This is a genomic window from Enterobacter sp. LM3 (assembly GCF_046622475.1).
Lineage (GTDB): Bacteria > Pseudomonadota > Gammaproteobacteria > Enterobacterales > Enterobacteriaceae > Enterobacter > Enterobacter cloacae_P.
Window position 1 is genome coordinate 1 of the sequence record NZ_JBJURN010000001.1, and the last position, 55906, is coordinate 55906.

Annotated in this window: 56 protein-coding genes and 1 riboswitch (1 of these 57 cut by a window edge); of the genes, 18 read left to right on the forward strand and 38 right to left on the reverse strand. The window is 52.9% G+C overall.

The features are described from left to right. Window positions 1-425: 425 nt before the first annotated feature. The 5 genes from phoH to efeU all read right to left on the reverse strand — a co-directional run bounded on the left by phoH (window position 426) and on the right by efeU (window position 5008). Window positions 426-1214: a phosphate starvation-inducible protein PhoH gene (gene phoH, locus ACJ9N4_RS00005; protein WP_182274481.1), complete on the reverse strand. Its 789-nt coding sequence runs from the start codon at window positions 1212-1214 to the stop codon at window positions 426-428. Further along, complete coding sequence (locus ACJ9N4_RS00010; protein ID WP_182919769.1) at window positions 1193-1567, reverse strand: hypothetical protein; 375 nt, start codon at window positions 1565-1567, stop codon at window positions 1193-1195. The genes phoH and ACJ9N4_RS00010 overlap by 22 nt, the downstream gene beginning before the upstream one ends. Window positions 1568-1714: 147 nt before the next feature. Next, on the reverse strand, window positions 1715-2998 hold the full coding sequence (gene efeB, locus ACJ9N4_RS00015) for an iron uptake transporter deferrochelatase/peroxidase subunit (protein ID WP_182919768.1): 1284 nt from the start codon (window positions 2996-2998) through the stop codon (window positions 1715-1717). A 5-nt stretch (window positions 2999-3003) separates the two neighbouring features. Continuing rightward, window positions 3004-4131, reverse strand: a complete 1128-nt coding sequence (efeO, locus tag ACJ9N4_RS00020; protein ID WP_182274478.1) for an iron uptake system protein EfeO — start codon at window positions 4129-4131, stop codon at window positions 3004-3006. 43 nt (window positions 4132-4174) lie between these two features. After that, the gene (gene efeU / locus ACJ9N4_RS00025; protein WP_411500168.1) at window positions 4175-5008 is read right to left on the reverse strand and encodes an iron uptake transporter permease EfeU; all 834 of its coding nucleotides are present in this window, start codon (window positions 5006-5008) and stop codon (window positions 4175-4177) included. A gap of 251 nt (window positions 5009-5259) precedes the next feature. On the opposite strand from efeU, the gene ACJ9N4_RS00030 reads away from it, so the two are divergent. Continuing rightward, window positions 5260-6444: a NupC/NupG family nucleoside CNT transporter gene (locus tag ACJ9N4_RS00030; protein WP_182274476.1), complete on the forward strand. Its 1185-nt coding sequence runs from the start codon at window positions 5260-5262 to the stop codon at window positions 6442-6444. 41 nt (window positions 6445-6485) lie between these two features. Here the strand turns inward: ACJ9N4_RS00030 and ACJ9N4_RS00035 are convergent, their stop codons facing one another. Together ACJ9N4_RS00035 and putP are read right to left on the reverse strand one after the other, a co-directional pair. Beyond that, on the reverse strand, window positions 6486-6905 hold the full coding sequence (locus ACJ9N4_RS00035) for a DUF3574 domain-containing protein (RefSeq protein ID WP_411500169.1): 420 nt from the start codon (window positions 6903-6905) through the stop codon (window positions 6486-6488). 114 nt (window positions 6906-7019) lie between these two features. Next, window positions 7020-8528: a sodium/proline symporter PutP gene (putP, locus tag ACJ9N4_RS00040; RefSeq protein WP_182274474.1), complete on the reverse strand. Its 1509-nt coding sequence runs from the start codon at window positions 8526-8528 to the stop codon at window positions 7020-7022. Between the two features lie 422 nt (window positions 8529-8950). Here putP and putA point away from each other — a divergent pair, with 422 nt between their 5' ends. Together putA and ACJ9N4_RS00050 are read left to right on the forward strand one after the other, a co-directional pair. After that, the gene (putA, locus tag ACJ9N4_RS00045) at window positions 8951-12913 is read left to right on the forward strand and encodes a trifunctional transcriptional regulator/proline dehydrogenase/L-glutamate gamma-semialdehyde dehydrogenase (protein ID WP_411500170.1); all 3963 of its coding nucleotides are present in this window, start codon (window positions 8951-8953) and stop codon (window positions 12911-12913) included. A 50-nt stretch (window positions 12914-12963) separates the two neighbouring features. After that, a complete protein-coding gene (locus tag ACJ9N4_RS00050; protein WP_182919764.1) occupies window positions 12964-13359 on the forward strand; it encodes a lysozyme inhibitor LprI family protein in 396 nt (131 codons plus the stop codon). On the opposite strand, the gene rutR is transcribed toward ACJ9N4_RS00050, so the two are convergent. Beyond that, window positions 13356-13994, reverse strand: a complete 639-nt coding sequence (rutR, locus tag ACJ9N4_RS00055) for an HTH-type transcriptional regulator RutR (RefSeq protein WP_182919763.1) — start codon at window positions 13992-13994, stop codon at window positions 13356-13358. The genes ACJ9N4_RS00050 and rutR overlap by 4 nt on opposite strands. 203 nt (window positions 13995-14197) lie before the next feature. Then, window positions 14198-15226: an HNH endonuclease signature motif containing protein gene (locus ACJ9N4_RS00060; RefSeq protein WP_232105449.1), complete on the reverse strand. Its 1029-nt coding sequence runs from the start codon at window positions 15224-15226 to the stop codon at window positions 14198-14200. Window positions 15227-15563: 337 nt separating this feature from the next. Here ACJ9N4_RS00060 and ACJ9N4_RS00065 point away from each other — a divergent pair, with 337 nt between their 5' ends. Continuing rightward, window positions 15564-16223 (forward strand): DUF1345 domain-containing protein, encoded by a 660-nt coding sequence (locus tag ACJ9N4_RS00065; protein WP_182919762.1) that lies wholly within the window; start codon window positions 15564-15566, stop codon window positions 16221-16223. A gap of 58 nt (window positions 16224-16281) precedes the next feature. On the opposite strand, the gene ACJ9N4_RS00070 is transcribed toward ACJ9N4_RS00065, so the two are convergent. The 5 genes from ACJ9N4_RS00070 to ACJ9N4_RS00090 all read right to left on the reverse strand — a co-directional run bounded on the left by ACJ9N4_RS00070 (window position 16282) and on the right by ACJ9N4_RS00090 (window position 21295). Continuing rightward, a complete protein-coding gene (locus ACJ9N4_RS00070) occupies window positions 16282-18003 on the reverse strand; it encodes a SulP family inorganic anion transporter (RefSeq protein ID WP_182919761.1) in 1722 nt (573 codons plus the stop codon). A gap of 281 nt (window positions 18004-18284) precedes the next feature. Continuing rightward, entirely contained in the window at window positions 18285-18632 is a 348-nt protein-coding gene (locus ACJ9N4_RS00075) for a DUF6404 family protein (RefSeq protein ID WP_182919760.1), read from the reverse strand. 218 nt (window positions 18633-18850) lie between these two features. Further along, window positions 18851-19777, reverse strand: a complete 927-nt coding sequence (locus tag ACJ9N4_RS00080; protein ID WP_182919759.1) for a hypothetical protein — start codon at window positions 19775-19777, stop codon at window positions 18851-18853. A gap of 679 nt (window positions 19778-20456) precedes the next feature. After that, on the reverse strand, window positions 20457-21002 hold the full coding sequence (locus ACJ9N4_RS00085; RefSeq protein WP_182919758.1) for an immunity 42 family protein: 546 nt from the start codon (window positions 21000-21002) through the stop codon (window positions 20457-20459). 71 nt (window positions 21003-21073) lie between these two features. Beyond that, window positions 21074-21295: a hypothetical protein gene (locus ACJ9N4_RS00090; protein ID WP_182919757.1), complete on the reverse strand. Its 222-nt coding sequence runs from the start codon at window positions 21293-21295 to the stop codon at window positions 21074-21076. Between the two features lie 382 nt (window positions 21296-21677). On the opposite strand from ACJ9N4_RS00090, the gene ACJ9N4_RS00095 reads away from it, so the two are divergent. Then, entirely contained in the window at window positions 21678-22157 is a 480-nt protein-coding gene (locus ACJ9N4_RS00095) for an RrF2 family transcriptional regulator (protein ID WP_182919756.1), read from the forward strand. Between the two features lie 66 nt (window positions 22158-22223). Here the strand turns inward: ACJ9N4_RS00095 and oqxB are convergent, their stop codons facing one another. Continuing rightward, a complete protein-coding gene (gene oqxB, locus ACJ9N4_RS00100) occupies window positions 22224-25376 on the reverse strand; it encodes a multidrug efflux RND transporter permease subunit OqxB (RefSeq protein WP_182919755.1) in 3153 nt (1050 codons plus the stop codon). 23 nt (window positions 25377-25399) lie between these two features. Next, window positions 25400-26575, reverse strand: coding sequence for an efflux RND transporter periplasmic adaptor subunit (locus ACJ9N4_RS00105; RefSeq protein ID WP_182919754.1), 1176 nt, complete (start codon window positions 26573-26575; stop codon window positions 25400-25402). A gap of 336 nt (window positions 26576-26911) precedes the next feature. On the opposite strand from ACJ9N4_RS00105, the gene ACJ9N4_RS00110 reads away from it, so the two are divergent. Then, window positions 26912-27274, forward strand: coding sequence for a helix-turn-helix domain-containing protein (locus ACJ9N4_RS00110; RefSeq protein ID WP_182919753.1), 363 nt, complete (start codon window positions 26912-26914; stop codon window positions 27272-27274). Window positions 27275-27283: 9 nt separating this feature from the next. On the opposite strand, the gene ACJ9N4_RS00115 is transcribed toward ACJ9N4_RS00110, so the two are convergent. Further along, window positions 27284-28159, reverse strand: coding sequence for a LysR family transcriptional regulator (locus ACJ9N4_RS00115; protein WP_411500208.1), 876 nt, complete (start codon window positions 28157-28159; stop codon window positions 27284-27286). A 100-nt stretch (window positions 28160-28259) separates the two neighbouring features. On the opposite strand from ACJ9N4_RS00115, the gene ACJ9N4_RS00120 reads away from it, so the two are divergent. Further along, entirely contained in the window at window positions 28260-29246 is a 987-nt protein-coding gene (locus tag ACJ9N4_RS00120; protein WP_411500171.1) for a nitrilase family protein, read from the forward strand. A gap of 71 nt (window positions 29247-29317) precedes the next feature. Then, window positions 29318-29635 carry a YebG family protein gene (locus ACJ9N4_RS00125; protein ID WP_182919750.1) on the forward strand — a complete coding sequence of 106 codons (318 nt, stop codon included), beginning with the start codon at window positions 29318-29320 and terminating at the stop codon, window positions 29633-29635. Between the two features lie 416 nt (window positions 29636-30051). Here the strand turns inward: ACJ9N4_RS00125 and ACJ9N4_RS00130 are convergent, their stop codons facing one another. The 5 genes from ACJ9N4_RS00130 to ACJ9N4_RS00150 form a co-directional block, all read right to left on the reverse strand. Beyond that, a complete protein-coding gene (locus ACJ9N4_RS00130; protein ID WP_411500172.1) occupies window positions 30052-30750 on the reverse strand; it encodes a lysogenic protein in 699 nt (232 codons plus the stop codon). Window positions 30751-30910: 160 nt separating this feature from the next. Continuing rightward, the gene (locus ACJ9N4_RS00135) at window positions 30911-31363 is read right to left on the reverse strand and encodes a hypothetical protein (protein WP_411500173.1); all 453 of its coding nucleotides are present in this window, start codon (window positions 31361-31363) and stop codon (window positions 30911-30913) included. Between the two features lie 512 nt (window positions 31364-31875). Continuing rightward, on the reverse strand, window positions 31876-32184 hold the full coding sequence (locus tag ACJ9N4_RS00140) for a hypothetical protein (protein WP_411500174.1): 309 nt from the start codon (window positions 32182-32184) through the stop codon (window positions 31876-31878). Between the two features lie 347 nt (window positions 32185-32531). After that, a complete protein-coding gene (locus tag ACJ9N4_RS00145) occupies window positions 32532-33647 on the reverse strand; it encodes a UvrD-helicase domain-containing protein (RefSeq protein ID WP_411500175.1) in 1116 nt (371 codons plus the stop codon). After that, window positions 33644-35296 (reverse strand): ATP-dependent nuclease, encoded by a 1653-nt coding sequence (locus tag ACJ9N4_RS00150; RefSeq protein WP_411500176.1) that lies wholly within the window; start codon window positions 35294-35296, stop codon window positions 33644-33646. The genes ACJ9N4_RS00145 and ACJ9N4_RS00150 overlap by 4 nt, the downstream gene beginning before the upstream one ends. A gap of 482 nt (window positions 35297-35778) precedes the next feature. Between ACJ9N4_RS00150 and ACJ9N4_RS00155 the strand changes: the two genes are divergently transcribed. Further along, entirely contained in the window at window positions 35779-36243 is a 465-nt protein-coding gene (locus ACJ9N4_RS00155; protein WP_395122590.1) for a SymE family type I addiction module toxin, read from the forward strand. A gap of 84 nt (window positions 36244-36327) precedes the next feature. Here ACJ9N4_RS00155 and ACJ9N4_RS00160 read toward each other — a convergent pair whose 3' ends face one another. The 4 genes from ACJ9N4_RS00160 to ACJ9N4_RS00175 form a co-directional block, all read right to left on the reverse strand. Next, the gene (locus ACJ9N4_RS00160) at window positions 36328-36831 is read right to left on the reverse strand and encodes a GNAT family N-acetyltransferase (RefSeq protein ID WP_411500209.1); all 504 of its coding nucleotides are present in this window, start codon (window positions 36829-36831) and stop codon (window positions 36328-36330) included. Window positions 36832-36855: 24 nt separating this feature from the next. After that, complete coding sequence (locus ACJ9N4_RS00165; RefSeq protein WP_182919747.1) at window positions 36856-37125, reverse strand: DUF1778 domain-containing protein; 270 nt, start codon at window positions 37123-37125, stop codon at window positions 36856-36858. 73 nt (window positions 37126-37198) lie between these two features. Beyond that, window positions 37199-38104 carry a DMT family transporter gene (locus ACJ9N4_RS00170; RefSeq protein ID WP_182274467.1) on the reverse strand — a complete coding sequence of 302 codons (906 nt, stop codon included), beginning with the start codon at window positions 38102-38104 and terminating at the stop codon, window positions 37199-37201. Window positions 38105-38220: 116 nt separating this feature from the next. Next, entirely contained in the window at window positions 38221-38391 is a 171-nt protein-coding gene (locus ACJ9N4_RS00175; protein WP_023332656.1) for a general stress protein, read from the reverse strand. A 392-nt stretch (window positions 38392-38783) separates the two neighbouring features. Between ACJ9N4_RS00175 and wrbA the strand changes: the two genes are divergently transcribed. Both wrbA and ACJ9N4_RS00185 read left to right on the forward strand, forming a co-directional pair. Next, window positions 38784-39380, forward strand: a complete 597-nt coding sequence (wrbA, locus tag ACJ9N4_RS00180) for an NAD(P)H:quinone oxidoreductase (RefSeq protein ID WP_182274466.1) — start codon at window positions 38784-38786, stop codon at window positions 39378-39380. 18 nt (window positions 39381-39398) lie between these two features. Further along, window positions 39399-39626 carry a YccJ family protein gene (locus tag ACJ9N4_RS00185; protein ID WP_166716999.1) on the forward strand — a complete coding sequence of 76 codons (228 nt, stop codon included), beginning with the start codon at window positions 39399-39401 and terminating at the stop codon, window positions 39624-39626. Between the two features lie 33 nt (window positions 39627-39659). Here the strand turns inward: ACJ9N4_RS00185 and agp are convergent, their stop codons facing one another. Both agp and ACJ9N4_RS00195 read right to left on the reverse strand, forming a co-directional pair. After that, window positions 39660-40901, reverse strand: a complete 1242-nt coding sequence (agp, locus tag ACJ9N4_RS00190; protein ID WP_411500177.1) for a bifunctional glucose-1-phosphatase/inositol phosphatase — start codon at window positions 40899-40901, stop codon at window positions 39660-39662. A gap of 73 nt (window positions 40902-40974) precedes the next feature. Then, window positions 40975-41346, reverse strand: coding sequence for a winged helix-turn-helix transcriptional regulator (locus tag ACJ9N4_RS00195; RefSeq protein ID WP_182274464.1), 372 nt, complete (start codon window positions 41344-41346; stop codon window positions 40975-40977). 100 nt (window positions 41347-41446) lie between these two features. On the opposite strand from ACJ9N4_RS00195, the gene ACJ9N4_RS00200 reads away from it, so the two are divergent. Further along, window positions 41447-42196, forward strand: a complete 750-nt coding sequence (locus ACJ9N4_RS00200) for an SDR family oxidoreductase (protein WP_411500178.1) — start codon at window positions 41447-41449, stop codon at window positions 42194-42196. A gap of 1 nt (window position 42197) precedes the next feature. Here ACJ9N4_RS00200 and ACJ9N4_RS00205 read toward each other — a convergent pair whose 3' ends face one another. Beyond that, window positions 42198-42701 (reverse strand): DedA family protein, encoded by a 504-nt coding sequence (locus ACJ9N4_RS00205; RefSeq protein ID WP_182274462.1) that lies wholly within the window; start codon window positions 42699-42701, stop codon window positions 42198-42200. A 157-nt stretch (window positions 42702-42858) separates the two neighbouring features. Then, a riboswitch (M-box (ykoK) riboswitch) is annotated at window positions 42859-43028 on the forward strand. Window positions 43029-43088: 60 nt separating this feature from the next. Here ACJ9N4_RS00205 and ACJ9N4_RS00210 point away from each other — a divergent pair. Next, on the forward strand, window positions 43089-44090 hold the full coding sequence (locus ACJ9N4_RS00210; RefSeq protein WP_411500179.1) for a magnesium transporter: 1002 nt from the start codon (window positions 43089-43091) through the stop codon (window positions 44088-44090). A 112-nt stretch (window positions 44091-44202) separates the two neighbouring features. Further along, window positions 44203-44754 carry a cytochrome b561 gene (gene cybB / locus ACJ9N4_RS00215; RefSeq protein WP_411500180.1) on the forward strand — a complete coding sequence of 184 codons (552 nt, stop codon included), beginning with the start codon at window positions 44203-44205 and terminating at the stop codon, window positions 44752-44754. 3 nt (window positions 44755-44757) lie between these two features. Here cybB and hpxK read toward each other — a convergent pair whose 3' ends face one another. The 7 genes from hpxK to hpxU form a co-directional block, all read right to left on the reverse strand. Then, window positions 44758-45996, reverse strand: a complete 1239-nt coding sequence (gene hpxK, locus ACJ9N4_RS00220) for an allantoate amidohydrolase (protein ID WP_411500181.1) — start codon at window positions 45994-45996, stop codon at window positions 44758-44760. Then, on the reverse strand, window positions 45993-47234 hold the full coding sequence (locus ACJ9N4_RS00225; protein ID WP_182274458.1) for a pyridoxal-phosphate-dependent aminotransferase family protein: 1242 nt from the start codon (window positions 47232-47234) through the stop codon (window positions 45993-45995). The genes hpxK and ACJ9N4_RS00225 overlap by 4 nt, the downstream gene beginning before the upstream one ends. A gap of 14 nt (window positions 47235-47248) precedes the next feature. Beyond that, window positions 47249-47986 carry an amino acid ABC transporter ATP-binding protein gene (locus ACJ9N4_RS00230; protein ID WP_182274457.1) on the reverse strand — a complete coding sequence of 246 codons (738 nt, stop codon included), beginning with the start codon at window positions 47984-47986 and terminating at the stop codon, window positions 47249-47251. Continuing rightward, window positions 47967-48623, reverse strand: coding sequence for an amino acid ABC transporter permease (locus ACJ9N4_RS00235; protein WP_182274653.1), 657 nt, complete (start codon window positions 48621-48623; stop codon window positions 47967-47969). Before ACJ9N4_RS00235 ends, ACJ9N4_RS00230 begins: the two co-directional genes overlap by 20 nt. Beyond that, the gene (locus ACJ9N4_RS00240) at window positions 48623-49288 is read right to left on the reverse strand and encodes an amino acid ABC transporter permease (RefSeq protein WP_182274456.1); all 666 of its coding nucleotides are present in this window, start codon (window positions 49286-49288) and stop codon (window positions 48623-48625) included. The genes ACJ9N4_RS00235 and ACJ9N4_RS00240 overlap by 1 nt, the downstream gene beginning before the upstream one ends. Before the next feature lie 9 nt (window positions 49289-49297). Beyond that, window positions 49298-50080 (reverse strand): transporter substrate-binding domain-containing protein, encoded by a 783-nt coding sequence (locus ACJ9N4_RS00245; RefSeq protein ID WP_182274455.1) that lies wholly within the window; start codon window positions 50078-50080, stop codon window positions 49298-49300. Between the two features lie 202 nt (window positions 50081-50282). Then, window positions 50283-51122 (reverse strand): MurR/RpiR family transcriptional regulator HpxU, encoded by an 840-nt coding sequence (gene hpxU / locus ACJ9N4_RS00250; protein ID WP_182274454.1) that lies wholly within the window; start codon window positions 51120-51122, stop codon window positions 50283-50285. Between the two features lie 154 nt (window positions 51123-51276). Here hpxU and hpxW point away from each other — a divergent pair, with 154 nt between their 5' ends. Genes hpxW through hpxZ form a run of 4 tightly spaced genes read left to right on the forward strand, consistent with a single transcriptional unit; the run spans window position 51277 to window position 54842 of the window. Further along, window positions 51277-52860: an oxamate amidohydrolase gene (gene hpxW / locus ACJ9N4_RS00255; protein WP_182919742.1), complete on the forward strand. Its 1584-nt coding sequence runs from the start codon at window positions 51277-51279 to the stop codon at window positions 52858-52860. 10 nt (window positions 52861-52870) lie between these two features. Then, entirely contained in the window at window positions 52871-53059 is a 189-nt protein-coding gene (gene hpxX, locus ACJ9N4_RS00260) for an oxalurate catabolism protein HpxX (RefSeq protein ID WP_182274452.1), read from the forward strand. Then, on the forward strand, window positions 53056-54450 hold the full coding sequence (locus tag ACJ9N4_RS00265) for an AtzE family amidohydrolase (RefSeq protein WP_411500182.1): 1395 nt from the start codon (window positions 53056-53058) through the stop codon (window positions 54448-54450). The genes hpxX and ACJ9N4_RS00265 overlap by 4 nt, the downstream gene beginning before the upstream one ends. Beyond that, entirely contained in the window at window positions 54450-54842 is a 393-nt protein-coding gene (hpxZ, locus tag ACJ9N4_RS00270; protein ID WP_411500210.1) for an oxalurate catabolism protein HpxZ, read from the forward strand. Before ACJ9N4_RS00265 ends, hpxZ begins: the two co-directional genes overlap by 1 nt. A gap of 23 nt (window positions 54843-54865) precedes the next feature. Here hpxZ and puuE read toward each other — a convergent pair whose 3' ends face one another. Continuing rightward, entirely contained in the window at window positions 54866-55798 is a 933-nt protein-coding gene (gene puuE, locus ACJ9N4_RS00275; protein ID WP_182274450.1) for an allantoinase PuuE, read from the reverse strand. Between the two features lie 17 nt (window positions 55799-55815). Further along, a protein-coding gene (gene hpxA, locus ACJ9N4_RS00280; RefSeq protein ID WP_182274449.1) for an allantoin racemase crosses the window boundary here: on the reverse strand, window positions 55816-55906 show its 3' portion. 653 nt of this gene lie beyond the right edge of the window; only the last 91 of its 744 coding nucleotides appear in the window; its start codon lies off the right edge, out of view; its stop codon occupies window positions 55816-55818.

Below are 55906 nucleotides of genomic sequence, written 5' to 3' on the forward strand. Positions count from 1 at the left end.
TCCCCCCCTCACCGCCATATTCGAGAAAGAGCTCGTACGAAAGTACGGGCTTTTTTTTCGCATGTTGCACGCCTGCGGGGGGGATGAGAACACCCGACCGGGGTTCGACAACTGGCGACAGCCAGTTGGACAGATGACGAGCCTGCGAGGAATCTGCCCGCACAAAAACGCCTGCGTTGGCCCCGAAGGGGCGAGGCCCGTGGATGGGCCGAGTAACGGCGAGCGAAGCGAGTCAATCCCCCCCCCCGGTGCTTTATGCAGCTCAGTGCGGTCTGAGCCCCTTACCCTAACCCTCTCCCCAAAGGGGCGAGGGAATTATGCACTGCCCACATTCATTTGTGGGGAACCCTCAGCCCCAGGGGAGAGGGAATAAAAAGCACAAAAAACAAAGCCCGGTTTCCCGGGCCTTGAACACAACAGCAAACTCAGTAGTACGCTTTCAACGTGCGCTGGCAGAGTGCCGAGCGCACGCAGTCCTCTTTGGTGAAGCGAACCACCCCAATCATCTCATCTTCCTCAAAACGTGACATGGCGTCGCTCAACCCAGATTTCACACCGGATGGCAGGTCGCATTGGGTAATATCGCCATTGACGATAACAGTCACATTCTCCCCGAGGCGCGTTAAAAACATCTTCATTTGCGCTGCGGTCACGTTCTGAGCCTCGTCAAGAATGACGACCGCATTTTCAAATGTACGTCCGCGCATATAAGCGAACGGCGCGATTTCCACCTTCCCAATCTCTGGTCGCAGGCAGTACTGCATGAAGGATGCCCCCAGTCGTTTCACCAGCACGTCATAGACGGGCCTGAAGTACGGGGCAAATTTCTCCGAAATGTCTCCGGGCAAGAAGCCGAGATCTTCATCAGCTTGCAGTACCGGACGGGTGACAATAATTCTGTCCACGTCCTTATGGATCAGAGCCTCCGCCGCTTTGGCTGCACTAATCCAGGTTTTCCCGCATCCGGCTTCACCGGTTGCAAAGATGAGCTGTTTACTCTCGATAGCATTCAGGTAGTGCGCCTGAGCTTCATTGCGTGCCACAACTGGAGAAGTATCACGGCTGTCCCGCGCCATGCCAATTGCTTCTACGCCACTCATCTGCACAAGCGAGGTGACCGATTCTTCTTCACGCTGTTTATGGCTGCGTGAATCCCGTCTCAGCACACGTTTTGCTTCGCGACGAGCTTTGATCACTGCTTTTTGTCTTCCCATGGATAGCACCTTGAGTTGTTGGTATTCATCACACGCGCCAGCTTCGGCACGATTATGCGCACGAACATCTGAGGGTTGGCTTCCTTGTAAGCCATTGCTTGCTTTTCCGGATGACGATACAGAACGGCTACGCGCACCATTTTGCACGTCGGTAGAATGAGGTTCTTGAGTCGAGGGGGAGAATTTAGTGGTGAGGAAATCGCTGCCGGAGTCTGAGCCTCCGCGCCGGGTGCTGCGGTTGTTATGTTTACCTTGTCCAGTACAGGACGCAACCATTCGCGATCTCCATAGTGATTCAGCATCACTGCCGGGAACAACCGCTGCCTTATATTAAGTACATCAAGAATTATCATAAATGCAACATTTATTTTACTTGAATGCAACTTTTAAGACCGCTCCTGCAGTTGAAATCAGTCTCATACAGGAATATTACAGAAATATAACAAGAAGGGAGTCATATGAAAAAATAATATCCCTGCGAACTATCGCAGGGATGTATATCAGGCTTCGATAAGGCCTTGTGCGAGATACGCATTTTTATCGCGCGGCCCTGGCAGGGCAAAGAAATAGCCGCCGCCGATGGGTTTAATGTACTCTTCCAGCGCTTCACCGTTCAACCGCTTCTGTACGGTTAAGAAGCCCTTCTCCAGATCGTGCTGATAGCAGACAAACAGTAGCCCCATATCGAGCTGGCCGGAGTTGGTCACCCCCAGTGAGTAGCTGTAGCCACGACGCATCATCAGGCTGGACTGTGTCTCCTTCGTGCGCGGGTTCGCCAGCCGGATATGGCTGTCCAGCGCAATGGCATCACCATCCGGGTCGCTGGCGTAGTCAGGTACATCATGCTCATGCTGCATACCCAGCGGCGCACCGCTTTGTTTATCGCGACCAAAAATCGTCTGCTGCTCTTTGAGCGGTGTACGATCCCAGAACTCAACGTGGAACTGGATAATCCGCACGGCCTGATAGCTGCCGCCCACCGCCCAGGCAGGTTCACCCTGATCGGCTGTAACCCAGACCACATCTTTCATTAGCGCGCCATCGCGGCTGTCCGGGTTGGCCGTACCGTCTTTAAACCCAAGCAGGTTCACCGGTGTCTCTTTCCCTTTGCTGCGGGCAGCATGGTCAGAGATAAACCCTTCCCGCTTCCAGCGAACGCTGAGCAAATCTGGCGTGTGCTTGATGATATCGCGCAGCGCATGGATAACCGTGTCCTGCGTATTGGCACAGATCTGCAGCAACAGATCGCCGTGGCACAGGTTTGCGTCCAGAGAGTCGTTCGGGAAACGCGTCATTTTTTGCAGTGCTTTTGGCTTCTGCTGTGTCAGACCGTAGCGCGCATCAAACATCGACTCACCGAGCGAAACGGTAATCGTCAGGTTATCTGGCGCGATAAACGGCCCGAGGATCCCGGAGTCCATCGGTGGCAGACGCGGGTTCGGCGTTTCCGGTGCCGGGCCACCGGCGGTGAGAAACGCAATGCGTGTCGTCAGCAGGCGGAACAGGCGCTCCAGCCCGGCTTTATCGCTCGCCAGCGAATCAAAGGCCACCAGCATCATGGAGGCCTGCTGCGGTGTCAGAATGCCCGACTGGTGTTCGCCATAAAAGGGCTGCGTCTCCATGCGGGTACCCGGTGAGTGCACGCCGGGAGCGTTTTGCGGTTTCGCCGCATGCGCCACCGGACACCCACCGGCCAGCGCAAACGCGCCGCCAAGCGCCCCAACCCCTTTTAACAATCGACGTCGTGAAGGCTCAGCGACATCATATTCATCATGTTTGTTCATCGTGCTTAGTCCAGACCCAGTACGCCACGCAGTAAAGAGAGATCTTCCGCCAGCGTTGTAATCGGGCCTTTCAGCGCGTTACGGTCAGCATCGGTCAGCTTGTCGTAGGTTTCAAAACCGTCTTTGGTGCGGTATTTCGCCAGAATGGTGTCGACTTTTTTGAAGTTGGCATCCACTTTGGCCAACAGTTCGCTGTTCTCTTTTTGCAACTGAGGACGCAACAGATCGACAATTTTCTGCGCACCGTCGACGTTCGCCTGGAAGTCCCACAGGTCAGTGTGGCTGTAACGATCTTCTTCACCACTGATTTTGCTCGCGGCCACTTCTTCGATCAGACCGGCTGCCCCACCCACTACTTTTGACGGCGGGAAGGCCAGCTCGCTAATGCGTTTTTGCAGCTCCAGCACGTCGCTGTTCAGCTGATCGGCATATTTCTCCATGCCTTTGGTGGAGTTGTCACCAAACAGGGCTTTTTCCAGACGGTGGAAACCGGTGAATTTCGGATCGGCGGCTTTCTGCTCGTAATCATCTTCACGGGCATCAATGCTGCCATCGAGGTCAGAGAACAGTTCGGCAATCGGCTCGATGCGCTCGTAGTGTTGACGGGTTGGCGCATACAGGGATTTCGCTTTTTCGATATCCCCCGCTTTCACCGCATCGGTAAAGGCTTTGGTGCTCGTAACCAGACCGGCGGTTTCTGTGGCGACCCAGGTTTTATAGGCAGTAATGGCATCACCCAGGCTCAACAAGGCCGCGCCTTTTGCGGCATCCGCCGTGGCTTCGCCCTTAACGATCAGCTTACCCTTAGGGTTCGTCAGCAAGCCGCAGGTCATGTCATATTCACCCGGCTGCAGGTTAGCGGTCATTTTCTGGCTGAAGCCAGGGGCGATGTTTTCACGCTCTTCCACCACCATCACGCCTTTGAGGATCTCCCACTCCAGCGCTTTCTGGCTATGGTTCTGAATAATAAACTGGGTCTTGCCACTGTTGACCGTGATGGTCATCGGCTCACACTGTTTATCATTCACCGTCACTTTAACCTGTGGAATATCAGCAGCCTGAGCTGCAAATGCAGATGCAATCAGCGCTGCCACACCCGCCTGTAACGCACTACGACGAAATTGAATTGCCATGACACTTCCCTTTTAAAAGTATGTTGTAACTACACGGTGCACTTCAGGGCGCAGTACGCGACGGCTGAGCGCTGGGGCGCAATGGCATAAAAAACAGCACCAGCGCCGGAATGAGATAGATGAAATACATTGCCACTTCGCTGACGCTCGGCGTTTCCTGATAGCCGAAGATACCTTCGAGCAGCGTGCCGGTCAGAGAATGGGTAGAGAGGACGTTACTGAAGTCAAACGCCACATCCTGGAAGTGATTCCACAGACCCGCTTCGTGGAAGGCGCGAATAGCCCCTGCCGCCAGCCCTGCCGCGACCAGCAGAATGAACAGGCTGGTCCATTTGAAGAACGCCCCCAGGTTAAGACGAATGCCGCCCCAGTAGAGCAGGAAGCCCAGCACCACGGCGGTGACCAGCCCCAGCATTGCGCCCAGCGGCGGCCAGATACCGACATCCTGTTGAAACGCAGCCAGCAGGAAGAAGACAGATTCCAGACCTTCCCGCGCCACCGCAAAAAAGACCATCATGATCAGTGCCCAGCCGTGGTTATTGCCCTTCTGCAATGCGTTATCCACCGCCTGCTCCAGTTGCACTTTCACGTTGCGGGAGACTTTACGCATCCAGAACACCATCCAGGTGAGGATCACCACCGCAATCACGGCGACGATGCCTTCAAACAGCTCTTGTTCTTTCTGCGGAAATTCTCCGGTGGTTTCATTGATAAGGATCCCCAGCCCCAGGCAGAGCGCTGCGGCGAGGACAACCCCAACCCACATAACGCTAATCCAGCGTCCGCGCTGGGTTCGCTTCAGATAACTGGCGATCAGGCTGACAATGAGGGCCGCTTCAAGCCCCTCACGTAACATAATGAGAAATGGAACAAACATGCCGACACCTTAAATGTTTATCGCGGTCAACTGGTGAAAAGAAAGGTAAATTCTTGTGATAGTGATTATCATTACGGAGAAAAGAAACACAAGCGAAATGTGTGGCGTTTTGATGATGAGATGTAAAAAACTCGCAGGGTAATAGTTTCGGTGGTTATCGTTAGGTTTATAACGTATAAAGAAAATGCTCATTTACGGTTAATCAGCGCTGTGGCTAAATATGCGCCTCAAAAACCAACTGAAATAAAACTATGTATAACGTTGTCCATTTCCTGCTGGCGCTGGTGATTATTCTTGCGCTTGCCTGGCTTACGAGTTTTGACCGCCGAAAAATTCGTATTCGCTTTGTTTTACAGCTGATTGTAATTGAGATCGCCCTGGCGTTCTTTTTCCTGCATGCCGAAAGCGGCCTGTTTCTGATTAAATATGTGTCGGGTTTCTTTGAGTCACTGCTTAAATTCGCCGCTGAAGGCACCAATTTTGTCTTTGGCGGGATGGGTGAAAAAGGGCTGGCATTCATCTTCCTCGGCGTGCTCTGCCCAATTATTTTTATCTCTGCACTGATTGGTATTCTTCAGCACTGGCGAATTCTGCCAGTCTTTATTCGGGTCATCGGTACGCTGCTGTCAAAACTGAATGGCATGGGCAAGCTGGAGTCCTTTAACGCAGTGAGTTCACTGATCCTCGGTCAGTCAGAAAACTTTATTGCATACAAAGGGATACTTGGCGATCTCTCTTCCCGTCGTTTGTTCACGATGGCAGCAACGGCCATGTCAACCGTTTCCCTGTCGATTGTGGGTGCCTATATGACGATGCTCGACGCCAAATTTGTCGTGGCGGCACTTGTTCTGAACATGTTCAGCACCTTTATTATTCTCTCTGTTATCAACCCGGCACGTCCGGAAGCCGAACCGGATATCAAACTAGAAAAACTGCACGAATCCCAGAGCTTCTTTGAAATGCTGGGTGAGTATATTCTGGCAGGCTTTAAAGTGGCGATGATTATTCTGGCGATGCTGATGGGCTTTATTGCCCTGATTAGCGCCATCAACGCCCTCTTCTCCAGCGTATTTGGCATGAGTTTCCAGCAGATCCTGGGTTATGTGTTTTATCCGCTGGCGTGGCTGGTCGGTATTCCGCTGAGCGACGCCCTGAATGCCGGGAGTATTATGGCGACCAAGCTGGTGGCGAATGAATTTGTGGCGATGATTGAGCTGCAAAAAATTGCCCACCAGATGACACCGCGCGGGCTGGGGATTTTGTCCATCTTCCTGGTCTCGTTTGCTAACTTCGCCTCCATCGGCATTGTGGCAGGGGCAATTAAGGGCCTGAACGAGCAACAGGGGAACGTGGTATCCCGCTTCGGTCTGCGTCTGGTGTATGGCGCGACGCTGGTAAGCTTGCTGTCGGCGAGCGTTGCAGGGTTAGTATTGTGAGTTAATGCCGGGTAAGCGTTAGCGCCACCCGGCTGGTTTTATCAAAACTGCACGCACACCGGCTGATCAACACGCATCACCGATTCCTGCGCAAAGCGTGATTTATAAATCCCGCGTAACGCCTCAATATTCTTCTCGCTCTGGGCATCTTTACCGTGGATCAGCATCAGCGCCTTACTCTGCTCGCGTGCTACTTTCCCGTCGTTGCCCAGCCACTGCCCGCGTGCATCAAACACCGTTAAGCCATCACGAAAACGTGGCGTCACGTCCTGGTCAACAAACTGCTGCCACTCCTGGCCGGTGATCTCTTTCCCTGCCGGGCGGTTCAGCCCGAAATAGAGCGTGGTTTGCTGCATCTGGTTATCCGCTTTGCAGGTATCCGCCGCAGCGTGTTGCGATGGGGCGTTACAGCCTGCCAGCATCAATAATGCTACCGCCATCAACCCTGTTTTAATCATCATTCTTCGCTATCCTCATTGTTATAAGTGCAGCGATATCAACGTAATTACAGAAAATTTGCAAGAAAAAGCCGGGTAGCGCTACCGCTTACCCGGCCTCCAGGAGCGAGACGGAATTTATTCCGGCTGCAGTTTTGACGGAGGTGCAGAGTGGTAATGCGCATCCGCGTCGGCAAAGCGTTTCTGCATTGCCGCTGACGGTGCTTTATCCAGCAGGCTGAACGCCACAATGCCGATACTGCCGAAGATGAAGCCAGGAATGATTTCGTACAGGCCCAGCCAGGCGAACTGTTTCCAGACGATAACGGTCACCGCACCAATGAGCATTCCCGCCAGCGCGCCGTTACGGGTCATACGTGACCACAGCACGGAGAAGAGCACTACCGGGCCAAACGCAGCACCGAAGCCCGCCCACGCGTAGCTCACCAGGCCCAGCACGCGGTTCTCAGGGTTCGCCGCCAGCGCAATGGCAACCAATGCCACCACCAGCACCATGAAACGCCCGACCCACACCAGCTCTTTCTGACTTGCCCCTTTACGCAGGAACGCTTTGTACAGATCTTCGGTGATAGCACTGGAGCACACCAGCAGCTGGCAGCTCAGAGTGGACATGACCGCCGCCAGAATGGCCGACAGCAAGATACCGGCAATCCACGGGTTAAACAGAATTTGCGCCAGCTCAATGAACACACGCTCGGCGTTCTGGTTCACCGCACCCGCCTGCGCCGGGTTATTGTTGAAGTAGGCGATACCGAAGAAGCCTACGGCACACGCACCCGCCAGGCAGAGGATCATCCACGTCATACTGATACGACGTGCATGTACGATGGTGTGGTGGGAATCAGCGGCCATAAAGCGCGCCAGAATATGCGGTTGACCGAAGTAGCCCAGACCCCAGCCCATCAGAGACACGATGGCAACGAAGTTCAGCCCTTTCAGCATATCGACGTTTTCAATGCTCTTCTGCTTAATCACTTCCAGAGAATCAGCAAAGCCACCGACGGTGAAAATCACAATCACTGGCGTCAGGATCAGCGCGAAAATCATCAGGCTCGCCTGCACGGTATCCGTCCAGCTTACGGCCAGGAAGCCGCCCACGAAGGTGTAGAGGATAGTCGCCGCCGCACCGGCCCACAGCGCTGTTTCATAGCTCATGCCGAAGGTGCTTTCGAACAGACGCGCACCGGCCACAATGCCGGAAGCACAATAGATGGTGAAGAACACCAGGATAACCAGCGCGGAGATGATGCGCAGGATACGGCTGTTATCTTCAAAACGTCCGCTAAAGTAGTCCGGCAGCGTCAGGGCGTTGTTGTTGGCTTCGGTATGCACGCGCAGACGGCCTGCCACCAGCTTCCAGTTGATCCACGCGCCGACGGTCAGGCCGATGGCGATCCAGCTTTCTGAAATACCAGAGATGAAAATCGCACCCGGCAGGCCCATCAGCAACCAGCCGCTCATGTCCGATGCACCCGCAGAGAGTGCCGTCACCATTGGCCCTAAACTACGTCCGCCCAGAATATAGTCGTCAAAGTTCTTCGTTGAACGCCATGCCAAAAACCCTATCAGGATCATGCCAAAAATATAAACGAGAAATGTCACCAGCATCGGTGTGCTAATTGCCATTCAAATTCTCCAAAATGTCGAGCGACAACCATCCGGGTTGCCTTGTTATATGATCACCGGAACGTAGTGATGTGTGTATGTGTTTCCATTGGGCGCGCTATCCTGCCGCATGCGCATCCCGCTGACAAACGATTTAACACTGCATTTACATCAAATTCATCCCTGGTTTTATACGTCTTTCCCATAGGTTGCACTCGCTCACGCTTTTGCGGGTTGCACCTTTTAAAAATGTTAAGTCCCGCATAAAAACAGGCTTCGGATTCAGAAGCCAGCACTTTTTTCCAGCTAACCATCCATTAACAATCCATTCATTTTCCAGCTTGCAAACCAGGTCACATTTAACACGGTTGCACAAAGTTGCAACATGATGGATATTTCACGCTAACGACAGAACACGACTACAGAACAACAGGAGTTTTGGCATGGGTATGACCACTATGGGGGTTAAGCTGGATGACGCGACCCGCGAACGGATTAAGAGCGCAGCGACCCGCATTGACCGCACGCCGCACTGGCTAATCAAGCAGGCGATTTTTAACTATCTGGAAAGGCTGGAGAGTGAAGATGGCCTGCCAGAGCTGCCAGCCCTGCTGGCGGGTGCCGCCAATGAAAGCGATGACGCTACTCCGGCAGCCGAAGAGAGCCATCAGCCGTTCCTCGAATTCGCCGAGCAGATCCTGCCGCAGTCCGTCAGCCGTGCCGCCATTACCGGCGCTTACCGCCGTGCCGAAACTGACGCAGTCCCGATGCTGTTGGAGCAGGCTCGCCTGCCGGACGCCATTGCCGCCCAGGCGCACAGCCTGGCGTATCAGCTTGCCGACAAGCTGCGTAGCCAGAAAACGGCCAGCGGTCGTGCCGGGATGGTGCAAAGCCTGCTGCAGGAGTTCTCCCTCTCCTCACAGGAAGGCGTGGCGCTGATGTGTCTGGCGGAAGCGCTGCTACGTATCCCCGATAAAGCCACCCGCGATGCACTGATCCGCGACAAAATCAGTAACGGTAACTGGCAGTCACACATTGGCCGCAGCCCGTCGCTGTTCGTTAACGCGGCGACCTGGGGCCTGCTGTTTACCGGCAAACTGGTCTCTACCCATAACGAAGCCAACCTCTCCCGCTCCCTGAACCGCATTATCGGTAAGAGCGGTGAACCGCTGATCCGCAAAGGTGTGGACATGGCGATGCGCCTGATGGGTGAACAATTTGTGACCGGCGAAACCATTGCCGAAGCGCTGGCCAATGCCCGCAAGCTGGAAGATAAAGGTTTCCGCTACTCTTACGACATGCTGGGCGAAGCGGCGCTGACCGCTGCCGATGCCCAGGCGTATATGGTCTCTTACCAACAGGCGATCCACGCCATCGGTAAAGCCTCTAATGGCCGTGGCATTTATGAAGGCCCGGGCATCTCGATTAAATTGTCCGCCCTGCACCCGCGCTACAGCCGTGCGCAGTATGACCGCGTGATGGACGAGCTGTACCCGCGCCTGAAATCTCTGACGATGCTGGCGCGCCAGTATGACATCGGCATCAATATCGACGCCGAAGAGGCCGACCGTCTGGAGATCTCCCTCGATCTGCTGGAAAAACTGTGCTTCGAACCTGAACTCGCCGGCTGGAACGGCATTGGCTTTGTTATTCAGGCCTACCAGAAACGCTGCCCGTTCGTCATTGATTACCTGATTGACCTCGCCACCCGCAGCCGCCGTCGCCTGATGATCCGTCTGGTGAAAGGCGCATACTGGGACAGCGAAATCAAACGTGCGCAGATGGACGGCCTGGAAGGCTACCCGGTCTATACCCGCAAGGTTTACACCGACGTCTCCTATCTTGCCTGCGCGAAAAAACTGCTTGGCGTGCCAAACCTGATCTACCCACAGTTCGCGACCCACAACGCCCACACCCTGGCGGCGATTTACAGCCTGGCCGGGCAGAACTACTACCCGGGTCAGTATGAATTCCAGTGCCTGCACGGCATGGGTGAACCGCTGTACGAGCAGGTCACCGGGAAAGTGGCGGATGGCAAGCTGAACCGTCCGTGCCGTATTTATGCCCCGGTAGGCACGCATGAAACCCTGCTGGCGTACCTGGTGCGTCGTCTGCTGGAGAACGGGGCGAACACCTCCTTCGTTAACCGCATTGCCGACACCACGCTGCCGCTGGACGAGCTGGTCGCCGACCCGGTGCAGGCCGTTGAGAAAATGGCAGCACAGGAAGGCCAGATTGGTCTGCCGCATCCGAAGATTGCCCTGCCGCGTGAGCTGTATGGCACAGGCCGCGTCAACTCTGCGGGTCTGGATCTCGCTAACGAACACCGTCTGGCGTCCCTCTCTTCTGCTCTGCTCAACAGCGCATTACATAAATGGCAGGCCAAACCGATCCTGGAGCAGGCTGTTGTTGACGGCGAAATGCAGCCAGTGATTAACCCGGCAGAGCCAAAAGATATTGTCGGTTACGTGCGTGAAGCCACGGAAGCGGAAGTTGACCTGGCACTGGACAGTGCGGTGAACAATGCCCCTATCTGGTTCGCCACGCCGCCTCAGGAGCGTGCCGCCATTCTGGAACGTGCTGCGGTGCTGATGGAAGATCAGATGCAATCGCTCATCGGTATTCTGGTGCGTGAAGCGGGTAAAACCTTCAGCAACGCTATTGCCGAAATCCGCGAGGCGGTCGACTTCCTGCACTACTACGCAGGCCAGGTTCGTGATGATTTCGATAACGAAACCCATCGCCCGCTGGGCCCGGTGGTCTGTATCAGCCCGTGGAACTTCCCGCTGGCGATTTTCACCGGCCAGATTGCCGCCGCACTCGCGGCAGGCAACAGCGTGCTGGCAAAACCAGCAGAGCAAACACCGCTGATTGCCGCTCAGGGAATTAACATTCTGCTGGAAGCGGGCGTACCGGCAGGCGTTATCCAGCTGCTGCCGGGCCGTGGTGAAACGGTGGGTGCGAAGCTGACCACCGATAACCGCGTGCGCGGCGTGATGTTTACCGGCTCCACCGAAGTGGCAACGCTGCTGCAGCGCAATATTGCGACACGCCTTGACGCACAGGGTCGTCCAACGCCGCTGGTGGCGGAAACCGGTGGCATGAACGCCATGATTGTTGACTCCTCCGCGCTGACCGAGCAGGTGGTGGTCGACGTGCTGGCCTCCGCGTTCGACAGTGCCGGACAACGCTGCTCCGCCCTGCGCGTGCTGTGCCTGCAGGATGACGTGGCAGACCACACGCTGAAGATGCTGCGCGGTGCAATGGCCGAATGCCGTATGGGCAACCCGGGTCGTCTCACTACCGACATCGGGCCGGTTATCGACGTGGAAGCCAAAAGCAATATCGAAAACCACATTCAGACCATGCGCGCCAAAGGTCGTCCGGTGTTCCAGGCCGTCCGTGAAAACAACGAAGATGCCCGTGAATGGCAGACCGGCACCTTTGTACCACCAACACTTATCGAACTGGCAAGCTTCGACGAGCTGAAAAAAGAGGTCTTCGGCCCGGTGCTGCACGTGGTGCGCTACAACCGCAACAACCTGAACGAGCTGATTGAGCAGATCAACGCCTCCGGCTACGGCCTGACGCTCGGTGTGCATACCCGTATCGATGAAACCATCGCCCAGGTCACCGGCAGTGCCAAAGTGGGCAACCTGTATGTGAACCGCAACATGGTCGGCGCAGTCGTGGGCGTTCAGCCGTTCGGCGGCGAAGGGTTGTCCGGAACCGGGCCTAAAGCTGGTGGACCACTCTACCTGTACCGCCTGCTGGCAAACCGCCCGGAAAATGCGCTGGGCGTAACGCTGGCGCGTCAGGATGCAGAACGTCCAGTGGATACACAGCTGAAAGCGGTGCTGACTCAGCCACTGGAAGCGCTCATCAAGTGGGCCGATAAACGTCCTGAACTGCGCGCTGTTGCTCAGCAATATGGCGAGCTGGCGCAGGCAGGCACACAGCGTCTGCTGCCGGGGCCAACCGGCGAGCGCAACACCTGGACGCTCATGCCGCGCGAACGCGTGCTGTGCGTCGCGGATAACGAGCAGGATGCGCTGGTTCAACTGGCCGCCGCTGCCGCAACGGGTTGTGAAGTGCTGTGGCCGGAAGATGGCCTGCATCGTGACCTGGCGAAACAGCTGCCGAAGGCAGTTTCTGCCCGCATCCACTTTGCGAAGGCCGATGTCCTGCTGACCCAGCCGTTTGATGCGGTGATCTACCACGGCGATTCCGACCAGTTACGCGAGCTGTGCGAACAGGTTGCAGCCCGCAGCGGAGCGATTGTTTCGGTGCAGGGCTTTGCACGCGGCGAAACCAACCTGCTTCTGGAGCGTCTGTACGTTGAGCGCTCGCTCAGCGTCAACACCGCGGCGGCGGGAGGTAACGCGAGCCTGATGACAATAGGCTAACGCTGTGCTAATAAGGCTCCGGAGACGGAGCCTTTTTTTATGGGGAATGTATGAAACACTACCTGATCGCAGGTGCGGCATTGTTGCTGAGCGCAAACGCGCTGGCCGACGAGTGCGCGAACGCCAGCACCCAGCTGGAACTCAACACCTGTACGGCACAGCAATACCAGGCAGCAGATAAAAAGCTCAACCAGACCTACCAGGCGGCCATCAAACGCGCGGCAGCCCCACAACGGGATCTGTTGAAAAAAGCACAGCAGGCGTGGATCGCCCTGCGTGATGCGGACTGTACGTTTATTGGTTCCGGAACCGAAGGCGGCAGCATTCAGCCGATGATTGTGAATCAGTGCCTGACGGAAAAAACCGTGGAGCGCGAAGCCTTTCTTGCCTCGCTGATGCAGTGCGAAGAGGGCGATTTAAGCTGCCCTCTCCCACCGGCAAATTAACGCACGCGGATCCCTTCAATAATCATCCGTTGCACGTTTTCCAGCGTGCTCTGGAAAAACGCCTCATCCCGTAATGTCTTACCGGTCACCGCTTCGACCTGGGCCGCAAAGTCAGCGTAATGCTGAGTAGAGGCCCAAATCATAAAGATCAGATGATGCGGGTCGACGGGAGCCAGTTTTCCGCTGGCCACCCATTCGGCGATAATTGCCGACTTATCATCGACCAGCTGTTTTAAATCTCCCGTCAGTTCGGCCCGCAGTAGCGGTGCGCCCTGCAACATCTCCAGACAGAACAGTCGCGACGCCTGCGGGTAATCGCGTGATACCTCCAGCTTCAGGCGAATATACTCTTTGATTGCCACCAGCGGGGCGAACTCCTGGCGGAACGCCTTCAGCGGAGCCAGCCAGATATTGAGGATCTGCTGCATCACCGCAACATAAAGCGCCTCTTTGGACGGGTAGTAATAGAGCAGATTGGTTTTGGACACCCCGGCCTGCTCTGCCACCTGCTCCAGCCGCGTGCCGTGGATGCCAAACTGTGAAAACGTCTCCAGCGCCGCACTGAGGATCGCCTGTTTCTTGGCGCTCACCGCCTGCGAACGTTTACCTGGTGTTTTCACTGCACCTTGTGTCATCTGCGCTCTCCTTATTGGTTTGCCATAGCATAGCAAACGCCCTGCTTTCTCTCGACATTCTGTATGTGTGGGGCTGTGCAAAATCGAAGAAGGGAAGTGGGTTGTGTGGGGGAGAGAGTGTTGCTGGCCCTTGTTTATAGCTGACTCTATGGTTTTTTAGATGGTCGGCTTGGTGCCAGGAGCGGACATTTGTGACCAGTTAATCATGCCAGCAAGATCTTAACGAAGGCATCCCAGCGGTCTTCGATGTTGTCTTTGTTGATAGGGAGCAGCGTTTTGCGCATCGTTATCCCATCAATGGCCGCGAGATCTGCGTCTTTTTTTACCAAGTCTGGCGCGAACCAGAGTTTAAGCGTGTGCGGATCGATGGCACATAGTCCCGCGTCAAAGAGCTTGTGGATATCAGCGCGCAGCAGCAGACCGTTTTTAAAGCTCGCGCCACCTTTGCGAGCGTGGGCTTTAAGGTGTGCGGCTTCGCAGCGTACCGCAATGGCATTCGTGTAGACGCAACGGCCACCGCAGTTAAGCATCACATCTTCACGGAATTTCCCCTGATCACAACGGCGACGGCCATAGAAGGGTACATCTTCTTTATGTTCGCGTTCTTCAGCCAGCGACCGTTCGGCTCGAGGTTCTTCAGCCTGGGGTTCTTCGGCCACCACGGGTTCAGGTTTGACCGCATTCGGTTCTTCCCAGGTTCCCAGAAACATGGCAACGCGCTGGGGCATTTTGACACGATTCAAAATCCCAAGGTGCGCTTTTTCCCAGGCTAGGAATTCTTCCAAACGAATTGCTGGACAACCATGTTTAAGCGCTGGATGGGGGGATTCCTTTTTGACTGGAGCGGGCGCGGGAGCAGATAACGTCGTGCTGCTACTGCCTGTGCTGTAGCTGCTGCGGCCACCCACATGGCGTTTAACCGAATTTCCTTCGACCAGGATTTGCTTGTCCTCGTCGATCTGACGCTGGAAGAATGCCTCAATTTGGGTATAGTTCAGCTTGAAGTGGCGCATAACTGCGCCACGGAAAGCCAAACGAACTTCTTCGTTACGATTTGGCGGGCAAGCACGGTCAACGCGCTGGGAAGCATAGGTATCATTCCCCCAGGCTTGCGTACCGTAACGGCTAAATATGACCGTCCAGTTTTTCCCCGATTGGCTGCGATAAACCTTACCATCGCAGACGAACACGAACGGAGACGAAATAATAAACCCGTGAACTTCCATAGCCATTTTAATCCACCTCAACCAGCTTTTTTTCCAGTCCACCCCTTCGAGATCGACCTTGCCAACTTATTTCTGTCAACAATTGCCGTAAGCATAAATGTAGTGACCTGCATTTGAAATCGGTTCGACCTGCATTTACGATTAGCTTGACCCGCACCCCGTTCGTTAACACATAGCAACGTTAGTAATGCATCCTACGCGGTAATAACAATTGCGAGCTTCCGCTACTCGCTCAAAGCCGCCGGTCTGTGTCTGGAGGCGGGTTTGTACCACCGTGAGACTCTCAAATCTTCAACGGGTGTCTATAGTTAATCTATCGTCCCTTCGCTAATACACTCACATCATGCTCTTTTCTTTCAGAACTTATTTTCACGGGCGCATGCGTTTACTGATTGCTATGTTGGCCGGAGTCATCTGCTTTTTAGCCCTTCCCCCTGAGTTGGGAGATCTGCAACGGTTGCTGATAGGCTGGAACGTGCTGGCGTGGCTATATCTGTTCTTTATGTGGTTTCGTATGTTACGTACTGATGTGCAGGATATTCCGCATATTGCCAGAATGCAGGATGAGAGCGCGGGGCTGGTGCTGGGCATGGTGATTCTCGGCTGCCTGGTCAGTATCCTGGCGATCCTGATTGAGCTGACCTCACTAAAGCACCTCACCGGAACACCGCGCGTGCTGCATCTGCTGCTGACCAGCACCACGCTGGCGGTTTCCTGGGCCTTATTGCCCACCTCATTTGCCATGCATTACGCTCACCACCATTACCTACACCGAAGTAAAGACGTCACGCCGATGATCTTTCCGGAAAAACCAGAGGAACCGGGTTACTGGGATTTCCTTTATTTTTCCTTCACCATCGCTGTAGCGTCACAAACCGCCGATGTGGCGACCGGTACCACCGACATGCGACAAATTACGTTGCTCCAGTCGGTGGTTTCTTTTGTTTTCAATCTGGCGATTCTTGGTCTGTCGGTGAACGTCGGAGCCGGACTACTGAGCTGAACTTATCTCAATTTCCTGGTGAATGGTCAGCCATGACCTGATGATGACCAGATGTTGGTTATACATCACCGGCTGATTCCCCCTCACTCGCACTCTCTTTGCTTTGAATGAACCGGAGTGCCAGATAGAGATCGGGTGCCAGAATCATGTCATCATCTTTCATTGTTGGCCGACTTTCTTTAAACCAGCGCGTTAATTCCGTTTTCCTGCCCGCAAGGATTAACGTGATCTGTCGCCCTTTCAGGTCGCGCTTTAACTCATTAATGGTTGCCAGGACACTGATATCTGAATAGGTGAAGCAGGCAACGGCATCAATGACCACCCATTTAGGTTGTAATGCTGCACCATCAACTAAGTTCAATACCCGACGTTTAAAATAAGCCACATTAAAATAGGTCAACGGGGAGTTAAATCGATACATCAGCACGCCCGGGATCATTTTAATATCGGTTGTATTACCTAATGAGTGAATCATTCCATTTTCGTCAGTTCCCAGTAAGTGCTCAGAGGGGCGAAAGACTGTACGCAGGAACTGTAACAGGCCAAGCAACACCGCAAGCCCGATCCCCTGGATAACGCCGATAATTAAAACACAGCCAAACGTGAAGAAAGCCAGGCGAAATGCCTGTTTATTTCTTCGCCTCAGGTTCCATAGCCCACGTAAATCAATCAATGACCACGATGCATACATTAGAACAATACCTAATGCAGAAACGGGAATAAATTGTAATGGCTGAGTGAAAAATACTACCACGATACCGATGAGTAAGGCTGCGACCACGGAAACCAGCTGACTTTTCCCCCCAGTTGAATCATTAACCGCAGTCCGGGAATCGGCTCCACTGATAGCAAACCCCTGCGATAATCCAGACATGAGATTCGCAATACCCAGCGCTCTGAACTCAGCATCAGCATTAATTTCATAGCCATTTTTCGCGGCGAAACTGCGAGCGGTCAGCATCAGACTGACAAAACTGACCAACGCCAGGTTCAGCGCCGGGATCACTAAATCACGCATCAGACCTGGCTGAAACGCTGCCCAGTTAACGACGGGTAAGCCCGGCTGGAAACCTTCTCCTCCAATAGTGGCTATCCCATAATTTTGTGCAGATGTGCCCCATACCAGTGCCGTTGTTATCACAATGGCAATCAACGGTGCAGGCCAGTGGCTGCGATACGTTTTGATAGCCATTAAAATAGCTAACGTTAAAAGTGATATCCCTAAGGTTAATAAATGGCTGTCTGAAATTCGGCCTGGCAAGGCAATTATTTTCTCAATAACCTGCGCCTCATCAAGCTTAATCCCCAGAACCTTACCTAATTGCCCGACAATAATCGTTACGGCTACGCCATTAAGCAAACCAGTAAGAATGGGATGAGAAAGCAGATCGGCAAGTGCGCCCAGGCGAAATTTACTGGCAAGCAGGCACCACCCGCCCATCATTAATGTCATGATAATCGTCAGTTGCCAGTGCAGTTCGGGATTTCCGGCAGACAGCGGAACCACGACGGCCGCAATCACCGCGCAGGTTGTTGCATCAGGGCCAACAATAAGCTGACGTGAAGAACCAAACAGTGCATAAGCTATCATCGGTAAAACGCAGGAATACAGCCCTACGATTGCCCCAACACCCGCCAGCTCGGCATAAGCAATAGCAACGGGTAGCGCGACAGCCGCAACGGATAACCCGGCTTTAACATCATGTTTTAGCCAGCTTTTATCGTAGGCTAATAAATTTTGTAACCCTGGCATGTAGTTTAAAAAAAGTTTTCCGAACACGTTATTCTCCGGATATGGATATTACTCACGTCATGCTGGCACATTTCTGGTTGAGGTTCTGGTTTTCAAATGCTCCGGATTGAGGCCGCCGCCACTCAGATCCTGATAAATCTTCAACTATTTTATTATTCTGAATGGTGTTAAACATAGTTCAAAAACTATCGCTTAGCCGGAGTTGGCCCTGCCGGGTGCTGTGGTGCCGCCAGCGGGCGGCGGATGGGTGGAACGGCAGCGAGTGCCTAGAGTGGGCTTTAAGCGATGCTGATTCGTTTGCAAGTCATTTACAGGTTTTTCCAGTCAGGCAGATTATTGGCCTTTTTGCGCCATCCGTGAAACGCTGCCATCATCACGCCAAATAGAATCCCACCTGAGAGACTCCTTAATATCGCCCAGGAAGGTTGAACGCCCATACCTTGCCATGTGAAAAACCACATACCGAGTCCCCATACAAGACCAAATCCGAATCCCATAATGAATGTTATTTGCCAAAATGAAGCGAAAGGTAATGGCGGTATTCTTAGTCCTAACTTCCATAATCCACGCAACAGAGGGGGGGCATAGTTGCTGCGCCACATCTTTTTACTTTCCATAATGGCAAGTGCACGTTCCTTTTTTCGCTCAAAACACATCTTTTTCTCCCTGAATAACACTTTAACTGTTTACAGGATCTGTATTGTGATTGCCTGCATTCACATCTGAACTGTTCTGACTTCACTTAGTATTATAACTCAAAATATACCGTTTAAGTCCGCCACTCGCTCACAGCGGACCTTAAACTTCATTATGTTAAGAAGGTAACTGAACTCAATCTGCCTCGTAAGGAGCGTGAACAACATCGTCGTAATTTCTATGTTTCTCTCTGCCGTTCCGCGAGTGCATGTTTTGCTGCGCGTGATGCCCATTCATCAGATTGGTCCAGATGTTCAACCTCGGCCTCTGCTATCAGCGTGACACGGATCAGCGGAACTGAGCCAAAAGGTAAATTATCAATCCTGCGGTCATCAAGGCTGAGAATGATTCGGGTCAATGGGTGATATTCGTCTGTAAGCGTACAAAACAGGATTGCCCCATATTTTTCAACATCGTCAGCAACCTGATACCCATCTGCAACGAGATCGCCCAGACTAATCAAGAGAGAAGCCCAGTCATCCATCGGGTGGCTGATGGTAGTAGAAGCGTCTAATTCCATGAAAAGTTCGCAGCCCACGCCATTTTCCGGGTCTGCAATGCCGGCCCAGGGCGTCGAGAGGCCATCGGTGGCCAGCGTAAATGTCGTTTTGCTCATAATGTTGAGCACTCGACGATGGGGTCCGAACCAGTTCGTCTGGTTGTGTACGTTTGCGTCATCCCGTTCAGCTATAAAATCATCTGAGACGCTGCCATACCTTTCCCAAAAGGCTCGTCTTGCTATAGAGGCGGCCTCATAAATCGGGTCTTGAGGACCGCGCGGCACGATTGTCTTATCAAACAGTGTATCAACCGTAACGCGCCCGCGTATTAACGGTATTTTAGATCTTGTCCAGCGAACGATGACCTTATTAAAAGGCTGTAAATGTGATGCTTCAAGTTTCTCGACAGCCTCCCGTACCGTTCGAAGGGCGTGGTTCCCCTCTGCAATGTGACTCCCATCTGCATACATGTAGCCTCCAGTTAGTGAGGAGACGCCAGCCTGTTCGGTTATAAAGAACCATTCTCCGTTCACAGCGCCAACGGGTGCCTTGTCTAAGGCCGAGCGTAAGTCTCTTGCCGCATCAGCGTTTAAATATGCTGTCATGTCTGTCCTTTAGCTTCACGTCTTAGGTATCTTTTGTAGTTTACATTCCTGGCCCTGCGCGCCAAAGTAGCGCGCAGGTAGTCGAGAACATGAATGAATGAATGGCGACTGTTTATAAAAATACTCTCGTGGATGCAAAAGTACCAACGTCCGATTCTCGCTCACAGCGGACAGCCGTAAATCAGGCTATACCTGATCATTCCAGAAAAAAGCCGCCCGTAGGCGGCTTGTAATTATTTGCGTGGTTTACCAGCATCCGAACGCTTTTCTCGAACTCTACCATCATTGTTACGATCGCGGGGCTGTGTACCGCCGCCGGGTTTAGGAACAACTACGCCTGGATTAAGTGGTCTTCTGTCAGCCATATTTGCGTTTCCTAAAAGAATGGCAAAGTTGCCGTCTTTTTTGATACGCCTACTATCGTGACCTTTCAATCACTATGGGGTGAAATGTTGCGCATCATCAACTTTTCCATGATTCCACTCAGGGGGAACATTGCACATATGTCCATCCGCTTTGTGCCAGAAGCGGAAGTTTGCAACATGGTTTATGCCCATTGAGTAGAGGAATTTCGTGCATATTTAAGCTGAATACTGGGCGTTACAAACGCCCTCGCAGTGATTTTCTCAGATGAGGATATAAGTGGTTTAAATGCAAAATTCCTAGCCCTTGAATGTCATTAACGATCTGTTTGTAATAAAGAGGTGGTATACTCCTTAAAGCTTGAAATTATTTTATTAATTTCAATTTTTTCTATAATTATATCCTCTATAACAGGGCGTTTTATCTCTTGCCAAACGCGCCTCTCGCCATGTTCGACTAATTCAGATACCTTACCACCTAAGATTCTAACGAAATTTTTGTTCGAAACGGCAAAAAAACATGCCCCAGATTCTAAAATGATCGTGGTTGAAGCATTGAACTTACATATTCCATCAGGATATTCATCCTCTGGTGTGGGCTGTGGGTAAGCCATTTTATATAGATATTCAAAAGCTTTATCTGTTGATGCATTAAATATTTCATCATCGCATGGCATAGCTATAAGAGCATTTTCAGAATCAATGACATCATCATAATCAACGAATAAGGTTGATGTGCGGATATCATTAGGATACATACTCCCGTTCAAAAAGAAATAAAAGAAACCATTCTTTATAGAATCGCCCCACTGCGGAACGTATTCAATCCAGATTGCAAAACGATAGGGATCACCAAAAATCATAATATTCCTTTACCGAATAGTTTACCGATTTAGAGAAGTTTTGTTCGAAGCACATCAATGCTCTTAAGAATTTATGGTTTTTTATGTAGTAACCACTCATCCCAGGCATTTTGCGCATCAACATCGGGATAGCCTCGGCTTTTGATCATGTCCGTGGCAATCTCTGCAGGTAACTCAATAGCAGTAGCATTATCTCGAATCGACTCAACATCCTCTCGTGTCAATTCTCGTCCGAAGTCCTTCTCTTTGGTTTCAAGCAGCGCAACAAGGGCAGGGATAAACACAATAGCCATGATTTGCATTACTCCATAAATGATTAAATTTAATTCATTTTGGCATAGAGATCATGTCAATACATACCTTATAGCCACTATATAACTGGAAAATTTTATATTTAAGTTCGTTCGTGAGGTGCAAACGTCCGTTCCTCGCTCGTAGCGGACCTATACCTCTTCGCAACGGCATCGTAAATCTGAGTACTTCTGCAGAAGGTGGTCTCATGGTGACGGTTGATTTCCCGAACCGCACATTTAGCTAAACCGGAACAGGGTGTTTGATCGCAAATGCCGCAGATTGCTTCAAAAAAATTACCCTATTTGTTATATTGTTGTTTATTGCTTATTCACCTCTGCGGTGCCAAAAAGAACAAGATTCACCGCAACCCAGGACAGAAAAATGTTAGATTACCGCTTCCCGACAGCTTTGCAGATGGTTCTCAGCGTAGCGATGGCGGAGCAATTGGGTGAACGTTCGACGAGTGCGATTCTGGCCTACGGCCTGGAGGCGAATCCGAGCTTCATCCGCAAATTGATGGTTCCGCTGACGCGTGACGGCATTATCGTCTCAACGCTTGGCCGTAACGGCTCAATTCATCTTGGTCGCCCGCCGGAAGAGATCACCCTGCGCGACATCTACCTTTCGGTCATCGAAGATAAAAAGCTGTGGGCGTCGCGCCCTGACGTACCAGCCCGCTGCGTGGTCAGCGCTAACGCCTGCTGGTACTTTAAATCGATATCCGAAGAAGCGGAGCAGGCTTCGTTAGCGGTATTAGCCCGCCATACCGTGGCAAGTGCCCTGGAAGCGGTCAAAAACGCCGATAGCAGCGGATGCGATCCGCTCCCCGATCTTATTGCCCAGTATCAAAAAACGTCGTAACGCTTTACCTGGTGCAAAAAAAGCCGCCTTCACAGTGAAAGCGGCTTTTTATTATCTGCAATGCCCCTACGCGGGCAGCACTTCCCTTTCCACTTTGCCGCGCGTGACGAATTTACGCAGCGTCACGTAAAACACCGGCGTCAGGAACAGACCAAACAGCGTCACCCCCAGCATACCGGAGAACACGGTGATCCCGGTGACGCCGCGCACTTCTGCGCCTGCGCCGTGGCCGAGGATCAGCGGAATGGTCCCGGCAATAAAGGCGATGGAGGTCATCACAATCGGGCGTAAACGCAGGCGGCACGCTTCCAGAGCAGCCTCCATGATCCCTTTGCCCTGAATTTCCAGCTCGCGGGCAAACTCCACGATAAGGATCGCGTTTTTACAGGCCAGCCCCATCAGTACCACCAGCCCCACCTGCACGAACACGTTGTTATCGCCACCGGTCAGCCAGACGCCAAACAGCGCGGAGAGCATAGTCATCGGAACGATGAGGATCACCGCCAGCGGCAGCGTCCAGCTTTCATACAGCGCCGCCAGCACCAGGAACGCCAGCAGCACCGCGACCGGGAAGACGATCAGCGCCGTATTGCCCTGCGTGGCCTGCTGGAAGCTCAGGTCCGTCCATTCAATATTCATCCCGTTTGGCAGGATCTGCTTAGACATCGCATCCAGCTGCGTCATCGCCTGCGAGGACGAGAGCACGCGCGGGTCGGCATCGCCAATCAAATCCGCCGCCGGGTACCCATTGTAGCGGATCACCGGATCCGGCCCGTAGGTGGTCGTGATTTTCACCATACTGCCAATTGGCACCATTTCGCCCTGGTTATTACGGGTGCGTAAATTCGCAATATCTTCCACGCTGTCGCGGAACTGCCCGTCTGCCTGCGCCATCACGCGCCAGGTACGCCCGAACTGGTTGAAGTCATTCACGTACGACGAGCCAAGATAGGTTTGCAACGTACCGAAAAGATCGGTCAGCGACACGCCCTGCGCTTTCGCCTTATCACGGTCGACCTGCACGTCCAGCTGCGGAACGTTCGCCTGATAGGTTGAGATCGGGAAATGCATTCCCGGCGTCTGCATAATCGCACCGGACATGGTGTTCACCGCATTTTGCAGCGCGCCATAGCCCAGACCGCCGCGATCCTGGATGTAGAGAGAGTAACCCGACCCCTGACCCAGCCCTAAAATCGGCGGCGGCAGAATGGAGAAGCCAAAGCCCTGCTGGATTTGCGCGATTTTCGCGTTGATCTCAGCGTTAATTTCCGCCGCAGAATGTTTACGCTGATCGAACGGTTTCAGGCCAAAGAAGACCGTCCCGGTATTCGGCGTGTTGGTGAACTGCAGCGCATTCAGCCCTGGAAACGCGACCGCATAGTCCACGCCTTCGGTATTCATCCCGATTTCGCTCATTTTGCGGATCACCGCATCCGTACGCGCCAGTGACGAGCCCTCCGGCATTTTCACGCCGCCAATCAGGTACAGCTTATCCTGCGTCGGAATAAACCCGCCGGGTACCACTTTAAACATCACGCCCGCCGCGCAGAGCAGCAGCAGATAAACCACAAACACCGCGCCGCGTCGTCCCAGCGTTTTACCCACCAGCCCCTGATAGCCGTTCGAGCTGCGGTGGAAAAAGCGGTTAAACGGACGGAAAATCCAGCCAAACAGACGGTCGATAAGCCGGGTCGGGAAATCTTTCGGCGCGCCGTGCGGTTTTAACAGCAGTGCCGCCAGTGCCGGAGAGAGCGTCAGCGAGTTAATCGCGGAGATGACCGTTGAAATCGCAATCGTCACCGCAAACTGCTTGTAGAACTGACCGGTCACGCCAGAGAGGAACGCCATCGGCACAAACACCGCGCACAGCACCAGCGCAATTGCGATAATCGGCCCGGACACTTCCCGCATCGCCTGATGCGCCGCCGCAAGCGGAGCAAGCCCCTCTTCAATATTTCGCTCGACGTTTTCCACCACCACGATGGCGTCGTCCACCACAATACCGATGGCGAGAACCAGCCCGAACAAGCTCAGGGTATTCAGCGAGAAGCCGAGCAGGTAAAGAATGCTGAAGGTACCCACCACCGAGACCGGCACCGCGATCAGCGGAATGATCGACGCGCGCCAGGTTTGCAGGAACAGAATAACCACCAGCACAACCAGCACGACCGCTTCCAGCAGCGTTTGCACAACCGCACGGATGGAGTCGCGCACGAAAACGGTCGGATCGTAAGGTGCCGCCCACTTCATGTCCGCCGGGAATCGCGTGGACAGTTCGTCCATTTTCGCGCGCACCGCGTTAGACAAATCGATGGCGTTCGCCCCCGGAGACTGGAAGATACCAATCCCGACCGCGTCTTTATTGTTCAGCTGGGAGCGCAGCGCATAGCTGCCGGACCCCATTTCGATACGCGCCACATCGCGCAGGCGGACGACCGTCCCGTCCTGCGACGTTTTCAGGACAATATTGCCAAACTCTTCTTCGGTATGCAGACGGCCCTGGGCGTTAATGGAGATCAGAAAATCGCTCTCTTTCGGCAGTGGCTCAGCGCCAAGCTGCCCGGCGGAAACCTGTACGTTCTGCTCCTGCATCGCCGTGACCACATCCGAAGCGGTCAACCCGCGTGCCGCCACCTTGTTGGGATCCAGCCAGATGCGCATCGCGTATTCGCCGGAGCCGAAAATCTGAATCTGGCCGACGCCAGGCAGACGCGCCAGCTCGTCCTTCACTTTCAGCGTGGCGTAGTTGCGCATATACAGGGAGTCGTACTTACCGTTGGGCGAAAACAGATGCACCACCAGCGTGAGCGTCGGCGACTGTTTCTGGGTGGTAATGCCCAAACGCCGCACGTCTTCCGGCAGGCGCGCTTCGGCCTGCGCGACCCGGTTTTGCACCTGAACCTGCGCCTGATCCGGATCGGTGCCAGGACGGAAGGTGACGGTGGTCACCAGCACACCATCGGAACCCGCGACGGATTTCATGTACATCATGTTCTCAACGCCGTTGATCGCCTCTTCCAGCGGCGTCGCCACGGTCTCGGCAATCACTTTCGGGTTGGCACCCGGGTACTCCGCGCGTACCTGCACACTTGGTGGCACGACGTCAGGATATTCGCTTACCGGCAACAGCGGGATGGCGATTAATCCTGTGATAAAAATCAGAATCGACAGTACGGCGGCAAAAATCGGCCTGTCGATGAAAAAACGGGAAAAGTCCATGGGTTGGATTCTCGGGTAAGGGATCAGTTGAGGGCGGCGCTGGCGGTCATGGCAACGGTTTTCGCGTTAACCGGCATACCCGGCATAAACACTTTTTGTAAACCCTCGACGATGACTTTATCGCCAGGGTTCAGCCCCTGCTGCACGATGCGTAAACCGTCGGCCTGACGCCCCGGCGTGATGTCGCGGCGCTGCGCTTTCCCCTCTTTATCCACGATATAAACGTATTTACGATCCTGATCGGTCAGCACCGCTTTGTCGTCGATAAGCGTGGCTTTGAATTCCGCGCTGCCCGGCAGACGTACGCGGGCAAAAAGTCCCGGCGTGAACTGCCGCTGCGCGTTATCCAGCAGCGCACGCATACGGATCGTGCCAGTACCTGGCGTGAGCTGATTATCAAGAAAATCCACTTTGCCCTGGTGGGGATAACCCTCCTCACCCGTCAGGCCAATCTCAACCGGAAGCGCCGTGTGATTGCTGGACGCCCCCTGCCCGCTGCGGGCCAGATTTTGATAGTGAAGGTAGGTCGACTCATCCACGTCAAAGTAAACGTAAACCGTTTTCTGCGAGACCAGCGTAGTGAGCACGCTGGCGGTGTCGCCCGCAGTGACCAGATTGCCGCTGGTGATCAGCGCCCGGCTGGCGCGGCCATCGATAGGCGCGGTGACTTTGGTGAAATCCAGGTTGAGCTGCGCGGCATCAACCGCCGCCTGTGCGGCGCGAATATCGGCCTGCGCCTGCGTGGCGGCCGAACGACGCTGCTCCCACTCTTCACGGGAGACAACGTTGGTATTGACCAGCTTATCAGTACGGTTAGCCTCACTTTGCGCAAGGCTGGCCTGCGTTTTGGCTCTTGCCAGGTTCGCCTGCGCCTGTTCCAGCGCCGCGCGATAGGTTCGGTCATCAATCGTGAACAGCACCTCACCCTTCTTCACTTCCTGACCGTCAATGTAATTCACCTGATTAATGTAGCCGGAAACACGTGGACGTAGCTGAACGCTCTCCACCGCTTCAATCCGGCCGTTAAAGCTATCCCACTGGCTAATGGATTTCACCACCACGTCAGCGGCACTGACGGCGGGCGCAGGTGGCGCGGCATTTTGCGCGACGCTGTTATCGCATCCGACGAGCAGCACGGAGAGCAACATGACCCCCAGCGCGCTCAGATGAAAATTACCCCAGGTTTTTTGCAGGCTCATTATTTTTATTCCGGTATTGGTAGCCGCCGGGCAAGACGCTGCGGGAGACGCAGCGCCACTTCCTTTGTCCGGTAGCTGGCTTAAGGCCATTTGTGTCGTTCATCGCCACAAAACTGTAACAGTTGCGAATACACTATCCCGGCGATTGTAGGAAGGCGCTTAACTAAGTGCAAGAATAATTGTTGCACTTTATGTGCTATTTGAGCCGATGTGAAAAGACCCGTTTCGGACAGGGATTTAAATGCAACAATAAAACTTGCAATTACTGCAAAAACGCGCCACCTTTAAATGCAACAAACAAAGATACTTTTATACAGGCTGCGTGGAGGTAACCAGATGAACACTGGCGCATTTATGCATGATTTACTCGACTGGATCGACAACAACCTGGATAGCCGTCTGGACATTGAGTCCGTCGCCAGGCGCTCCGGCTACTCAAAATGGCACCTCCAGCGCCTGTTCAAAGAACATACGGGCTATCCCCTCGCCGGGTATATTCGCGCGCAAAAGCTGCAAAAATCGGTTGAGCGCTTAACCCGCAGTGATGAACCCATTCTGAACGTGGCGATCGCGCTGGGTTTTGACTCCCAGCAGTCCTTCAACCGCAGTTTTAAGCGCCAGTATGGTCAGGCACCAGGGGCATGGCGACGGAGTTTGGGTGGCCCGGACATGCAACAGCTACGTCAGCAGTCCAGGTAGTGCGAATAATTACCCGCCATCGACAGAAATGCCCTTTCGTATGCTGGCAATAAAATTGTCACGGATGACATCCTCCTTGCTTGCGTCCCAGGCGATGCCCACCTTCCAGCGTATTGACTCCCCGGTTAACGGAATCATCACCAGTTCCGGCGGCGCGATATGCGTAACGCTGGTGGGCAGCATGGCCACACCGATACCCGCAATCACCATCGCGACGATAGTTTGTATATCGTCAGTCAGTTGAGTCGATGAGATGAAAAGACCGTTGTCATGCAAAAAGCGGTCAATCTGCGCATTTAAACCCTGCCCTCGCTCATCATAAAGCCGCAACAGAGGGCGTTTCGTTAGCCACTCAGCAGCAGACATTGTCGGCGACGTTGCGGGCGCAACCAGAACCAGCCGGTCGGTAAATAACGGCAGGTATTCAAGCGCCACGGGGGGAGGAACCCTGACAAATCCCACCTGTAGCTCATCATTTTGCAATAGCTCGTACTGCTGGAAGGAAGGGAGATCCGTCAATGACATCTCGACTCCCGGGTAGTCCCGACGAAAATCAGCGATACAGCGTGGTGCCAGATAAAAACTTGAGAGACCGAACCCAACGGCGATATGCCCCTCCACGCCTTTTGATACCCGCTCAGCATGCTGCATAAATAACTGGGTTTGCCTGACCACTTTTTCAGCCTCTGGCAGCAAACGCCTGCCGCCGGCCGTCAGTATTGCGCCGTGACGACCTCGTGAAAAAAGGGACATATTCACCTGAGATTCGAGGAGATTAATCTGTTTGGTCAATGCCGGTTGCGAGATAAACAGCGCCCGCGCCGCATCGGCATAATTTCCTTTTTCAGCCAGTATCAAAAAGGCTTTGAGCAAACGGATGTTCAATTTTTCATTCCAGATGGTTATCGAAATAAGAAATGAATTGATTATACAGTTATTGGTAATCGTTATGTAATTCAGTTTCGATGACCACTGGAGACGCATCATGAACGAACCTCAATCCTTAAAAGCGGCAACCGTACAGTTTCAGCACCAGGCCAATAACAAAAAATACAATCTGCTGATAATGGAGAAATTTATTGAACAGGCGGCGCATGAGCAGGTGAAAATTCTCACGTTCCCTGAAATGTGTATCACCGGCTACTGGCATGTACCTAAGCTCACGGCAGCGGAGGTGTCTGCTCTGGCAGAGCCGCTTGTTGATAGCCCTTCCCTGACGTTAATTCGCTCTCTGGCGATAAAACATCAAATGCTTATTGGTGCTGGTCTTATTGAAAGAGCCGACGATGGCCGCCTTTACAATGCGTATGTGGCCTGTATGCCGGACGGCTCAATGCATACGCATCGTAAACTCCATGCTTTTGAACATCCGGCCATCAGCAGCGGGGACAGCTTTACCGTTTTTGATACGCCCTGGGGAGTGAAAGTCGGTATCCTGATTTGCTGGGACAATAATCTGGTCGAAAATGTGCGTGCGACGGCATTGCTGGGCGCAGATATTCTTCTCGCGCCGCATCAAACAGGTGGTACCGATTCCCGCAGCCCTCACGCGATGAAGCCTATTCCGCTGGCGCTCTGGGAGGAGCGGGAAACGCGCAAGGAAGAAATTACGGCTGCCTTCAAAGGGGCAAGCGGTCGGGAATGGCTAATGCGCTGGCTGCCTGCCCGTGCGCATGACAACGGCTTATTTATTCTCTTCAGCAACGGTGTGGGTGCAGATGATGACGAAGTGCGCACAGGTAATGCAATGATCCTCGATCCTTATGGACGGATCATTGATGAAACCTGGGCGGCTGAAGATACTATGGTGAGCGCTGAACTGGATTTAAGCCTGCTTGCAATGAGCACCGGACGCCGCTGGATCCACGGTCGTCGTCCTGATTTATACCAGATACTGACACAGCCGCAGGGCTATGAGCGTGATGCGATCAGCGCACGGTTTTCGAATATTCCCCCTGCTCGCCAGGAGTGAACGCACTTTTTAGCTGCAACATAAACCCGGAACCGTTATACTGTATATAATTACAGTATGAGGTACGCATAATGGCTGTTGAAACAAAATTTGTTGTTGTAAGAAAAGGTGAAGAGAAAATGACATTTGCCAGTAAGAAAGAGGCTGACGCTTACGACAAACTGCTCGATATGGCAGACGCGTTCACCGACTGGCTGTTGCAAAGCGGAATGCAGATGGATGAAACGCAGGCTGAAAATCTTGGTCTGTATCTCGCCGAACAGAAAGAGACCGTGCAGCATATTCTGCGAACCAGCAAGCTTCCCGATCTCCATGCCCCAGCTGCAACGGATAATACAGAATCCGATGCGGCTGACACGAAAAAAATCAGACCAGTGAAAGCGGCCTGATTGTCAGAAAAATCATCACCGATCCTGGTGCCGTAAGCGGTTATCTGCTTACGGCTTTTTTGCTGTCTGTAGGGATCCACTGACCTGCCCCCCGTTGAGTAACACACTGTTATGTTTGAAATGTGCCCTCGGCGACCAGAACAATTTTGTACTTCCGCGGTTCGCTCGCAGCGGACCTTGGGACCGTGCTTTCTGTCCGTTCCGTGCCATAATCGGACTTTAAATAAATAGTTTGCATATAAATCTTGACGCGATGTATTTAAACTCATCAATGATTAAAAAATGGATTAACTAAAAACCATTGAGTGTATTCTTTATTAATACCCCTGCTAGAGCCAATATAAAACCTCTTCACTTAACATGGCTTTAACTTATTTACAACTGTGGTGGCCCGGCATAAGCATGAAATTTTAAAATTATATTTTTCCATATTTTACACCGTTAAATCTAACCATATCAGGATCAAGGAAATTAATTAAATCAATTAACGCATGCTGTATTTTTGTTAACCTTTTTTTATAGCTTTCGATATTTTTTGTCATATTTAATACTTCATTATTTAAATCTATAAAAAATGGCTCATTGATAAAGCAGTTTGCCTTTGTGAAACCACCGTAGCCTATGCAATCAAATCCAGCATCTGTTGATATCAACATCTTTTCAGCAATAGCCCTCTGCTCTCCTATGAAAAACATAAAATAATGACCGAGGCTATCTGTTTGAATTAATGAGCTGATATTATTCTGTAATCCAATAAATTCCCTCATTTTATTGTTTTTTTCCAAACTGAGGTATTGAATATCTATTCTGGCAGCTTCTGTCCATGCAAAAAATTGGGAGAAAAGAAAAACGGTATTGTTGATGACATAATCTTGTTGGCGTTTATTTCCGCTATTATAAAACCCTTCAATGAACCCACCCTCCAATATATTATAAATCCGACTTTGCAAATCTGACGCAGAGCGGATTAAAGGTTCAATATAGTATTGATGTTTTTTCCTTGCGTCTAGTGATTCATGGAGCTTGTTTATTCTACTCTGATTATAAGTAGATATAGCGATAGAGATTAGAGCTATTGCACCACTAATAACGCTTGAAATTAATACCGCATTCATCAAAAATTCCTTTTATTTTTGTATAGTTAACGAAAGGATAATATAGTATTTGATGCCATGAGAGTCAAATAACATAATCATAGTATGATTGGTTGTGTGGGATACTATTGCATCTAAAACCCGATGCAAACTGACATAAGCCATGATTTATAGTTATTAGTCAGTAAATTCGTAAAGCATTCATAGCATTCTCATCATACTCCCAAAACTCCACGCCCTCTGGGATAAGGTGTTCAAATCTATTCACATAATATTGGCATAAGGTTTTATCATTTTTTTCTCTTTTATCTTTAAGGGTAAACATTATTTTACGATAATCAATTGGTGAAAAATGGAAGTATAACATCGCTTCATTCCATACAGTCAGTTTGGCACTTGGTACATTATCTCCTACTGTCCAGCGATGAGATTTACACTCAACTATAATTTTTTGTTTGGAACAACCTAAATCAAATCGATGAGGTTTCTTGATACCACCTACTCCCACCATTACTTTATGATTCTGTTCCAATAGAATTCCTTGCCCTCTGAAAAACAATTGTGCTTTAAGCTCAAAATCAAGACCAACGTGAGCGTTAGACACAGAACCAATACGTTGAAATGCCTTTCCCATCAGAATAAACTCCTTAGCAATATTTTTTATCCAAACTATTTTACACGAAAATCGTTTAACCATTTTATACTAATGTAAGAGTGAGCTAATACTATTAGATATACATGTAAGTAATAACATAACGTAAACATTATAATCCATACATTCTTCTCTTTTAGCCTTGAGCGCACTAAATATATGCTCAACGAAGCATGAAGGGTCCGCTCCTTGCTCATGGCTGCCCTTCAACCTTACTGGAACGATATAAGTTCCCACAGACATTAACTTTTTCGCCAGTAAGTCTCTAAACAATCTCAATTGCGCCTGGTTCACCATGCCAAGCCATGCAACTTAAACAATCACACCGCAGTCAAAATTCATATTTTCTGGTGTGTTGCTCATCGGTTGACCGCAGGTCTGGCAATTGTTTACGTTCACTGGAATGACATCCTGTTTAGGTTTTCAGTTCTATGTTGCTTAACATAACACGGTAAGATCGCTCTTCGCTCGAATCAGTCGATGCCGGGTTCTACTTACTTTTTGTGTACACTCGCTTTCCGGCGGTTCTCAATCATCCTGATATACATATCCCGAAGCTCCTTATTCTGCTTGATTACCATTTCCTTGGGCAAGGATTCTCTCTCGCTATTCCATTCATCAACGACACCCTGGCACGCCTTATAAGCTTCATTAACAATATTCTCAGCAGGAGCCATCGTGTTGATATAGGGAATAGTATGTTTGTTTAGGCATACGGAGATTGGCGGGCCATAATCATGATCTTCGGCATGTAAGGTAATAGCAATAAGTAGTGTAAACAACGTTAAAAATCTCAATTCCATTTTCCCTGCTAAACGATGCACCGTGAAATGATTGTCTTCTGTGGAATTATCGGCTTTGCACAATAGATCTTTAGTTGCCCAACGAAGTTATTATACTTATGTTATGACTGCTGACACAAAACCTGACAGGTGACAGATCTAATGTCTTGATATCATGTTATAAATCGACAACATCCGCTATCCGCTGTGAGTTCAACGGGTCAATGAGTGTGTTACATCCATCGGTTAAACTCACATGTCACAGCGGACCTTCATCTCAGTTAGCTCGACCGTTTAGTGCTAACAACAGACATCTTAATAATTTAATAATAACAGAACGTGGATTATGGCTCTGGTGCGCACAAAAATTATCCAGTTGCGTAAATATTCATTCCGTTCGAGTTGAATGCTGCACTTTCATCAAAAACAATCGCAATACTTTTAACTGGTCTAGTCAGGCCGACATACAATTTAGCTCGCGTATCATTTGTGAGAGCAGAAGAGTTATCCTGAAACCACTGAAGCATGGGCTTGGTCGGATAGATAACCACACGATCAAATGTCAGACCTTTAGATGTACCAAATGTAAAGACCGGATAGCGTTCATCCACAGTTCGTTTCTTATCCCAACGCAGCTGAACGGGATTGAACGTTTCCAGATAATGGTTCAGGAGCTTCTCAGGTAATAGAAAAATGCCATCATGCCCTGAAAGGCTCCTTACGTTAGAGATTGACGGTGTAAAGTCAGGGTAAAGTTTGTTGGAAAAGTCATTGATTTCATGAAAGCACCGGAAGTTCTCATTCAGCATTTTGTCATCAATTGTGACTCCTGCCGCCTTGTCATCAAAGAAATTCACGATTGCAGCTTTTTTGTACTTCGCATTTTTCTCGGTATTGACTGTACTGTATGTGGCCTGACGCGGGTCGCCAACCAGTATGATTTTAATGGGTGACCTGAACAGTGTTTGAAGAATTTCAAGATCGTAACCAGCGAGATCCTGAACCTCATCCACATAAATTTCATCAAAACACGATGCCAGCCGAGTGATGACTTTTCCGTCCGACTTTTCATCACAGCGAAGAGAGAGTTTGGACATTTTATCGGAGTAAAGCTTAAAATCAGAACTGAAATAGTGATACCTGAAATCTTTTTCTCCCCAGTAGATGGGTCTCCCCGCTACCTTATAAGGCTTTTGACCGGATTTGCTGCTGCAAAGAAGCATCCCTTTGACATCATAGTCAAATAAACATCCCTGATAGGGTTTTATCCAGTGTTTAATCAGAAAGGAAAACCATGTGATCACATACAAATTAGGTGGAACATATCCATTCTCTTTAATGATTTTGACATTTATTTCATCCCGGCAGGCCTCGGTGAAAGTGGTAATCAGAATACGCTTGCCTAAAATGGATGCTTTTAATGCTTCCTTTACTACAAAGGTGCTTTTGCCTGCTCCGGCAGAGGCGATGATGACTTTATTCATTTGATTGCATCCAAAATGTACTGCGGATACTGTACACTTAGCGCCGCAGTATTCTTATAGTTAAATATCTTCAATGCGCAATCTGTTTTATTAGCACGCATATAAATGCGTAAATCATCATCAGTAGTATGTGCAGTCCCTAAAATGACATTAAGGTTCACCCTACTATTCACCTTCAGCAATTTAGGCTCAAGCGTATTGTAATTATATTTTTTTGTGCCCACCATCAACGTACCAGTATCAACAATCGGGTCAACACAGATATCAATGTGTGGTTTTTTATTCGCCCCCAGATAGTCGCTGTATTTTTTCTGGATTGCGACAAAATCGCCATCATTGTCCGTTACGACACAGGTGGGTTTATCGATAATCACGGCTATTTCCAAAAATCTCAGAAACGAAATCCCCACTGAGATGACTTCAATCCCCTCCTCAACGGGCAGTCGTCCCAGGTTCGCATCCATGTAAGCCTTCTGGACAACAAGTTCGTCCGAATCACCTTCAACCAGAATCGCTTTCTTACACAGAACCATTCGAAGCGTATCGTAACCCGCAATCTTTTCGAAAAATTCTTTCGTGTCTGGTGTTAGCGATGCCAGCTTGGTCGTCTTACGGTTTGAGAGAAAAATCAGATCACCAAGACCGAGTTTGTTCGCAACGAAACTACTGTGAGTCGTAATGATGATTTGTTTACCTTTACAGTTGTCTTTGATGGTCTTGATGAGCAGATTAAGCTTGGTGTGAGACAGGTTATTTTCAGGCTCTTCAATCAGAATGACATTCGACTCTTTCGCTTTATTGTGCGAGAGCGCCAAATTGGTCTTCACAATGCTTTGCTCACCCTTTCCAATGTAGTTAAACGGAACATCATCTAGGCAGGTAATCAGACTTGATTCCCAAGCTTTTTGAGAGGAAAGCTCAACCGAGATCGTGACTCTTTTACTGGTGATCTTACTTGCACTAATAATTTTCTTATTAATAGTTTCAATAGACTTGTCTGATATGAAGGCTTCTTTCATCTTACGATGAGACTGAGAAACACTTATGACCTCATCGTCCGTCAGCAAATCCTTGATTATTCTGCTGATGTATACATCTGACCCATTATTACCTCTGACCGAAGATGAATCGATAAACGCAGACTTGAGGGGGATGTTACGTGATGAAAGTGCATCCCTGCTGAAGCTTTTCCACTCAATATCGTAATACTCGATAGGCAGTGTCTTGATATCTCCGACTTTCAAAAGTGCCTCATAGGCAGCCTTATAGTCCTCGTTAAACTTGATTTTGAATACTACCCCCACTGATGATGACTTCAAGCAATTACCATCGCCTTCCAGGAAAACGGTCTCAGGCGTTTTTTGGAAGTGGAGTTCAACGAATAGCGCTGGTGGTGGCAGTCTGGTTACAGTTGCGAGGCTGGCTAAATATTCCTTCACTAATTGATCATTAAAGAGATATTGGCTGATGTTGTTCTTGACAGGTTTCCCCGCATACAACCCCGTTAAACCCAAGTTGATAGCCTCAAGGATGGTACTTTTCCCCGCTTCATTATCACCAACGATAATGTTCACTGACTCATTGAACTCGATGCAGAATCGGTCTTTGAAACCCTTAAAGCCCTCAATAATTAACCGTGTAATAACCATTAACATCTCCATTATATGTTATGTACAATCGATTCAGGAAAATATACTTAATGAAAAGTGGATAAGGATTTATGACAGCAAGTTAAATATCAACCGAGTAATTGACCTGCCCTATTTCAATACAATACGCCAATGTTAGTAATGCTTCTATCAGCTGTAGGGACAATTGTGAACTTTCGCCCTTCCCTCATAGCCCACTAAACAAAAAATGCCCCCTCAGCCATACCCCTCTTCAACCATGAAAACCATCATTTACAGCCCCCCACTCCCCCCCACACCATTCCTCGAGCCGCCTCGCATTTTCACTATTTTCCCCACCATTTACCCCTGTGTATTTATCCATAGGGGGTATAATCGGTGTACTGAACCGATCAACACAAACAGTGAGTTTTATACAGGAAAGTAGATAAACGAGATCGCGGTATAAAGATGGTGGAACACCTTTATACCGCTAACCACAAACAACTAAGCAGGAGTTGAATATGGCTGCGAAGAATTTTATGCCAGAGCGGGCTGTTGCCCAAACGAAAAATGCAGTATTTGAAAATAGTGAAGAAATTCGCGAGCAAGTATGCAAAAAGAACCCACGGACGTTGCATGGGGAGCCAACCCATTCCGGGCGTGTTCACGCGAGGGATGAGTCGGGTTCATCATGCGGTGAGCTGTATACGCGAATGGAGCGCAACTATCTGCCGCTGTCCGGTGACTGGCTTTCCCGCGCCGGGTTTACGTATGGCCGGGCGGTAAAAATCCGCGTGATGCCGGATTGCATTGTGATCACCCCGCAGAATTCCCGCGAGCTATGGGGATGTTTAGAAGGGTTAAGCGCAGTGTATACCAATAAGCAGAAGGTGAAAGCGTGGCTGTCGACGTTCCCGGGAGCACTGAATGATACGGGTGATTTGCCGGAGCCCAAACGCATGAACGGGGTTGTAAAACCACAATAAACGCTCACCTGCGATCCCGACACCGCAGGGCGAGGTGGTGCATCAGGATCCGTGATAACGCTAAAGCCCTTCTCCGGGAGGGCTTTACTCGTCTGCTTCAAACAATCGTTCGATTGATTTCGTGGGATAAAAAAGCGAATTGCTGTTTTCACCGGATAACGGGATAAAACCTTGCTTCAGATAAAATCTTTTTGCCTGCTCATTAAGTGCATCAACAAAAATCCCATGCACGTCCACAGCCTGCGATGCCAGGTAGACAACCCGCATAGCGTGCGTGACGAGTGTTGTCCCCCACTCATTCCCCTGCAATTCTTTATGTACCGCTAAACGGCCTAAAGTCACACCTGGGACGTTTGTATAAGGAATTCTGCGCTGCTGGGTTTTAGAGGGTAACAATGCTTTCTCAAAACAACTTCCGGACAACGTGTAGTACCCCAGCACACGAGGATGGTCACGATCTTTGAGTAGATAGCCTCTTAAAATACGCCCATTGTGCTGACGCACCAGATGCTCTGTGAGGAAGGAATTGAGTGAGGGCTCACCACAATCGAAATCCTCGAAAGTGTAATCGGTTCCCTCTGAAAACATGTCGATCGTGAGATTGGCCACGCTTCACTCCATGTTTTGAAGACGCTTTGCCGCTCGTTTTAGTCTCTCATTCGGCTCTGGCGGATTGTTTATGGCATCCATCACTGCATTCCATGATGCTTCGTTTAACACCAGACGTCGATGCTGTTCTATCACTTCTGCAGCACGTTCCGAAGCGCTGTTCACCATAAATTGGGTGATCGTTTGATTCGTCATCGCCGCCGCTTCTTCGATCATCGTTTTGTCTTCATCAGTTAAGCGAAGGTCGATACGCTGTTTTTTCAATGCTGGCATGATCTAGTCCAATATGTACGGCATTAATCCGTACATATCGTAGAATGCGTTGCGAGTTTTTTCAACAAAAACCTCATTCAACCGTCAGATCCTGAACTTCGTTGCGCCGCTTTTTGAGCTTTAACTCACTCACCAGCACCCCGGCGACAATAAACGCCGCACCAACGAGTGCCAGCAGCGGCAGACGCTCCCCGGCAATACGCCCGAAAACCCCCGCCCAGACCGGCTCACCGGTATAGATAACCGTTGCCCGCGTTGGCGACACGCTACGCTGTGCCCAGTTCATGGTGACCTGAATAATGGCGCTAAAGATCCCCAACCCCAGAGCAACCACGACAAGCCCGGTGGACATCGGTGGAACGGATTCCCCGGCCGGAACCATTGCCGCAAACGCCACCAGCGACGCCGTCGCCAGCTGCACAACCGTCACGCGCTTCACGTCCACCTTCCCGGCCCAGGCGCTAATCAGAATAATTTCCGCCGCAATCGCCACCGCGCCGACCAGGGTAATCATCTCGCCCGGCCCCAGCGCCAGAAGGTTGTTTTCCGGTCCGGCAAGCAAAATCAGGCCAATAAATGCCAGCACAATGCCAATGCAGGACATCAGCCCCGGCATTCTGCCCAGGCACAGCCACTGTAATAACGGCACCAGCGGCACATACATGGCGGTGATAAATGCTGATTTACTGCTGGAGATCGACTGTAACCCCCACGTTTGCAGGCTGTACCCCATCGCAATCGCCACGCCTATCGCCACCCCGGCTTTCAGCTCTTTGAGGGTCAGCCCGCGCAGGGTTTTGAGCGAAATGAGCGCAACCGCAACCGCCGCCGTCGCAAAACGCAGACCCACAAAGAAGAACGGATCGCTCAACGTGACGGCGTACTGAACGGCAAGAAATGTCCCCCCCCAAAACATGGTGATCAGGATGAGGATCGCTTCCTGAGGTTTGACGGAGAATTTGAAACGTGAAACGGACATGCGACACCAGAAATAAGAATCAATTCTGTAGTGTGCGATGCCTTTGGTTACAGTTCAATGTTGCAGAAATAAAAAAACCGCCGGGGCTCCCGGCGGCAGGGTATCAATCCGGCATATTACTTGTTGCTGCCGTGGCTGTTTTTTCCCCCTTTTTTGCCCGCTTCAGATGCGCGCTGAGGGTCATTTTTGAAGTTACCCCCACTGTGCTGGCCACCTTTACGACCTGCTTCTGATGCTCTCTCACGGTCTTCAGCAAAATTGCCTGAACCACCACGATGGTTTGCCATCTCTAACCTCCAGAGTGTGAAACATTAGACATCATACTGCATTCAGTAAAAGAGGATTCTTTCACCTCGCAACGAAAGGACAGCGCCTTTATCCACGCCGCGTGCAATTAAGCTTAGTGGAATAAGACTACCCGACAAGCTAAAGGTAATATCCTGCAACATGTTCCCGGAGATTCGAAATGGCTCCCTGACGGGTTATCAATAAGCCATTCTTATCATTCCAGAAATATAACCCCGTAAATGTGTTTCATATTGCTACAGCGCAAAAATAGTTAGCATATTGTTATAAATCAAAGAAATGGCGCTAATATTTGCAGTATGGCCATCACGACTTATCTTTAAATGAACGCAGCGATTCGCTGCCAGAAAACACAAACGAGGAGTGATGCAAAATGGCAAAAGTTCTGGTGCTCTACTATTCCATGTATGGACACATTGAAACCATGGCTCACGCAGTTGCAGAAGGTGCAAACCGGGTGGACGGCGTTGAGGTTGTGGTGAAACGCGTACCGGAAACGATGCAACCCGAAGCGTTTTTAAAAGCGGGTGGGAAAACGCAAAATGCTCCGCAGGCCACCCCGCAGGAACTGGCTGACTATGATGCCATCATCTTCGGCACGCCTACCCGTTTTGGCAATATGTCAGGACAGATGCGCACCTTCCTCGACCAGACCGGAGGACTCTGGGCATCGGGTGCGTTATACGGCAAACTCGCCAGCGTTTTCAGCTCTACCGGTACCGGCGGCGGTCAGGAACAGACGATCACCTCGACCTGGACGACCCTTGCACATCATGGAATGGTGATTGTGCCCATTGGTTACGGTGCACAAGAGCTGTTTGATGTTTCCCAGGTGCGCGGCGGTACACCGTACGGTGCAACCACCATTGCCGGGGGGGATGGTTCACGCCAGCCAAGCAACGAAGAGCTGACTATCGCCCGCTACCAGGGTGAATATGTCGCGGGTCTTGCCAAAAAACTGAACGGCTAACCCAACAGGAGGACAAGCATGCCAACTCAAGAATCCAAAGCTCACCGCGTGGGTGAATGGGCAAGTTTACGCAATACCTCTCCGGAAATTGCCGAGGCTATCTTTGAAGTCGCAAAATATGACGAAAAGCTGGCAGAGCAGATTTGGGAAGAAGGCAGCGATGAAGTACTGACGCGCGCCTTCGAAAAAACGGACAAAGACTCGCTCTTCTGGGGTGAGCAAACCATCGAACGTAAAAACGTCTGACCGTTTCCCCCCCGCCGCAGCGGGGGGGCTCTTTTATTTCGCCGCGTTATTCAACACCGTATTAAATTTCTCTACCGGGCAGAATCCGTTCTCATCGACCGGACACCCTGAAAGCTCCAGCGTGACACGCTGTGCGGGTGACTTCAGCGACAGAACATCGGCGTTACGCAGTTGCGTTGCGCTTTGATAGACATACTCGATTTTCATCAACTCCCGGTTAGCGTTCTTGTCATGCCAGCGCTGGAAGACAATTTTGCCGCCAATCGGGGTGCGTTCGTACTGGTCATGCAGCTGATAAGGTTTGAAATCGAGCGCCGTCAGCAGTGAGGCGATGTTGGAATCGTGTCCCACCAGCAGCGTTATCCTGGCGGCTTTCCCCTGCTCAGTCACCAGGGCGTTATCGATGTATTTCACCAGCGGTTTCGCCACATTGCGCGCCACCTCACCCGAGGTGAATAACGAATCCTGATAGCCATTTTTCAGCTTCGACAGCACCCGCCATTGCTGATCGGTTTTGATCTCGCCCCACGCCACCTGATCGGCCGGGAAACCTTCGTAGTACTGCAATGTGAACGCATCGACCAGCGAGTTCCCCACCTTCAGCGGCCCGGAAACACCCGGCTCTTTTTCGTAATCAGCACTGAAGGTATCTTTGGCGTCCGTCAGCGAGCAGACCTTTTTCTCCTTGCAGGACGGTGAGTCAGCGTAATGCGTCATCTGCTCCAGCAACCTGTAGCTCTCATCGAGCTGCATTTTCTGCCGTTCCGTTGCCATCGCGTTCAATGCTTTTTCACGGAATGCAGGGGTGTTATCGGTGATGACCGGGTTAAACGTCGGGTCCATCGTGCCCATTTTTTCCTGGTGATGCACAGGAATATCGCACCCCGGGAACGCGCCGGTAATAAAGAACTGTGCGGTCGCCACGGTCCGCTGCAGGCTGTTGGCGTAAGCATAAACGGCGTTGGCCGGAGGGCACTCGCCCGTCGATACCATCCCCTGCGCGGCCAGCCACTCACGCATGTAGTGGCCCATATAGACTTCAAGCACGCCACCTTTGGTGGTGAGCTGGCCGCCCGGCACATCCCATTCCGGCCACTTATTCGGCGTGGATTGTTCCAGTACGCTGCCGTTATTGGCGAGCGGCGCACGCAGGTTGTGGCGACTCATAATTAAAACTTGCTCCAGTTGATACCCCTCTGGCGTCTCTTGCGCCTGCGCGCCGAACGTCATTGAAAGGGTACCTGCCACGGCAACAGCGAGTAGTGCTTTTTTCATCCCTAATTCCTCACTCGTTTTAAATGTCGCGTTAAGTGTGACAGATTGATGACATTTTTCCCTGAAGCATTTCTCAAACTGATGATGACTTCTCGAGTTGATCACCATATTCGGTCATCCAGGCGGCCAGCGGAGAGAGCGCATTTTGTAGAGTCAAACCCAGCCCGGTTATCTGGTACTCCACGCGCGGCGGGATCTCCGGGTAAACCGTACGCGACACCAGCCCGCGCTGTTCAAACAGACGTAACTGCTTCGTCAGCTCTTTTTGAGTGATGGGCGCAGCAGCACGAAGTAAATCGCCAAACCGTACCGGGGTATTGAGCACAATCAGCCGATAGAGGATCGGGATTGCCCACTTACCGGAGATCAGATTCACAAACCGCGTCATCGGGCAGGCATGAACCTCAGATTTTTTTTCACCGGGAATATCCTGTAGTGATGCCATAGCACACCTCTTGCCTCATTAGTATCCAATTGGTACCTGGTTTCCTTTTGATACTAACGTTTCTATAGTGCTTTCTCCAGAGACATTTCAGGAGAAGAACATGGGTCGTTTAGCAGGTAAATATACGCTGATTACCGGCGGCACCAGCGGCATCGGTCTCGCCACCGCGCAGGAGTTTATTGCCGAAGGAGCACAGGTTGCCATCACCGGACGCAACCCGGAAACCCTCGCCGAAGCACAGCGCATTCTGGGGAATAACGCCTGGGTCATCTCTGCTGATGCGGGTGATATACACGCACAACACGCGCTGGCAGAGACGCTTGCCTTCCGCTGGCCGAGAGTCGATGCGGTATTTATTAACGCCGGAGACGTGACGCACGGGTTGCTGGAAGAGTGGCAGGAAGATGCCTGGGATCGCCTGATGCGCATCAACCTGAAAGGGCCGTTCTTTTTAATTCAGGCACTGCTGCCACTGCTCAATAATCCCTCCTCGGTGATCCTGTGCGGCTCTGTGAGTGCGCGCATCGGTCTCCCCACCAGTAGCGTCTATGCTGCAAGCAAGGCGGGTTTACTGTCGCTGGCGCGTACGCTGTCGGCAGAACTGCTGCCACGCGGTATTCGCGTCAACGGCCTGAGCCCTGGCCCGGTAAAAACCCCGGCGCTCAATAAACTGGGTTTAAGCGAAGAAGCACAAAAAGCATTGCAGAGTGATATTGCAAGCCTGGTACCGCTGGGAAGAATGGGTACGCCGACGGAGCTGGCGAAAGCTGCGCTCTATCTGGCGTCCGATGAATCGAGTTACACGGTGGGAACAGAGCTGTTGGTCGACGGTGGAACGGGAAGTCTGTAGCTCAAAAAGTGCTGATACCAGTGATAATACCGACATACAGCGCCGCCCATACGCAGGCAGAAAACAGACTGACGACATAAACTTTCACCGCGTTCAGCCTGAGCATGCCCGCTGCCAGCGGCACGACATAGCGCAGTACCGCCAGAAAACGCGAGGTAAACAGCACCAGCACACCGTTCTTTTGCAGCTGGTGCTGTACGCGTAAAAATGTGTCAGCATGTCTGGAGGTGATGCGCGCGATCGGCCGCGTCTGCCCCATCAACTGGCCAATATGGTAGTTCAGCACCGAACCTGCCGTTGCCCCCATCACCACCGCAAGCCACGTCAGCCCCGGATGCAGGCTCGACTGGCTGACAGTCACCCCCGCCAGCAGCATGACCGACGCCGGGGGAAGGACAGAGGAGATCAACACAGTCGATTTACTCAACGCCATTAAAAACAACAGAGCGAACAGATGCGTCGGATAGAGCGCAAAATGATTCAGCAGATTGTCAAACCATGCCATTTTACCTCCCTTATCGATATGCCCTCCTCCATTTAAAATGAACATTCCTAAATAAACCGTCAACATGCTGCTGACAATATTCACCTAAACATTCCCTAAACGTGATTTAAATTTATAAGCAGCAAAAGAAAATAACGGTATTATCCCCCACGTTTTACAACGATCTCGTTATGGCGAGGCTCCTGTACAAATACACGTTATCGCTCTGGTGGGTTCGAGAGAACCGGCACAGGGTAAAACAGGCACTGTCGAATCAAGGCTTTGTCAGTATAACTTCCCTTGCGGGATACGGTGTACAGTGCTGAACCCAGGACGTGGGGATCTCTTCTTCGACATGCCCTGTCTTGCTCGCCCCTGAGAGATTTTATTATTCAAAGGGAATTCACTATGTCTTACGCTATTCACAACTCCATTCTGCCATTCAATGACAGCGCCATCGCGCAATATATGAATACCGATTTTATCGTCCTCAATATTTCATTATGCGTCGCACTTGCACGTGAGCAGTTTTTCGAAAAATTAAAAGACGATGATATTCCGTCGCATATTTTTATCGAAGATAATGGTCGCCTGGCGGGCATGATTGCCGTACGCAAATTATTGCAGTCCACTGATACGGGGCAGCCGGTGAAAGCGCTGATGATTTCGCAGTTTTTGCAGGTTAAACCCGAAGACGAACGCGCCGATGTCGCCGGGCTGCTGGCCCACGGCTGCACGGATGTCGTGCCGGTGGTGACGCACGGCAAGCTGGTGGGTTGCCTCACCGAACGCGAGATTGCACACCTGCTGGAAGATGATGTCACTGAAGATGCCCAGCTCCAGGGGGCCACTCTGCCGCTGGAAAAACCCTATCTGGAAACCAGCGCGTTTGACCTGTGGAAAAAGCGCTCCGTCTGGCTACTGTTGCTGTTTGTCGCCGAGGCCTACACCAGCTCGGTGATTCAGCATTTTGAAGAGGCGCTGGAATCCGCCATCGCACTGGCGTTCTTCATTCCGCTCCTGATTGGTACCGGCGGAAACAGCGGTACGCAAATCACCTCCACGCTGGTGCGCGCTATGGCGCTGGGTGAAGTGCATTTGCGCGATGTTGGCCGCGTGCTGCGTAAAGAGATCAGCACGTCGTTAATGATTGCCGTCACGCTCGGCCTGGCAGGCTGTATCCGCGCCTGGATGATGGGAATTGGGATGGAAATCACCCTTATCGTCAGCCTGACGCTGGTCTGTATTACGCTCTGGAGTGCGATTGTCTCCTCGGTGATCCCGATGGTACTCAAGCGTTGTGGTATCGACCCGGCAGTGGTTTCTGCGCCGTTCATCGCGACGCTTATCGACGGTACCGGACTGATCATCTACTTTAAAATCGCCCAGTACACGCTGGGGCTGGAGTGATCCATACCCAATAATAACGGCTGCGGGTGAATTCTTTTCTCCGCAGCCGTTAATGTCTGCTTAAGTTAATTTATCTATAACTCACCATAATGGAAATATAAGGTGGATTAACATGAAAAACAGCTACGCACGAAGCCAGATAGTCATCCACTGGCTGGTTCTCATCCTGATTGTCGTTGCCTATGCCGCCATAAACCTGAAAGGGTTTGCCGCGAAGGGAAGCCCTGAACGCGCCACAATGTCACTGATCCACTATACCGCAGGGTTCAGCGTCCTGTTTCTGATGGTCATCAGAGTGGTGCTGAAGATGAGAAACAGCGACCCGGACATTCTTCCCGCACCGCCGCGCTGGCAGGTTATCGCCTCCAAATCCCTTCACGGACTGCTCTATCTGATGTTTATTGCACTGCCGGTGCTGGGAGTGGCCTCACTCTGGTTCGGCCAGGTCGCGTGGTCTTTCTTCGGGCTCCCTCTGCCCGTTGCCGCAACCCAGAACGTGGGTATGCAGCACAGCCTGAAAGAGCTTCACGAAATTATCGCCAACGCGGGCTATTACCTGGTTGGTCTGCATGCTGCCGCTGCGCTGTTCCACCATTACGTGGTACGTGACAACACCCTGGAAAGGATGCTGCCCGCAATGCGGGTCAAAAAATCCGTAAAATAGCCGTTATGTCAGCGACGTGACCGCACGGGTGAAAGCGTCAATGGCCTGGGCGACATCCTCAGCCATCACCGATTCTGCCGGATGATGGCTGACCCCCCCCTTGCAACGTACAAACAGCATGCCTACCGGCCAGCGCTCCGCCATCGCGATGGCGTCATGCCCGGCTCCGCTTGGCAGCGATACCGTGCGTCCCTGTACCGCGGCAACCGCCTCCCCCAGCCGGGTTTGTAAATGCGCATCACACGGCGTGGCGGCAATACGGTAGAACTCCTCGGCGCTGAAAGACAATCCGCGGCGGGTGGCTATCGTTTGTGCCTGTGCCAACAACGTATTGAGCAGCACATCCAGCGGAGCATCCTGTGGGCCGCGAATATCCAGGGAAAGCGCAACCTCACCGGGAATAACATTTACCGCACCAGGCAGGCAGCGCAGCTCTCCCACGGTCGCCACCAGATTGCCACCGTGCTGCAACGTGGTGCTCTCGATCATCACCATCCACTCTGCGGAGGCAGCCAGGGCGTCCTTGCGATGGGCCATTGGCACGGTACCGGCATGTCCGGCCTCGCCGGTAAAGCGGCAGTTCAGGCGACGCGCGCCGTTAATGGCTTCCACAACGCCCAGTGCCAGCCGTTGCTGCTCCAGACACGGCCCCTGCTCAATATGCAGTTCCAGATAGGCACTGAAATCGTCTTTATTCCGGGCAGCAAGCGGTACCCGGGCAGGATCTAACCCGGCCAGGACCATTGCCTGTGCCACGCTGACCCCGTTTGCATCACATTTATCGAGCCAGCTCTCCGGCCAGGTACCGGTCAGGCCACGGCTGCCTAACAGGGTAATACCGAAGCGGGTGCCCTCTTCGTCGCAAAAACCGACAATCTCGATGGCCTGCGCCAGACGTTTCTCCTGCTGATGCAGGCTGTCCACCACTTCAATGGCCGTCAGCACGCCAAGCATGCCATCGTAGCGTCCGGCATTACGCACGGTGTCCAGATGCGAGCCGAGTAACACCGCCGGTGCCCCCTCCTGCTCACCCTCATAGCGTCCGCAAATATTACCCACGCTGTCCTGCCAGACGGTCATGCCCGCCTGGCTCATCCACTGCCCGACCAGTTGATTGGCCTGCAGATGTTGCGTCGAGAGATAGACCCGGGTGAGAGCATTCGGGGTTTCACTGATGGCAGCCAGCGCATCGGCGCGCGCCATCACTCGTTCTGCCGCCTGCTGGCGCGTGATTTGGCTCATCGCGCCGTCTCGCTGCGGTAGTGATCCCACGCGGCCTGCATCGCGGCACCTTGCGTGGTGGAAAACTTCAGGTAGTTCAGGACCGATTCCAGCGCACTCAGCGTGGTCATAACGCAGTCCTTGCGCGCGTTATAGCCCATAGTACCAATACGCCACACTTTGCCGTGCAACGGGCCAAATGAGGTGCCAATTTCGATGCCAAAATCCTCCAGCATCAGCTTACGCACCTGATCGCCGTTCACGCTCTGCGGGATCACCACGCCCAGCACGTTGTTCATCTTGTGCTTCAGATCGCCAAAGGTTTCCAGCCCCATCGCCTGAATACCTTTCAGCAGCGCATCGCCATGCAGCTTGTGGCGGGCGATGCCGTTATCCAGCCCTTCCTGCAGGATAAGCCGGGCGCATTCGCGTGCGCCAAACAGCGCCGTGGTGGCTTCCGTGTGGTGGTTCAGTCGTTCCGGTCCCCAGTAGTCCATCACCATGCCGAGGTCGAAATAGTTGGAGTAAACCATCTCATCCACACCGTTGTGATGCGCATCGGTACGGATGCCCTCTTCAATGCATTTCCGGCGGCGGATCGCCTCTTCCATGCGTGCGCTCAGGGTGACGGGCGACGTCCCGGACGGGCCACCGAGGCATTTCTGCATGCCTGCCGAGACCGCATCCAGCCCCCAGGCATCGGTCTCCAGCGCATTCCCCCCCAGCGACGCGGTCGCATCGGTGTAAAACAGCACATCGTGGCGACGGCAGATAGCACCGAGTTCCGCGAGCGGTTGCAGCATGGTGGTCGACGTGTCGCCCTGCACGGTCAACAGCAGGCGCGGACGTACGCGTTTAATCGCATCTTCAACCTGATCCGGCGTGAAGACCTCCCCCCACGGCACCTCGATGGTATGCACTTCGGCGCGACAGCGGCGGGCAATTTCGCACAGCAGATGGCCAAAACGACCAAACACCGGCACCAGCACTTTATCCCCCGGACGAATAGCCGACACCAGAATCGCCTCAATCCCCGCGCGGGAAGTGCCATCCACCAGCATCGTCCAGCGGTTTTCAGTGCGGAACACCCCGCGATAGAGCGCCATCACCTCATTCATGTAGTGGGTCATGGCCGGATCGTACTGGCCAATCAGCTGGCTCGACATGGCGCGCAGCACGCGCGGATCGGCGTTGATCGGCCCCGGCCCCATCAGCAGACGCTGCGGCGGATTGATTTGCGGAAATTGAGCGATATCCATTGTTGAGTCCTTAATTAATTTAAGCCGCGTACGGAGGAGATAAATTGCTTCAGTTCAGTGGTCTGCGGATTGGCAAACAGCGTTTTGCTGTCGCCCTGCTCCCAGACTGTCCCCTGATGCATAAACACCACGCGGTCGCCCACTTCGCGGGCAAAATTCATTTCATGCGTCACGAGAATAAGCGTCATCCCCTCTGCCGCCAGCTGTTCCAGCACCCTGAGCACTTCGCCCACCAGTTCCGGGTCAAGCGCTGAGGTTATCTCGTCACAGAGTAAAACTTTTGGCGTCATCGCCAGCGCGCGGGCAATCGCCACGCGCTGCTGCTGGCCGCCGGAGAGGTTCGACGGATAATAGTCCAGGCGATCGCCTAAGCCCACTTTCTCCAGCATCTGCTGCGCCAGCTCCCGGCATTCGGCAGCGCTTTTCTTCAGCACCCGACGCGGGGCGAGCATCACGTTTTCCAGCGCGGTCATGTGCGGGAACAGGTTGAAGTTCTGGAACACCATCCCGACCGATCGGCTGATTTCACGCGCCTGAGAGTCCCGGTCGGTGATGGTCATACCGCCGAGCTTGATGCTGCCATCCTGATACCCTTCCAGGCCGTTGATGCAGCGTAGCAGCGTGCTCTTGCCGGACCCGCTGCGCCCGATTATCGAAATCACCTGGCCCATGTCGATATCCAGATCCACGCCCTTGAGCACGTGGTTATTGCCGTAGAACTTCTGCACCTGATTAATGGTGATGAGAGGCATTGAATTGAGTCTCCAGATAACGGCTGTAGCGCGACAGCGGATAACACAAAATAAAGTAGCCCAGCGCCACCAGCGCAAAGACTTTAAACGGCTGATAGGTCACGTTGGTGAGCATCGTTCCGGCTTTAGTCAACTCGATAAAACCGATAATCGACGCCAGCGCCGTACCCTTGATGACCTGCACGGCAAAACCAACCGTCGGCGCGATGGCGATGCGTAACGCCTGCGGAGCGACCACCCGGAACAGCGTCTGACCAAAGCTCAGCCCCAGACAGCGCGAGGCTTCCCACTGTCCTTTTGGCAGTGCCCGAATGCTGCCAAACCAGATATCGAGTAAAAAGGCGCTGGTGTAGAACGTCAGTGCCAGCGACGCGGCCGTCCACGGCGAAACGTCGATGCCAAACAGCGCCACGCCGAAGAAGGCCAGGAACAGCTGCATCAGCAGCGGTGTGCCCTGAAACAGCTCAATATAGCCGCGGATCAGACGTTTTACCGTGCGCCCGCCCGTCAGCCGCAGCAGCAACAGCGGCAGCGTCACCAGCGCTCCGCCGACAAACGCCACCAGCGACAGCAGCACCGTCCAGCGCCCGGCGAGCAGCAGGTTGCGAATAATGTCCCAGTCGGTAAAGGTGGTCATCATGCCTGCACCCCCAGCCATTTCCGTCCTGCCGCCATCATCAGCTGGCGCAGGGTAATCGACAGTACTAAGTAAATCCCGGTCGTCACCAGATACACCTCAAAGCTCAGAAACGTTCTGGACTGGATGAGGCTGGCGGCAAAGGTCAGCTCTTCATATGAGACCTGAGACACGACCGATGAACCCAGCATCACGATGATGCACTGGCTTACCAGCGCCGGATAAATACGCTGCAGCGCGGGTGGCAGTACCACGCGGATAAAGGTCTGTAAGCGGGTTAGCCCCAGCACACGTCCGGCTTCCCACTGTCCTTTTGGCGTGACCTGAATACCCGCGCGGATGATTTCGGTGCTGTAGGCCCCAAGATTCACCACCATCGCCAGCAGCGCCGCTTCACCCGCCGTCATTTTCAGCCCCATGTTAGGCAGGCCAAAAACAATAAAGAACAGCTGCACCACAAACGGCGTATTGCGGATAACCTCCACGTAACCGCCCCAAATCCGGCTGAACCACGTCGCCCGCCCGCTGCGAATGGCCGCCCCGAAAATACCGATCGCCAGCCCGCCGATAGTCGCCATCACCGTCAGTTGAATGGTGATCCAAAGTCCTGCCAGCAGCTCCGGCCAGTACGGCCAGAGCGCAGAAAAGTGAAGTTGTTCTGTCATTCACAGGCCTTATGCGCCAAGGCTTGCCGGTAACGGTGCTTTCAGCCACTGCTCAGAGAGTCCATTCAGCGTGCCGTCCTTGATACCCTGCTCAATCAGCGCATCCACTTTCGCTTTCAGGGCCGGTTCGTTTTTCTTCAGACCGATAAAACACGGCGAGTCTTTCAGCATAAAACTCGGGACCGGGGCTTTATCCGCGTTCTGCCGTGAAATCGCTGCCACCACAAGGTTGCCGGTAGCCACATACTGCACCTGACCGGAGAGATACGCCGACAGCGTGGTGTTGTTGTCTTCGTAGCGTTTCACCTCGGCATCTTTCGGAGCCAGGCTGGTCAACACCATGTCTTCCACCGCACCGCGCGTCACGCCAATGGTTTTCCCGCTCAGCGCGGTGGCATCTTTCAGCTCCGCCCCTTTCGGGCCAAATACGCCGAGGAAGAATGGCGCATAGGCGCGGCTAAAATCGATCACCTTTTCGCGTTCAGCGTTTTTACCGAGGCTTGAGATAACCAGATCCACCTTATCGGTTTGCAGATACGGTACGCGGTTAGCGCTGGTTACCGGCACCAGTTGCAGCCTGAGCTTCATCTGCTTTGCCAGATAGCGCGCCATGTCGATGTCGTAGCCCTGCGGCTGGAGGTCGGTTCCCACTGAGCCAAACGGCGGAAAATCCTGCGGGACGGCAATGCGGATGGTGCCGCGTTTCTCAATATCCTGGAGCTGGTCAGCTTTTGCTGGCAGTTGTGTGAACAGACAAGCGGCCCCGGCCAGTGCAATCAACAGTTTTTTCATGGTGTTTACCCGTTACGTTAGCATGAAACAAAAGATTCTTTGATTTAACTTTTGCAACTAATGTGCCAGGCACGGCAAAACCATAAAATTTGTTTGAATGGCAGGTAAATAGCGGAGAAAAAGAAAACGGGGTGAAAACACAAACTGTTTTCACCCCGTTTTTTTGCACTGATTTAATGCAAAGCACCAGCCTGATGCCCCATTATCGTTGCTCCAGCTCATCCAGTTGCTGGTACAGTGAGGCAATCTCATGAATGCGCGGACGTCCTTTATCAAGAATTTCATGCAGGAAAGCGTTGGCCAGCAGGTTAATCAGGCTATTGACTGAGGAATAGCTGTCATAGGCCGAGACGCTGTCCAGCGGGGCGCACAGCTGCCAGTTTGCCAGCGGAAACAGACTGTGAGCCTGTGGCTCACACATCAGCAAAACCGGAATACCGCTGTCCTGAAGCTGCTGTAACAGCGGGCGAATAATGCGCGGACGGCGACGAAAGGCCATCATCACCACCAGATCGTCGGCGGTTAAATCCACCAGCTCTTCACTCAGGCTTTGCCCCGGCTGCGGCAATACCAGGACCTGGCCGCGCGCCTGCAACAGCTGCTGACGCAGGTGTAGCGCCGCCGGATAAGCATTTCGCATCCCGATTATCACAATCCGCCGCGCCTTAACCATACAGGCCATCGCGTCGGCAAACTGCTGTGCATCCAGGGCATTCACCCACTGGGTCAGGTTCGCCATCTCCTGCTTATAGTGACGCGCCAGTAGCGTGTTGCCCTGCACTGCATCCCGGTTATCGGTCAACGGCATACCGCTCTGGCGCAGCGTGCGCAGCTCGTCACGCATGTCCTTATACTTCTCATAGCCCAGACGCTTAAACAGACGGCTTACCGTGGCTTTCGACACCCCACTCAGCTGCGCCAACTCAGCGCTGTTGTAGCTAATAAGGTCGTCAAAGTGATCGAAAATAAAATCGGCCACGCGCTGCTCCTGCGGTGACAATGACGCATACTGCCCTTTCAGACGTTCATCAAGCTGTTCCATAAAGCCTCTGTAACTTTTGTTTCACCCAACTATACCTTTCATTATGCATGCCAGCTTATTAAAAAGATGCGTGATGACTGACATGAAACTTTTCATTCATAACTGGAACAGCTTTTGCAATGCCTTGTAACTCTTTGGGTTACGAGGACTCTCCATGCAAAGTAATGTCTGTACACACGGAATGGCCGTTGCTCCCCATCATCTTGCCAGCCAGAGCGCGCTGGCTGTCCTGCGTGAAGGCGGGAGTGCAATTGAAGCAATGGTGGCTGCCGCTGCCACCATTGCCGTGGTTTACCCTCATATGAACGGCCTCGGGGGAGATGGCTTCTGGCTCATCGTGCCGCCAGACGGTGAACCGATTGCCATTGACGCCAGCGGTGCGGCAGGTTCACTGGCCACGCTTGCCGCCTATAGCGACCTGACGCAGATCCCCCATCGCGGTCCCCGCGCGGCGCTGACCGTAGCCGGAACCGTCAGCGGCTGGGACGATGCGCTGAAGGTTTCACACGCACTGACCGGCAACGCGCTGCCGCTGGCTCGCCTGCTGGCGGACGCCATTGATTATGCGCAGAACGGCACGCCGGTCACGGCTTCCCAGGCCAGCGCCACGGCCAGCAAATTCGACGAACTTAAAGACATACCCGGCTTTGCGGAAACCTGGCTGGTAGACGGTAAGCCGCCGCAAGCCGGAAGCCGTTTTTACCAACCGGCTCTCGCCTCGACTCTGAAGCGCCTGGCTGAAGAGGGTCTGGACAGTTTTTATCGCGGTCCGCTGGCCGAATGCCTGGCGCAGGGTATGGCGAAACTGGGTCTTCCCGTTACGCTTGCGGACTTAAACCAGCACGTTGCGCGACGAACCACACCGCTGAAATTGCAACACCAGCAAGGAGAGGTCTGGAACCTGGCTCCTCCGACGCAGGGGCTGGTGTCTCTGGCGATCCTGGGGATAACCGACCGTCTGGCGATGGCCGATGCCGACGAGGCAATGACCGTTCACCGCATCGTGGAAGCCACCAAACTGGCCTTTGGTCTGCGCGATGCCCACATCACCGATCCACGCCAGCTGAAAACCGATATCCAGAGCCTGCTGGGATCCGCTCCCCTTCAGGCGCTCGCTGACAAGATTGACGACAGCCAGGCTGCGCCGTGGGGGATGGGCAAAGGCCCTGGTGATACGGTGTGGATGGGCGTAATGGATAACAGCGGTCTTGCCGTTTCGTTTATCCAGAGTATTTACCACGAGTTCGGCAGCGGTGTGGTTCTGCCCGATACCGGGATAGTCTGGCAAAACCGGGGAGCCTCGTTCAGCCTCAACCCCGACCATCTTCTGGCGCTCGCACCGGGCAAGCAACCGTTCCATACCCTGAACCCGGCAGCCGCACGCCTGAACGATGGCCGCGTGATGGTTTACGGATCAATGGGCGGGGACGGACAGCCGCAAACCCAGGCAGCACTGTTTACCCGCTATGTGGTGCAGGGTGTGCCGCTGCAGGAGAGCGTCACCCGCCCGCGCTGGTTGCTGGGGCGCACATGGGGGCAAACCTCCGACACCTTAAAACTCGAAGGTCGCTTCTCATCACACACTCTCACCCGTTTAAACGCGCTGGGCCACGACGTGGAAATATACCCGGACTTTAGCGAAGTCATGGGCCACGCAGGGGCGATAGTCCGCCACGCTGACGGCCTGTTCGAAGGGGCATTTGACCCGCGCAGCAACGGCTCCGCCGCCGGATTCTGAGGAGATCACGATGAATACCACACAGCCCGACTGGAGTGCATATCTTGCTCAGATGGAGTCCGTTCTTGACATTGAACTGGATGACGCCCGCCGCGCAGAGCTTCAGCTTCAGTTCAACCGCATTGCCAGCATGGCCGCCCCGCTGATGGCGCTGCCGCTCGATGACCGTCTGGAAATTGCAGGAGTATACAAAGCATGACGCTACACGAGATGAGTATCAGCGCTATCCAGCAGGCACTGAGTGCTGGAGACCTGAGCGCCCATGAGATAGCCCGCCATACGCTGGATGCGATAACACGCACTCACCCGCAGCTCAACGCATGGACAACGATCACCGAAGAGCGAATGCTGGCCGAGGCCAACAACATCGATACATTGCGTCGGGAAAAGCGCCCTTTGCCACCGCTGGCGGGTGTCCCCTACGCGGTGAAAAACCTGTTTGACGTTGCCGGACATACCACCCTCGCCGGAGCAGAGCTGTTCAGCCAGCGCCCGGTCGCCGCCACTGACAGTTTTGCAGTGCGCCAGCTGCACAGCGCGGGAGGGCTACTTTCGGGAATGGTCAATATGGATGCCTACGCCTACGGGTTTACCACCGAAAACAGCCACTACGGCGCAACGCACAACCCGCACGACCTGGCACGCATTGCGGGAGGATCGTCCGGAGGATCTGCCGCCGCGGTTGCCGCCGGGCTGGTCCATTTTTCACTGGGCACCGATACCAACGGATCGATTCGCGTTCCGGCCTCCCTGTGCGGGATATTCGGGTTAAAGCCCACGTTTGGCCGCTTGTCACGTTCCGGCAGCCACCCGTTTGTCGCAAGCCTCGATCATATCGGGCCGTTTGCCCGTCGCGCTAGCGATCTGGCGTCCGTGTACGATGCACTTCAGGGGCGTGATACCAGCGACGGTTTTCAGGCCGACAGCTCGCGCGAGCAGACGCGGTCCTTACTTGATCGCGGGCTGGATGGGCTGCGCTGCGCGGTGCTCGGTGGCTATTTCAGCACCTGGTGTGATAATGATGCCCGCGAAGCCGTAGCGCGGGTCGCGAAGGCGCTCGAAGTGCAGGATGAGCTGCAGTTCCCCGATGCAGAACTTGCCCGTTCGGCAGCGTTTATCATCAGCGCATCCGAAGGGGGAAATCAGTATCTGCCCCTGCTTCGCAGCCAGCCTGAACGCTTTGAGCCTCACTCCCGGGAACGGCTGTTGGCAGGCTCCATGATCCCTTCGGCCTGGTATATTCAGGCGCAGCGTTTCCGCACCCACGCCAGGCTGGCGTTTAAGGCGTTATTTTCCCGGGCCGACGTGCTGATCGCCCCGGCGACACCGCGCAGCGCCACGCTGATTGGCGAGCAAATGATGGAAATTAACGGACAACCGCTGCCGGTTCGGGCCAGCATGGGGATGCTCACTCAACCGATTTCATTTTTAGGTTTGCCCGTCACTACCGTCCCGTTGCGTACTGCGCAGGGCGCACCCATTGGCCTGCAGCTGATTGCTGCGCCGTTTAATGAACAGGCCTGTCTGCGGGTGGCGCGGGTACTGGAAGAGCGTGGCATAACCGATGCCCGTCCTGCGGAGATTGCATGATGATAAACCACGATGACGTTAATCGCCCGTGGGTGGTTGCTGAAGTCACGGCGGCCTTTTACCGCTATGAAGACGCGCTGGTGAGCAATAACATCGCGGTACTGGATGAACTGTTCTGGCACGATAAAAATACCGTACGCCTGGGGGCAGGAGAAAACCTGTACGGTATTGATGAGATCCGCGCCTTTCGCGCCACACGTCCGTCCGCCGGGCTACTGCGGACGTTACGCCATACGGTGATCACCACCTTTGGGGAAGATTATGCCGTGTGCAGCACCGAATTTACCCGCGAAGGGACAGAAAGGATTGGTCGCCAGCAGCAAACGTGGGTGCGGTTTCCGTACGGGTGGCGGATTGTGGCCGCGCAGGTGAGTTTGATGTCACAGGCGTAGCCGCTACCCGGCAAAACCCACCGCTATTTGTTAAACGGATGCACGTCCCGCCAGTGATCGGCAATCTGCTGGCGGGTACAGACCCACACCCGATCGTGCTGCTGAATATAATCGAGGAACCGCTGCAGCGCGCGAAAACGCCCCGGACGCCCCAGCAGACGGCAGTGCATGCCGATGGACATCATCTTCGGCGCACTCTCTCCCTCTTCATACAGCACATCAAAACTGTCTTTCAGATAGGTATAAAACTGTTCGGCAGTATTAAACCCCTGTGCGGTCGCAAAGCGCATGTCGTTCGCATCGAGCGTATAAGGCACAATCAGGTGCGGTTTGCGGGTGCCATCGCTGCACGTCACTTCCGTCCAGAAGGGTAAATCGTCGCCATAATAGTCGCTGTCGTAGTCAAAGCCGCCGTGCTCTGCCACCAGCTGACGGGTGTGGGGGCTGTCGCGCCCGGTGTACCAGCCGGTTGGCGGTTTGCCAAACAGATCGGTCAGGACGTGCACCGCCTTTTGCAGATGCTCACGCTCCTGGTGGATATCCATATTCTGATAGTGGATCCAGCGCCAGCCGTGGCTGGCCACGTCGTAATCTGCCGCTTTGATCGCCTCCACGATATCAGGATGACGCGCCAGCGCCATCGCCACGCCAAAGACCGTCAGCGGCAGTCCGCGTTTTTTGAATTCGTTGTGGATCCGCCAGAACCCGGCACGGCTGCCGTATTCGTAGAGGGAGTCCATCGACATATGTTTGTCCGGGTAACTGGCCGCGCCGATGATGTCCGAGAGGAATTGCTCTGACCCGGCATCGCCGTGCAGCACATGGTTTTCTGCACCTTCTTCGTAATTAAGAACAAACTGCACGGCAATTCTCGCCTGCTGCGGCCACTGCGCATGCGGCGGGTTGCCCGCGTATCCACGCAGATCGCGCGGGTAATTCGGTTCAAAAAGCGCCATCACCAGCCCCCTCAAAATTAAAATGAATTCAATGTCTGAAATTTACCGCTTAACGCTTTGTTCTCCGGGAACGCCAGATCGCCGTGCTTGCTGGTTGACAGCCCCAGC

What these genes read in the sequence shown, in the direction of transcription:
- phoH (WP_182274481.1), bottom strand. Translation starts at nt 1,214, where the DNA reads ATGGGAAGACAAAAAGCAGTGATCAAAGCTCGTCGCGAAGCAAAACGT.
- ACJ9N4_RS00010 (WP_182919769.1), bottom strand. Translation starts at nt 1,567, where the DNA reads ATGATAATTCTTGATGTACTTAATATAAGGCAGCGGTTGTTCCCGGCA.
- efeB (WP_182919768.1), bottom strand. Translation starts at nt 2,998, where the DNA reads ATGAACAAACATGATGAATATGATGTCGCTGAGCCTTCACGACGTCGA.
- efeO (WP_182274478.1), bottom strand. Translation starts at nt 4,131, where the DNA reads ATGGCAATTCAATTTCGTCGTAGTGCGTTACAGGCGGGTGTGGCAGCG.
- efeU (WP_411500168.1), bottom strand. Translation starts at nt 5,008, where the DNA reads ATGTTTGTTCCATTTCTCATTATGTTACGTGAGGGGCTTGAAGCGGCC.
- ACJ9N4_RS00030 (WP_182274476.1), top strand. Translation starts at nt 5,260, where the DNA reads ATGTATAACGTTGTCCATTTCCTGCTGGCGCTGGTGATTATTCTTGCG.
- ACJ9N4_RS00035 (WP_411500169.1), bottom strand. Translation starts at nt 6,905, where the DNA reads ATGATGATTAAAACAGGGTTGATGGCGGTAGCATTATTGATGCTGGCA.
- putP (WP_182274474.1), bottom strand. Translation starts at nt 8,528, where the DNA reads ATGGCAATTAGCACACCGATGCTGGTGACATTTCTCGTTTATATTTTT.
- putA (WP_411500170.1), top strand. Translation starts at nt 8,951, where the DNA reads ATGGGTATGACCACTATGGGGGTTAAGCTGGATGACGCGACCCGCGAA.
- ACJ9N4_RS00050 (WP_182919764.1), top strand. Translation starts at nt 12,964, where the DNA reads ATGAAACACTACCTGATCGCAGGTGCGGCATTGTTGCTGAGCGCAAAC.
- rutR (WP_182919763.1), bottom strand. Translation starts at nt 13,994, where the DNA reads ATGACACAAGGTGCAGTGAAAACACCAGGTAAACGTTCGCAGGCGGTG.
- ACJ9N4_RS00060 (WP_232105449.1), bottom strand. Translation starts at nt 15,226, where the DNA reads ATGGCTATGGAAGTTCACGGGTTTATTATTTCGTCTCCGTTCGTGTTC.
- ACJ9N4_RS00065 (WP_182919762.1), top strand. Translation starts at nt 15,564, where the DNA reads ATGCTCTTTTCTTTCAGAACTTATTTTCACGGGCGCATGCGTTTACTG.
- ACJ9N4_RS00075 (WP_182919760.1), bottom strand. Translation starts at nt 18,632, where the DNA reads ATGTGTTTTGAGCGAAAAAAGGAACGTGCACTTGCCATTATGGAAAGT.
- ACJ9N4_RS00080 (WP_182919759.1), bottom strand. Translation starts at nt 19,777, where the DNA reads ATGACAGCATATTTAAACGCTGATGCGGCAAGAGACTTACGCTCGGCC.
- ACJ9N4_RS00085 (WP_182919758.1), bottom strand. Translation starts at nt 21,002, where the DNA reads ATGATTTTTGGTGATCCCTATCGTTTTGCAATCTGGATTGAATACGTT.
- ACJ9N4_RS00090 (WP_182919757.1), bottom strand. Translation starts at nt 21,295, where the DNA reads ATGGCTATTGTGTTTATCCCTGCCCTTGTTGCGCTGCTTGAAACCAAA.
- ACJ9N4_RS00095 (WP_182919756.1), top strand. Translation starts at nt 21,678, where the DNA reads ATGTTAGATTACCGCTTCCCGACAGCTTTGCAGATGGTTCTCAGCGTA.
- oqxB (WP_182919755.1), bottom strand. Translation starts at nt 25,376, where the DNA reads ATGGACTTTTCCCGTTTTTTCATCGACAGGCCGATTTTTGCCGCCGTA.
- ACJ9N4_RS00105 (WP_182919754.1), bottom strand. Translation starts at nt 26,575, where the DNA reads ATGAGCCTGCAAAAAACCTGGGGTAATTTTCATCTGAGCGCGCTGGGG.
- ACJ9N4_RS00110 (WP_182919753.1), top strand. Translation starts at nt 26,912, where the DNA reads ATGAACACTGGCGCATTTATGCATGATTTACTCGACTGGATCGACAAC.
- ACJ9N4_RS00120 (WP_411500171.1), top strand. Translation starts at nt 28,260, where the DNA reads ATGAACGAACCTCAATCCTTAAAAGCGGCAACCGTACAGTTTCAGCAC.
- ACJ9N4_RS00125 (WP_182919750.1), top strand. Translation starts at nt 29,318, where the DNA reads ATGGCTGTTGAAACAAAATTTGTTGTTGTAAGAAAAGGTGAAGAGAAA.
- ACJ9N4_RS00130 (WP_411500172.1), bottom strand. Translation starts at nt 30,750, where the DNA reads ATGAATGCGGTATTAATTTCAAGCGTTATTAGTGGTGCAATAGCTCTA.
- ACJ9N4_RS00135 (WP_411500173.1), bottom strand. Translation starts at nt 31,363, where the DNA reads ATGGGAAAGGCATTTCAACGTATTGGTTCTGTGTCTAACGCTCACGTT.
- ACJ9N4_RS00140 (WP_411500174.1), bottom strand. Translation starts at nt 32,184, where the DNA reads ATGGAATTGAGATTTTTAACGTTGTTTACACTACTTATTGCTATTACC.
- ACJ9N4_RS00145 (WP_411500175.1), bottom strand. Translation starts at nt 33,647, where the DNA reads ATGAATAAAGTCATCATCGCCTCTGCCGGAGCAGGCAAAAGCACCTTT.
- ACJ9N4_RS00150 (WP_411500176.1), bottom strand. Translation starts at nt 35,296, where the DNA reads ATGGTTATTACACGGTTAATTATTGAGGGCTTTAAGGGTTTCAAAGAC.
- ACJ9N4_RS00155 (WP_395122590.1), top strand. Translation starts at nt 35,779, where the DNA reads ATGGCTGCGAAGAATTTTATGCCAGAGCGGGCTGTTGCCCAAACGAAA.
- ACJ9N4_RS00160 (WP_411500209.1), bottom strand. Translation starts at nt 36,831, where the DNA reads ATGTTTTCAGAGGGAACCGATTACACTTTCGAGGATTTCGATTGTGGT.
- ACJ9N4_RS00165 (WP_182919747.1), bottom strand. Translation starts at nt 37,125, where the DNA reads ATGCCAGCATTGAAAAAACAGCGTATCGACCTTCGCTTAACTGATGAA.
- ACJ9N4_RS00170 (WP_182274467.1), bottom strand. Translation starts at nt 38,104, where the DNA reads ATGTCCGTTTCACGTTTCAAATTCTCCGTCAAACCTCAGGAAGCGATC.
- ACJ9N4_RS00175 (WP_023332656.1), bottom strand. Translation starts at nt 38,391, where the DNA reads ATGGCAAACCATCGTGGTGGTTCAGGCAATTTTGCTGAAGACCGTGAG.
- wrbA (WP_182274466.1), top strand. Translation starts at nt 38,784, where the DNA reads ATGGCAAAAGTTCTGGTGCTCTACTATTCCATGTATGGACACATTGAA.
- ACJ9N4_RS00185 (WP_166716999.1), top strand. Translation starts at nt 39,399, where the DNA reads ATGCCAACTCAAGAATCCAAAGCTCACCGCGTGGGTGAATGGGCAAGT.
- agp (WP_411500177.1), bottom strand. Translation starts at nt 40,901, where the DNA reads ATGAAAAAAGCACTACTCGCTGTTGCCGTGGCAGGTACCCTTTCAATG.
- ACJ9N4_RS00195 (WP_182274464.1), bottom strand. Translation starts at nt 41,346, where the DNA reads ATGGCATCACTACAGGATATTCCCGGTGAAAAAAAATCTGAGGTTCAT.
- ACJ9N4_RS00200 (WP_411500178.1), top strand. Translation starts at nt 41,447, where the DNA reads ATGGGTCGTTTAGCAGGTAAATATACGCTGATTACCGGCGGCACCAGC.
- ACJ9N4_RS00205 (WP_182274462.1), bottom strand. Translation starts at nt 42,701, where the DNA reads ATGGCATGGTTTGACAATCTGCTGAATCATTTTGCGCTCTATCCGACG.
- ACJ9N4_RS00210 (WP_411500179.1), top strand. Translation starts at nt 43,089, where the DNA reads ATGTCTTACGCTATTCACAACTCCATTCTGCCATTCAATGACAGCGCC.
- cybB (WP_411500180.1), top strand. Translation starts at nt 44,203, where the DNA reads ATGAAAAACAGCTACGCACGAAGCCAGATAGTCATCCACTGGCTGGTT.
- hpxK (WP_411500181.1), bottom strand. Translation starts at nt 45,996, where the DNA reads ATGAGCCAAATCACGCGCCAGCAGGCGGCAGAACGAGTGATGGCGCGC.
- ACJ9N4_RS00225 (WP_182274458.1), bottom strand. Translation starts at nt 47,234, where the DNA reads ATGGATATCGCTCAATTTCCGCAAATCAATCCGCCGCAGCGTCTGCTG.
- ACJ9N4_RS00230 (WP_182274457.1), bottom strand. Translation starts at nt 47,986, where the DNA reads ATGCCTCTCATCACCATTAATCAGGTGCAGAAGTTCTACGGCAATAAC.
- ACJ9N4_RS00235 (WP_182274653.1), bottom strand. Translation starts at nt 48,623, where the DNA reads ATGACCACCTTTACCGACTGGGACATTATTCGCAACCTGCTGCTCGCC.
- ACJ9N4_RS00240 (WP_182274456.1), bottom strand. Translation starts at nt 49,288, where the DNA reads ATGACAGAACAACTTCACTTTTCTGCGCTCTGGCCGTACTGGCCGGAG.
- ACJ9N4_RS00245 (WP_182274455.1), bottom strand. Translation starts at nt 50,080, where the DNA reads ATGAAAAAACTGTTGATTGCACTGGCCGGGGCCGCTTGTCTGTTCACA.
- hpxU (WP_182274454.1), bottom strand. Translation starts at nt 51,122, where the DNA reads ATGGAACAGCTTGATGAACGTCTGAAAGGGCAGTATGCGTCATTGTCA.
- hpxW (WP_182919742.1), top strand. Translation starts at nt 51,277, where the DNA reads ATGCAAAGTAATGTCTGTACACACGGAATGGCCGTTGCTCCCCATCAT.
- hpxX (WP_182274452.1), top strand. Translation starts at nt 52,871, where the DNA reads ATGAATACCACACAGCCCGACTGGAGTGCATATCTTGCTCAGATGGAG.
- ACJ9N4_RS00265 (WP_411500182.1), top strand. Translation starts at nt 53,056, where the DNA reads ATGACGCTACACGAGATGAGTATCAGCGCTATCCAGCAGGCACTGAGT.
- hpxZ (WP_411500210.1), top strand. Translation starts at nt 54,450, where the DNA reads ATGATAAACCACGATGACGTTAATCGCCCGTGGGTGGTTGCTGAAGTC.
- puuE (WP_182274450.1), bottom strand. Translation starts at nt 55,798, where the DNA reads ATGGCGCTTTTTGAACCGAATTACCCGCGCGATCTGCGTGGATACGCG.